The sequence below is a fragment of the Atlantibacter hermannii genome, assembly GCF_009907385.1.
In the GTDB taxonomy this organism is placed as follows: domain Bacteria; phylum Pseudomonadota; class Gammaproteobacteria; order Enterobacterales; family Enterobacteriaceae; genus Atlantibacter; species Atlantibacter hermannii_A.
The window spans coordinates 1-57,671 of the sequence record NZ_JAAATR010000011.1; the positions used below are offsets into that span (position 1 = coordinate 1).

47 protein-coding genes and 2 pseudogenes (1 of these 49 running past the window's edge) are annotated in these 57,671 nt (G+C 54.6%); 14 read left to right on the top strand and 35 right to left on the bottom strand.

The annotated features are described in order from the left end of the window. The 4 genes from GV764_RS03645 to soxR all read right to left on the bottom strand — a co-directional run. A partial coding sequence (locus tag GV764_RS03645) for an inverse autotransporter beta domain-containing protein (protein ID WP_161659025.1) occupies positions 1-3,195 on the bottom strand: 3,195 nt, incomplete at its 3' end. An 810-nt stretch (positions 3,196-4,005) separates the two neighbouring features. Continuing rightward, complete coding sequence (locus GV764_RS03650; protein ID WP_161659026.1) at positions 4,006-5,352, bottom strand: NCS2 family permease; 1,347 nt, start codon at positions 5,350-5,352, stop codon at positions 4,006-4,008. A 330-nt stretch (positions 5,353-5,682) separates the two neighbouring features. Next, on the bottom strand, positions 5,683-6,351 hold the full coding sequence (locus GV764_RS03655) for a glutathione S-transferase family protein (protein WP_161659027.1): 669 nt from the start codon (positions 6,349-6,351) through the stop codon (positions 5,683-5,685). A 266-nt stretch (positions 6,352-6,617) separates the two neighbouring features. After that, complete coding sequence (soxR, locus tag GV764_RS03660) at positions 6,618-7,082, bottom strand: redox-sensitive transcriptional activator SoxR (protein ID WP_161659028.1); 465 nt, start codon at positions 7,080-7,082, stop codon at positions 6,618-6,620. Positions 7,083-7,165: 83 nt separating this feature from the next. Between soxR and soxS the strand changes: the two are divergent. Continuing rightward, a pseudogene (gene soxS, locus GV764_RS03665) lies at positions 7,166-7,483 on the top strand (superoxide response transcriptional regulator SoxS); the annotation flags it as partial. Here soxS and GV764_RS03670 read toward each other — a convergent pair. Next, the gene (locus GV764_RS03670) at positions 7,480-9,084 is read right to left on the bottom strand and encodes an EAL domain-containing protein (protein WP_161659029.1); all 1,605 of its coding nucleotides are present in this window, start codon (positions 9,082-9,084) and stop codon (positions 7,480-7,482) included. The pseudogene soxS and the gene GV764_RS03670 overlap by 4 nt on opposite strands. Before the next feature lie 287 nt (positions 9,085-9,371). After that, positions 9,372-10,769 (bottom strand): GGDEF domain-containing protein, encoded by a 1,398-nt coding sequence (locus GV764_RS03675; protein WP_161659030.1) that lies wholly within the window; start codon positions 10,767-10,769, stop codon positions 9,372-9,374. Between the two features lie 567 nt (positions 10,770-11,336). Between GV764_RS03675 and GV764_RS03680 the strand changes: the two genes are divergently transcribed. Next, positions 11,337-11,615: a YjcB family protein gene (locus GV764_RS03680; RefSeq protein WP_161659031.1), complete on the top strand. Its 279-nt coding sequence runs from the start codon at positions 11,337-11,339 to the stop codon at positions 11,613-11,615. Positions 11,616-11,647: 32 nt separating this feature from the next. Here the strand turns inward: GV764_RS03680 and GV764_RS03685 are convergent, their stop codons facing one another. After that, positions 11,648-11,992 (bottom strand): hypothetical protein, encoded by a 345-nt coding sequence (locus tag GV764_RS03685; RefSeq protein ID WP_161659032.1) that lies wholly within the window; start codon positions 11,990-11,992, stop codon positions 11,648-11,650. Between the two features lie 310 nt (positions 11,993-12,302). Then, a complete protein-coding gene (ssb1, locus tag GV764_RS03690; protein WP_161659033.1) occupies positions 12,303-12,839 on the bottom strand; it encodes a single-stranded DNA-binding protein SSB1 in 537 nt (178 codons plus the stop codon). A 260-nt stretch (positions 12,840-13,099) separates the two neighbouring features. Between ssb1 and uvrA the strand changes: the two genes are divergently transcribed. Further along, positions 13,100-15,934, top strand: coding sequence for an excinuclease ABC subunit UvrA (gene uvrA, locus GV764_RS03695; protein WP_161659034.1), 2,835 nt, complete (start codon positions 13,100-13,102; stop codon positions 15,932-15,934). Here uvrA and GV764_RS03700 read toward each other — a convergent pair whose 3' ends face one another. The 6 genes from GV764_RS03700 to dnaB all read right to left on the bottom strand — a co-directional run bounded on the left by GV764_RS03700 (position 15,935) and on the right by dnaB (position 21,729). Continuing rightward, positions 15,935-16,288 carry an MmcQ/YjbR family DNA-binding protein gene (locus tag GV764_RS03700; RefSeq protein ID WP_161659035.1) on the bottom strand — a complete coding sequence of 118 codons (354 nt, stop codon included), beginning with the start codon at positions 16,286-16,288 and terminating at the stop codon, positions 15,935-15,937. Next, positions 16,285-16,707, bottom strand: coding sequence for a secondary thiamine-phosphate synthase enzyme YjbQ (locus tag GV764_RS03705; RefSeq protein ID WP_161659036.1), 423 nt, complete (start codon positions 16,705-16,707; stop codon positions 16,285-16,287). Before GV764_RS03705 ends, GV764_RS03700 begins: the two co-directional genes overlap by 4 nt. A gap of 150 nt (positions 16,708-16,857) precedes the next feature. After that, a complete protein-coding gene (aphA, locus tag GV764_RS03710) occupies positions 16,858-17,571 on the bottom strand; it encodes an acid phosphatase AphA (protein WP_161659037.1) in 714 nt (237 codons plus the stop codon). Positions 17,572-17,776: 205 nt separating this feature from the next. Further along, positions 17,777-18,970, bottom strand: a complete 1,194-nt coding sequence (tyrB, locus tag GV764_RS03715; protein ID WP_161659038.1) for an aromatic amino acid transaminase — start codon at positions 18,968-18,970, stop codon at positions 17,777-17,779. A 113-nt stretch (positions 18,971-19,083) separates the two neighbouring features. Continuing rightward, on the bottom strand, positions 19,084-20,163 hold the full coding sequence (alr, locus tag GV764_RS03720) for an alanine racemase (protein WP_161659039.1): 1,080 nt from the start codon (positions 20,161-20,163) through the stop codon (positions 19,084-19,086). Positions 20,164-20,322: 159 nt separating this feature from the next. After that, entirely contained in the window at positions 20,323-21,729 is a 1,407-nt protein-coding gene (gene dnaB, locus GV764_RS03725; protein ID WP_161659040.1) for a replicative DNA helicase, read from the bottom strand. A gap of 128 nt (positions 21,730-21,857) precedes the next feature. Between dnaB and GV764_RS03730 the strand changes: the two genes are divergently transcribed. Further along, positions 21,858-22,841, top strand: coding sequence for a quinone oxidoreductase (locus GV764_RS03730; RefSeq protein WP_161659041.1), 984 nt, complete (start codon positions 21,858-21,860; stop codon positions 22,839-22,841). Between the two features lie 177 nt (positions 22,842-23,018). Here GV764_RS03730 and pspG read toward each other — a convergent pair whose 3' ends face one another. The 3 genes from pspG to GV764_RS03745 form a co-directional block, all read right to left on the bottom strand. Then, on the bottom strand, positions 23,019-23,261 hold the full coding sequence (gene pspG / locus GV764_RS03735) for an envelope stress response protein PspG (RefSeq protein ID WP_161659042.1): 243 nt from the start codon (positions 23,259-23,261) through the stop codon (positions 23,019-23,021). A gap of 136 nt (positions 23,262-23,397) precedes the next feature. Then, positions 23,398-24,396, bottom strand: coding sequence for a tRNA dihydrouridine(20/20a) synthase DusA (gene dusA, locus GV764_RS03740; protein WP_161659043.1), 999 nt, complete (start codon positions 24,394-24,396; stop codon positions 23,398-23,400). 92 nt (positions 24,397-24,488) lie between these two features. After that, on the bottom strand, positions 24,489-25,742 hold the full coding sequence (locus tag GV764_RS03745) for a conjugal transfer protein TraF (protein ID WP_161659044.1): 1,254 nt from the start codon (positions 25,740-25,742) through the stop codon (positions 24,489-24,491). A gap of 316 nt (positions 25,743-26,058) precedes the next feature. Here GV764_RS03745 and zur point away from each other — a divergent pair, with 316 nt between their 5' ends. Then, entirely contained in the window at positions 26,059-26,574 is a 516-nt protein-coding gene (gene zur, locus GV764_RS03750; RefSeq protein WP_161659045.1) for a zinc uptake transcriptional repressor Zur, read from the top strand. 70 nt (positions 26,575-26,644) lie between these two features. Here zur and GV764_RS03755 read toward each other — a convergent pair whose 3' ends face one another. The 4 genes from GV764_RS03755 to GV764_RS03770 all read right to left on the bottom strand — a co-directional run bounded on the left by GV764_RS03755 (position 26,645) and on the right by GV764_RS03770 (position 29,584). Beyond that, positions 26,645-26,854, bottom strand: coding sequence for a CsbD family protein (locus tag GV764_RS03755; RefSeq protein WP_002438376.1), 210 nt, complete (start codon positions 26,852-26,854; stop codon positions 26,645-26,647). Positions 26,855-27,077: 223 nt separating this feature from the next. Then, positions 27,078-28,412 (bottom strand): MATE family efflux transporter DinF, encoded by a 1,335-nt coding sequence (gene dinF, locus GV764_RS03760; RefSeq protein WP_161659046.1) that lies wholly within the window; start codon positions 28,410-28,412, stop codon positions 27,078-27,080. Positions 28,413-28,498: 86 nt separating this feature from the next. Further along, positions 28,499-29,107: a transcriptional repressor LexA gene (lexA, locus tag GV764_RS03765; protein WP_125294750.1), complete on the bottom strand. Its 609-nt coding sequence runs from the start codon at positions 29,105-29,107 to the stop codon at positions 28,499-28,501. Positions 29,108-29,215: 108 nt separating this feature from the next. Then, positions 29,216-29,584: a diacylglycerol kinase gene (locus GV764_RS03770; RefSeq protein ID WP_161659047.1), complete on the bottom strand. Its 369-nt coding sequence runs from the start codon at positions 29,582-29,584 to the stop codon at positions 29,216-29,218. Between the two features lie 132 nt (positions 29,585-29,716). Here GV764_RS03770 and plsB point away from each other — a divergent pair, with 132 nt between their 5' ends. Beyond that, a complete protein-coding gene (plsB, locus tag GV764_RS03775) occupies positions 29,717-32,146 on the top strand; it encodes a glycerol-3-phosphate 1-O-acyltransferase PlsB (RefSeq protein WP_161659048.1) in 2,430 nt (809 codons plus the stop codon). 34 nt (positions 32,147-32,180) lie between these two features. Here plsB and ubiA read toward each other — a convergent pair whose 3' ends face one another. The 5 genes from ubiA to malK form a co-directional block, all read right to left on the bottom strand. Next, positions 32,181-33,053, bottom strand: coding sequence for a 4-hydroxybenzoate octaprenyltransferase (gene ubiA, locus GV764_RS03780; RefSeq protein WP_161659049.1), 873 nt, complete (start codon positions 33,051-33,053; stop codon positions 32,181-32,183). Continuing rightward, complete coding sequence (gene ubiC / locus GV764_RS03785) at positions 33,053-33,562, bottom strand: chorismate lyase (RefSeq protein ID WP_161659050.1); 510 nt, start codon at positions 33,560-33,562, stop codon at positions 33,053-33,055. The genes ubiA and ubiC overlap by 1 nt, the downstream gene beginning before the upstream one ends. A gap of 176 nt (positions 33,563-33,738) precedes the next feature. After that, the gene (gene malM, locus GV764_RS03790) at positions 33,739-34,698 is read right to left on the bottom strand and encodes a maltose operon protein MalM (protein ID WP_161659051.1); all 960 of its coding nucleotides are present in this window, start codon (positions 34,696-34,698) and stop codon (positions 33,739-33,741) included. Between the two features lie 119 nt (positions 34,699-34,817). Further along, complete coding sequence (locus tag GV764_RS03795) at positions 34,818-36,128, bottom strand: maltoporin (protein WP_161659052.1); 1,311 nt, start codon at positions 36,126-36,128, stop codon at positions 34,818-34,820. Positions 36,129-36,224: 96 nt separating this feature from the next. After that, positions 36,225-37,334 (bottom strand): maltose/maltodextrin ABC transporter ATP-binding protein MalK, encoded by a 1,110-nt coding sequence (gene malK / locus GV764_RS03800; RefSeq protein ID WP_161659053.1) that lies wholly within the window; start codon positions 37,332-37,334, stop codon positions 36,225-36,227. 369 nt (positions 37,335-37,703) lie between these two features. Between malK and malE the strand changes: the two genes are divergently transcribed. From malE to malG, 3 genes are all read left to right on the top strand, one after another. Continuing rightward, the gene (gene malE / locus GV764_RS03805) at positions 37,704-38,894 is read left to right on the top strand and encodes a maltose/maltodextrin ABC transporter substrate-binding protein MalE (RefSeq protein ID WP_161659054.1); all 1,191 of its coding nucleotides are present in this window, start codon (positions 37,704-37,706) and stop codon (positions 38,892-38,894) included. Positions 38,895-38,965: 71 nt separating this feature from the next. Further along, positions 38,966-40,510, top strand: a complete 1,545-nt coding sequence (malF, locus tag GV764_RS03810) for a maltose ABC transporter permease MalF (RefSeq protein ID WP_161659055.1) — start codon at positions 38,966-38,968, stop codon at positions 40,508-40,510. An 11-nt stretch (positions 40,511-40,521) separates the two neighbouring features. Continuing rightward, a complete protein-coding gene (gene malG / locus GV764_RS03815; protein WP_125294761.1) occupies positions 40,522-41,412 on the top strand; it encodes a maltose ABC transporter permease MalG in 891 nt (296 codons plus the stop codon). Positions 41,413-41,505: 93 nt separating this feature from the next. Here the strand turns inward: malG and psiE are convergent, their stop codons facing one another. The 6 genes from psiE to pgi form a co-directional block, all read right to left on the bottom strand. Then, positions 41,506-41,925, bottom strand: coding sequence for a phosphate-starvation-inducible protein PsiE (gene psiE / locus GV764_RS03820; protein WP_161659056.1), 420 nt, complete (start codon positions 41,923-41,925; stop codon positions 41,506-41,508). Positions 41,926-42,058: 133 nt separating this feature from the next. Continuing rightward, positions 42,059-44,155, bottom strand: coding sequence for a YjbH domain-containing protein (locus tag GV764_RS03825; RefSeq protein WP_161659071.1), 2,097 nt, complete (start codon positions 44,153-44,155; stop codon positions 42,059-42,061). After that, positions 44,155-44,892 (bottom strand): capsule biosynthesis GfcC family protein, encoded by a 738-nt coding sequence (locus GV764_RS03830; RefSeq protein ID WP_161659057.1) that lies wholly within the window; start codon positions 44,890-44,892, stop codon positions 44,155-44,157. The genes GV764_RS03825 and GV764_RS03830 overlap by 1 nt, the downstream gene beginning before the upstream one ends. Next, positions 44,889-45,527, bottom strand: coding sequence for a YjbF family lipoprotein (locus GV764_RS03835; RefSeq protein ID WP_328515150.1), 639 nt, complete (start codon positions 45,525-45,527; stop codon positions 44,889-44,891). The genes GV764_RS03830 and GV764_RS03835 overlap by 4 nt, the downstream gene beginning before the upstream one ends. Before the next feature lie 62 nt (positions 45,528-45,589). Continuing rightward, positions 45,590-45,835, bottom strand: a complete 246-nt coding sequence (yjbE, locus tag GV764_RS03840; RefSeq protein ID WP_161659058.1) for an exopolysaccharide production protein YjbE — start codon at positions 45,833-45,835, stop codon at positions 45,590-45,592. A 361-nt stretch (positions 45,836-46,196) separates the two neighbouring features. Beyond that, a complete protein-coding gene (gene pgi / locus GV764_RS03845; RefSeq protein WP_161659059.1) occupies positions 46,197-47,846 on the bottom strand; it encodes a glucose-6-phosphate isomerase in 1,650 nt (549 codons plus the stop codon). Positions 47,847-48,183: 337 nt separating this feature from the next. Between pgi and lysC the strand changes: the two genes are divergently transcribed. The 3 genes from lysC to GV764_RS03860 all read left to right on the top strand — a co-directional run bounded on the left by lysC (position 48,184) and on the right by GV764_RS03860 (position 51,060). Next, positions 48,184-49,545 carry a lysine-sensitive aspartokinase 3 gene (gene lysC / locus GV764_RS03850; protein ID WP_161659060.1) on the top strand — a complete coding sequence of 454 codons (1,362 nt, stop codon included), beginning with the start codon at positions 48,184-48,186 and terminating at the stop codon, positions 49,543-49,545. A 189-nt stretch (positions 49,546-49,734) separates the two neighbouring features. After that, positions 49,735-50,682 (top strand): ketopantoate/pantoate/pantothenate transporter PanS, encoded by a 948-nt coding sequence (panS, locus tag GV764_RS03855; protein ID WP_161659061.1) that lies wholly within the window; start codon positions 49,735-49,737, stop codon positions 50,680-50,682. A 105-nt stretch (positions 50,683-50,787) separates the two neighbouring features. Further along, a complete protein-coding gene (locus GV764_RS03860) occupies positions 50,788-51,060 on the top strand; it encodes a YjbD family protein (RefSeq protein ID WP_161659062.1) in 273 nt (90 codons plus the stop codon). Between the two features lies 1 nt (position 51,061). Here GV764_RS03860 and rluF read toward each other — a convergent pair whose 3' ends face one another. Further along, positions 51,062-51,937, bottom strand: coding sequence for a 23S rRNA pseudouridine(2604) synthase RluF (rluF, locus tag GV764_RS03865; protein WP_161659063.1), 876 nt, complete (start codon positions 51,935-51,937; stop codon positions 51,062-51,064). 198 nt (positions 51,938-52,135) lie between these two features. Between rluF and GV764_RS03870 the strand changes: the two genes are divergently transcribed. After that, a complete protein-coding gene (locus GV764_RS03870; protein ID WP_161659064.1) occupies positions 52,136-52,453 on the top strand; it encodes a type II toxin-antitoxin system RelE/ParE family toxin in 318 nt (105 codons plus the stop codon). Further along, positions 52,446-52,742: an addiction module antidote protein gene (locus GV764_RS03875; RefSeq protein WP_161659073.1), complete on the top strand. Its 297-nt coding sequence runs from the start codon at positions 52,446-52,448 to the stop codon at positions 52,740-52,742. Before GV764_RS03870 ends, GV764_RS03875 begins: the two co-directional genes overlap by 8 nt. Positions 52,743-52,790: 48 nt before the next feature. On the opposite strand, the gene GV764_RS03880 is transcribed toward GV764_RS03875, so the two are convergent. Then, a complete protein-coding gene (locus GV764_RS03880) occupies positions 52,791-54,419 on the bottom strand; it encodes a Na/Pi cotransporter family protein (protein ID WP_161659065.1) in 1,629 nt (542 codons plus the stop codon). 401 nt (positions 54,420-54,820) lie between these two features. Further along, positions 54,821-57,671: pseudogene (metH, locus tag GV764_RS03885) on the bottom strand (methionine synthase) (it continues 832 nt past the right edge of the window).

Genomic DNA, 57,671 nt, shown 5'->3' on the forward strand with positions numbered 1-57,671 from the left:
CCCTTTCAGGGTTGCCGTGTACACACCGGTATTGCCGGTTTCGGCAATACTGCTCACCGTCACTTTGCCGTCAGTCGGCGTGGCGTTGCTGCTGTTCTTGACAGCAAAGACCAGGCTTGTCGCGATCCCGCTGATGGCATTGCCGTCCGCGTCTTTCGCGGTAAATGTCAGGGTGCTAATGGCGGTATTATCGGCCGCAATGGACTTCGGCGAAGCGCCAAAGGTGGATTGCGCCCCGTCCGGTGTGGTGCCAGCGGTAAATATCACACTGTCGCTCAGGCTTCCAAGCGCATTACCATTAAACTGAGGAACGACTGTTAAAGTGTCTGCAACCCTGGCTTTCAATGTGGCGATATATGTACCTGGTGTTGCAGTCTCAACCACTCCGCTGACTGTTGCATCTCCGGTGGTCAGCGCGGCTCCATGGCTGTCAGTGACCTTAATACTCAGGCTGCTGGCGATTCCTGCAATGATGTTCCCACCAGAATCTTTCGCGATAAGCGTTAACGTACTTGTCGCCGTGTTATCTGCCGTCAGTGTTTTCGGGCTGGCAGAGAACGTTGACTGTCCGGCATCAGGTATCAGCCCCGCTTTTAAGGTCACTGTCGCGTTGAGATTGCCAATCCCGTTTCCACTGTATTGAGGTGTAATGAAATACGCGCCAGCATGCGCACCTTTAAGGGTCGCAACATAAGTGCCCGGCGTAGAGGCTTCCGTTATATTACTGACCAGAACCGAACCCGCGGCAGGGGGAATACCCTGAATATCGGTTACACTAAAGATCAGAGCATTGGCAATGCCGGTAATCATATTGCCGTTCGTATCTTTAGCAACCAGCGTCAGGATACTGGTCTGCGTATTATCCGCTTCAATAGTATCCGGGCTGGCAGTAAATGTGGATTGCGTCGCATCAGGCGTCGTCCCACCCGTCAGGGTCACCGTATCATTCAGGGTGCCAATGGCGCTGCCGCTGAACAATGGCTGGACTTTATACGCATCCGCCAGAATCCCTTTCAGGGTTGCCGTATAGATCCCCGGCGTGGCGGTTTCGGTAAAGTTACTCACAGTGATTTTGCCAGGCGCAGGTATGCTACCGTTGCTTGATGCAACGTACAGACTCAATTTATCTGCATTGCCGGTCAGGGCGTTACCACTGGCATCTTTAATAGCAAGCGTGAGGGTGCTGGTAGCAGTGTTGTCAGCAGCGATCACTTTCGGGTTTGCGCTGAAAGAGGACTGCCCTGCGTCAGGTGTAGCCTTAACAATAAATACCCGGCTGGATGAAAGCGTGATGTTCCTGACGGTGGGTGTCAGGGTCACTATTTCATTTTTTGTGCCAGCGGTTACCGTGACGTCATAAACACCAGGTGATTTGCGTGAGAACGTTGAAACGGTTGCTTCTACAGGTGGGGTGGTTCTGTCCGCTGCTAATAATGTGTTGTTATCTTTATGCGTAACCGCCAGGCTGATATCAGCCACCGGGACATCAACCAACTGCTTCTGACCGTCTTTTAAGGTTAACTCAACAATAGCTATGCTTTTACTATCAGCAGGTAACCAGGCATCGTTCGACTGCGCACTGCCCGCTTGTACAGGTTTAAATGTTGACTCTATGTTGCTGATTTCTGAAGGACTGACAGTAACCTGAGTTTCAGATGGATCAGAATGGTTGCCTTTTTTATCTATTGCCACACCCGTTATAAAATAGGTGTTCATCGCCCCTTCGCCGTACTGATACGGAGGAAGGATAACGCTGTAGTCAGAGCCTGACGTGTTCACTACGCTACCTCCCGCAGCCAAAAGCGCAGGGGCAGACCAGTCAATGCTTTTTAAGCCATGGGAAGAGGTGACAGAAACACCTAATGATTTTTGCTCACCACCAAAGCCCGTAATTAAACCCACAGTGTGGAGACGAATAATTTCTTTCTTACGGTATTCCAGAATGATGTTGTTATTACGTTCAACCAAATCATAACGACTTCCATTCAAACTACGCATAGCAGCAACGTTGTCGGGATCAACCTGATGCTGCCAGGGGACGCCTAATTGATAATTCATCTGGAGACCGACGCGGGTTTCATTTTCGCCCGCACTACCCTGACTTTGTTCGGCGTTCATGGTTAACAGCGGAACAGGCGTATAATTGACACCTATCGTAACGGCGTGAGGATCGCGCTGACGCTCATCTTTGCTGAATAATGCGACCTCATCACCATAATACTGTTCGTAAGTGATTTTACCGCCTAATTGCGGCAGCGCAGGGAGCCATGCTTCAGCGCGAATATCCCAGCCATTGGCCGGGCGTTCTTCATAATCATCAAAATCTTTTGAATCTTTCCACCCTGTAAGCCGCTGATAACCGTTAGCGCCTAATTTCAGGTAGTCGCGGCCATATTCAAGCCCCAATCCCCAGCGAGAATGATTGCGGGAGAGATCGTGATCGAAAAAGGTGTTCCCCCCCACCATATAATCATCTGCGAAATAGCGCAGACCAACGCCAAGGTTTGATTGGGTGCGATCATCAGTCCGGTGAATGCTGCCCTGAGTAAAGAAAAGTTTGTCTTTTTGCTCCCAGAGTGGAATTAACAGATCAAACTGAGAATTTTTAAGAGAGAAATTTTCATCGGCTCCCAACTGAACGCGCGCGGTACCAAAACGGCTAAGCCATTGCTGGGCAGTGCTGCTGGCTTCCCCTGTCGCCATCCCAAGCGCCAGCGCTCTGGCGCTGTCGCCATGAGGATCGTTACCTAAAAATGATCCCGCCTGTGTCGCATAACCTGCAATTTTTTGTTCCTGCGCGTCGGAGGGAGAAGCGTTACCGGAGGAAGGTTTCGCTAAAGCAGGTTGTTTACGGGATGAAGAAAGTAAGGGAACATCTATTTCGTCACCTGCGCCAATACTGGAAAAACCGTGCGCAAATGTCCGAAACTGGTTCAGCTTACGCAAAGCCTCTACCGTCATATTGTACTTTTTAGCAACTGACTGCACAGACTCGCCGTTGCTCAAACGATAGATCGTCGTGCGCTGCGTGTTTTCTTCCACGCTCACTGCTTTTTTCTGCTGCGCATAGGCGATAGCGGGAGAAAACGCAGAGGTTAAAGGGAAAATGAATTGAATAAGGATATTTAACCAAATAATCCATTTTGCTAAAATATTTTTTCCAGGCAAATAGGCGCTCTGATGCCGCTTAATCATTTCATTTACCCTCTTTAGTATAAATAAACCTTAAAATCCATGGCTAAAAAAATAGAAGTCAATGCTAAAAACTTATTAAAATGTAATAATATTATTTTCGCGCGTAGATAGTGATAAACATCACTGTCCAAATCAATAGCCAGCCGAAAAATAAGAATATGACCCGTCCAACCGTGACATTTTAATATTTATATTTCAAGTAAAAGACCTCTTATTAAATAAGAAAAAGACTCCCTCACAGTTTTTTATTAATGAAAACTGTTAGTAGATCTCAAACAACATCATCAATACATTGATATACAAAATAGCTACAATTAACGAGAAAATATTTTACAATTCATTATCAATATGAAAATAAATCTAGGGCGAATGATTTTGTACTTTCACTTCAATACCTGTTAGCCGAGCCATTAAAACGAAAACATAATAATAAAGGGAAAACTTACTGGCTAAACTGCGTTAAGGAATAGTCAGAATTGCGGCATGACGAAGCCTGGCATAGGTAACCCATATCCCATTTTTTCAAGCATCACTAATCAGTAAGCGCTTCTGATATCACAGAAATTTCCCTCTGTTATTTAAGATTGCTGCACATGATGACTTATAAAATGCGTGTTAAAACTGACTCCTGCTCCCTTACACGATCCTGAGCGCAACGCTGAAACAACCGCATCGACAATATTTTCACTAGCGTATTTATTTACTTATAGTCGTTAAATAGGTTATGCAAATGGCGGTCATGGCGATTAAAAAGAAAACGCCCGGCTCACAGGCCGGGCGTTTTCAGTCGTAATTATTGCTTTAAAAAAATTAAATCGCCCAACCGCCCGCGTAGAACGCCACCAGCGCGATAGCAATGATCACGGTGCCGATGTTGAGCTTGCGCCACTCGCCGGAGACCAGACGACCAATCACCAGAGAGGCGAAGCCGATCATGATGCCGGTTACGATGTTGCAGGTCAGCACGATAAACACGGCGGTGATCAGGCCGGACATGGCGTCAACGAAATCGGCAAAATCGATTTTCGCCACGTTGCTCAGCATCAGCAGGCCGACATACATCAGCGCAGGCGCAGTCGCGTAAGCCGGCACCAGGTAGGAGAGCGGAGACAGAAACAGGATCAGCAGGAACAGCACGCCAACGGTGATCGCCGTCAGGCCGGTTTTGCCGCCCGCCGCCGTACCCGCTGCCGATTCGATATACACCGCGGCAGGCGCTGCGCCCACCAGGCCGGAGAACACGCTGCTCAGGGAGTCAGTGGTCAGCGCTTTGCCGCCATCAATAATCTGCCCGTCTTTATCCAGCAGATTTGCCTGTCCGGCTACCGCGCGAATAGTCCCGGTGGCATCAAACACCGCCGTCATTACCAGCGCCAGTACGCTTGGGATCACCACCGGGTTCAGCGCGCCCATGATGTCCAGGCTGCCGATCAGCGAATTGCCGTTTTCATCGCTCAGCGACGGCATCGCGAACAGGCCGGAGAACTTCACGCTCGGATCGAAAATCAGGCCAACGATAGATACGCCGATGATGGTCAGCAGAATGCCGCCCGGCACTTTTAATTTCTCAAGACCAATAATCACCGCCAGGCCAATCAGCGACATGATCACCGGGAAGCTGGCGAAGTGGCCTAACGCCACCGGCAAGCCGTCCAGCGGGTTTTTGATAACCAGGCCCACGCCGTTCGCCGCAATCAGCAGCAGGAACAGGCCGATACCGATGCCGGTGCCGTGGGCGATGCCCTGCGGCAGGTTGCGTAAGATCCAGCTACGGATGCCGGTGGCGGAAATAATGGTAAACAGCACGCCCATCAGGAACACCGCGCCTAAGGCAACCGGCACGCTGATTTGCTGGCCCAGCACCAGGCTGAACGCGGTAAAGGCGGTTAAGGAGATGGCGCAACCGATAGCCAGCGGCAGGTTGGCCCACAGGCCCATCAGCAATGAACCGATACCGGCAACCAGACAGGTGGCAACGAAAACGGCGGCTGGCGGAAAGCCCGCTTTACCCAGCATGCCCGGAACCACGATAACGGAATAAACCATGGCCAAAAAGGTGGTGAGGCCTGCAACGATTTCCTGACGAACGGTACTGCCGCGTGCAGAAACCTTAAACCAGGCATCAAGCGAGCCGGTACGCGCAGATGGCGTAGACATAGAAACATCCCCTGAGAATTTTTGTAGTTCGTTTTTATGCGTGGTGGACAACCCGCTGCCAGCTAAACGTCAGATCCCTGTGCTCAATGAGTGACAAATGGGTGGGGTCACAATAAGCAAACGTTTAACTCCGCGCATAGAAAACGGTGCGTAAAATTAAGGCAAACGATTATCCAGCCTTGTGACGGGGTATTTCAACTTAACTTTGCCGCTTTTCGCGAAAAATTCATCCAGGTGATGATTTCTTCACCGACAAATGCGCAAACGTTATCGTCGATGCGCAAGGCCATCACAAAATCTGCTCATTTTGTGATGGCCGTGAATGCGGAATTAGCCGCCGGGCAGCGAAAAAGGCCCGCCTTTGGTGATGGCGCGCTGCCAGGCCGGTCGCTGTTCGAAACGCTGCTTCCAGCGCTGAAGATTGGGCAAATTATCAATCCCGCCCCGGGTCAGCAAGGCAATGACGGGAAAACTCATCTGGATGTCCGCCATACTAAAGCGATCCCCGGCAAACCATTCACGGCTTTCCAGCGATTGCTCGATAAATTGCGCATGGGTAGCGAGCTGCTTATTCAGATAGCCTTTTTGCACGCCCTGCCCCAACAGTTTACCCACGGTGCGAAAGCCAAACGGAACCGGCGATTTACCAAGGCTGCTGAACACCAGCTTCATCATCAGCAACGGCATCAGCGATCCCTCTGCATAGTGCAGCCAGAAGCGGTAATCAATTTTTCCCTGGGCATCGGCAGGCTTGAGTTGCCCCTGGGTATCGTAGGTTTCCTGCAGGTATTCCAGGATTGCACCGGATTCCGCCAGCACAAATCCTTCATCTTCCAGCACCGGCGATTTGCCCAGCGGGTGCACTTTTTTCAGCGCAGGCGGCGCCATCATCGTGGGTTCACGCTGGTAGCGAACAATCTGGTAGGGCAAATTGAGCTCTTCCAGCGCGCAAAGGATACGCTGCGATCGGGAGTTATTCAGGTGATGCACAGTCAGCATGGCAAGTTCTCATCGCGAGTTAGTTAATTTAACTATAGAAAATTGCGGCAAGTTGTCGCAAAAGTTAGTGCAAAAAACCGCCAGTATGGCTGGAAGAAACAGAGGCCAGGGATATACTCAAATTATCGGTGCAAACCGGAACCTCCTGAGAGACTACGATTGAGGGGCGCCGACGTCGGGGGAGACCCTCCCGTGAGAAAGCGGGATACTGATAAAGACAAAGACCGGAACCAAACTAAAGCGCCGCAGTTGGCGCTTTAGTTTTTTTAGTGCTCGCTCTCTTCCAGCAATCGCGCGCCAGTCCCTTCCTGCCCCAACCGATCCTCCGGGTTACGCAACGGGCAGTCGCTACGCGACAGACAGCCGCAGCCGATACAACCATCCAGTTCATCGCGCAACGAGGTTAGTGTCTGGATCCGTCGATCCAGTTCTTCCCGCCAGCGTGACGAAAGCTGCTGCCACTCCTTCGGACTGATGGAATGCCCTTCGGGCAATACGCTGAGCGCCTGGTTAATGGTGGCGAGCGGGATACCAATCCGCTGAGCGATTTTAATGATCGCCACATAGCGCAGTACGTCACGTTTATAGCGCCGCTGGTTTCCCGCATTGCGGGTACTTTTAATCAGCCCTTTGCTCTCATAAAAATGCAGCGCGGACACCGCGACACCGCTGCGCTTTGCCACTTCGCCGGGCGTCAGAAAGGGTTTAATGCGCGGTTTTTTCTTCTCCATAACGCTTTACCTCAAGTTAACTTGAGGAATTATACTCGCCGCCAATGAGAACGACTATCGATAACTGACGATAAGGGGCGCTTATGTCACATCCGGAAATTATCAGCACACTGATTGAATGGATCGATGAGCATATTGACCAACCGCTGAATATCGACGTGGTGGCGAAAAAATCTGGTTATTCAAAGTGGTACTTACAGCGGATGTTCCGCACCGTGATGCGACAGTCGCTCGGGGAGTATATTCGTCAACGCCGGTTATCGATGGCGGCAGAAGCGCTGCGTAATACGCGGCGGCCTATTTTTGATATCGCGATGGATCACGGGTACGTGTCACAGCAGACCTTTTCGCGCGTGTTCCGCCGGGAATACGACATTACGCCGACCGACTACCGCCTTCAGACCAGAGTGGCGGGATTAGCTTCCCGTAATAACGTCTTAACTTCAGGCTCATATACCCAGCTGATGAGCTCATGAGGCGACATCGCCTTCGCGAAATACCACCCCTGACAAAACTGCACGTTACGCTTTAACAGCCAGCTAATTTGCTCAGGGGTCTCCACCCCTTCGGCAATAATCTTCAGGCGCAGGCTTTGCGCCATTTCAATAATATGCTCAACGATTAAATGACTGGTGCTGTTGGTGGTCAGCGTATCGATAAAGGTTTTATCGATTTTCAGCATATCGACATTCAGCGAGTACAGATTATGAAGGTTGGAATAGCCGGTCCCGAAATCATCGATGGCAATTTCAAAGCCTGAGCGGCGGAAAGCCTGTACCACCGGCGCGGTTTTGGTCACATCAATCACGCCGCGCTCGGTGACTTCGATTTTGATTTGCTGCGCTTTAACGCCAAATTGACGGTTTTTCTGTTCGATCAGCGCGATCAGCCGCGCAGAGTGAAAATCCGATGCAGAGAGGTTAATGGAAATATACAGTTCTGGATGGGCCGCTAAAAACGCGCCCAGATCCTGATACAACTCTTCGATAACGTAATCGGTAACCCGGGCAATCAGCCCCTCTTTTTCCGCCAGCGGAATAAACTCAACCGGGCTCATTACCGGGCCATTAAATCCGGGCCACCGCAATAACGCTTCAGCGCCGACGCAGGTCCCGTTTTTAATGTCGACTATCGGTTGATAATGGAGGCAAAGCTGTCGCTTTTGCAGCGCGCGCTGTAGCAAACGAGCAGGCGAATTAAACTGCTGGCGGGTGCGTGACCACATCAACAGAATAATCACGCTGCAAATGAGCCCCAGCGGCAGTGTCAGGGTAATTTGATGATACCATTCCTGGAATATACGCTGCGAACTGGTCGAGACAATAATGGCGATCGGGCGCACACTGGATTGCGCAATGGCATAATAGCGATCGTCGACCTGGAAATTGCGGTCTTTATTGCGAATTAACTGGTCGAATAATTTCGCGTCGACCTGCTGGCTTAACGAAAAGAATTCATTCGTTACGGTATCAAACAAGCCAAACTGTAAATGGCTGTCCGTAGACATCACTTCACTATAGGAAAGGGGATTCACTACCGCGACATAATTCCCTTTACGCATATAAACCATTTTATGCCCGGAATAAAATGGCGTGTCGCGGTAATAGTAGATCGCTATATTAGTGCTGCGCGTATAATTTGCCGCATCCATGATCCAGTGTTGCTTCATGGTCATTGCCGTCGAACATTGAAATTCATCTTCATTGGCATAAATCAAATCAGCCACATAAAGATGACCGCGCACGATATTCAGCATATTCGCTCGATGGTCCGCAGAACATATTAAACCAGGCCAGCTAAGTGCTTCTTCGCGCGCAGAATCAACGTCTTTGATAACAATTTCAGTTTTGTCGAGTACTAATTGCGCAAACGCGTGGAGGTGATCACGGGTATCACTAATTGCACGCAGATGCGCTAACCACAGGGCAAGCGCGACAGGAAGCAGCACCACGAGTGTAATGCCTGCCAGTCGTAACGCGTTTTTTCGTGCCCTGAAATTCATTGTGATCTCATATCCCTGCTGTTTGTGCCTGCTTGGTTATGAATAGACACTCTCCAAACAGGCGTTACGTTGCATGAATAACGGAACATTAGCAACAGGATTTTATTATCACAGAATATAATTTCTTAACCTGTTAAGGTTATTCACAGGTTTTACCGAAAAAAATGCGTTAATTTATCTTAAGTGCGTTATTTTCGCTGTTTAACGGTCATCTTAATTACATCTAATTAATTTTTAATAATTAAAACACCTGTATTGTCTGTAGATTATCCATACAGGCTGAGTGGTTAACAAATGTCCTCAGGCCGAACGCAGACTGTACGGCTGCGCCCGGTATGTTTAGCCTGATAAAGCGCTTTGTCTGTTTCGGTAAGCACCTGTGACAGAACCCATGCATTCCCTTTGACAGCGAGCGCCCCCGCACTAAAAGACAATGCGACGGGTTCTTCATTAATCAATAAGGGGGTGGTTAGCAGAGTTTCACGAAGTTGCGCAGTAAACGTTACCGCATCATCACAATCTGCCCCCTTAAGTATCACCAGAAACTCTTCACCGCCTAAACGACCCACATTAAATTCCGGGAAACGGCAGGCGCGCATACAATCACAAAAATGGAGTAAGGCTTTATCACCTGCGGCATGCCCCCATGAATCATTAATACGCTTAAAATAATCCAAATCGATCATTAAAACGGCAAACGGATCTCCTGTCGCGGCGTCGAGTTCACTCTCTAACTTCTTTAGTATTTCTGCACGATTGAGGCACTGAGTTAAATCGTCAATGGTGGCTTTTAGCGTTAATATTCTTTCAGCCTGTTTACGCGCGGTAATATCTAACCCAATATTCAGGACGCTATTATCAGGTAATAATATATTAGCCCAGAGCGTGGTTAACATCGTGCCGTCACGTCGCAAAGGGTGCCATTCTTTCATCGCGGTCAGTGGGCTGGTATTAACAGATTCCCGCACGTCACTGCGAATTGCCGGGTCAGGATAAAACAGCGCTAACGGATCCTGAGCCTGATTAATCTCATCTATTGTCCATCCAAACACTCTTTCACACTCACCGTTCCAGAGCGTGCAACGACCATTCCTGTCAAATGAATTCATCAGTACCGGTGCCCGCTCAAACAGTATTTTATATTGTTCGGAAATTTGCTGTAGTTCCTGAAAGGCAAATTCACGAGCAGATTGCTCAAGTAAATAATCTCGCAGTTTGTCTGCCAGAATCGTCACGCCGTGTTTAAGGATAGTAATCGACGGCAGAGTATATTGATAAGCTAAAAAAAGCCAGGCGGTAGAAGCATAATCGCGCAGCGGTAACTTGCATAAAATTCCGGTTTGCAATTGCCTGAAGGGCATCTCCAGACCTGGATAAAACAACTCTCCTACTCCCTGTGACCAGGAGAGAATACGCCACGCATAGGGATGTTCAATGATACGAGGATGTAGCAAGACCTGGCACGCCTGAGCATAGCCGTCTTCCCTTTCACCTGTATGGTGGACCTGAAGTTCCCCGTCACGCTCAATGGCAATCCAGGTGACAGCACTGCCCAACGCGTTTTGAATATCCCCAACGATATCCTGGAGCGAACGATGTGGTAAAAGCTGCGGAATCACCTGGGTCAGAATACGCAATACTTGTGCGCCATCGCCCAGAAGATTGTGTTTTTGTGCAGTATTCATTTTTTATCATTTTCACATGTTGTTGAAAATAAAAATAATAAACACTTATCTGCAATGAATAATTCAATTCAACGCAACGCGAAAGACAGAATTTAATGGGCGAGAAAAACGCACGCTAATGTGTAAAATTAAAATGGCATCCGCTATTAAAACCCATTTAAATCAGGGAGTTGAATTATTTATTACATATAAAGATGATTTGCAGTCAAGCATAATGCAGGACCACAGTTATGTAAATATTAAACAAATGTTATCTGACATAACTTTATTCACTATTTCAGCCCGCGCTCAGGAAAGAAATACGACAAAAGGATGAGTTTTAATTACTGCCTGGAATAACGCCTCGCTTAAGCCAACCCATAGGCCTTAATAACACCAGGGTTATTAAAGACTAAAAAAAATTGCGCTTCGATCTGGCTAATAAAAGAACAAATGTGATAGAGTTCACACATCAGATGCAATTTTGGCATTTGCGTTCATTGTTAAAAACCCCACGCTTTTTAGCCCCCTCCAGGAGCATTGCCTCCTGCGCTGAAAGCGTTGCCTTTATTTAAAGGAATCAGTGATATGGCTACCCTGACTACTGGCATCGTGATGATGCGCTGGCAAATTGTCAGCGCCGTGATGATGTTTCTTGCCAGCACCCTGAATATTCAATTTCGTAAATCTGATTATGCAGTGCTGGCGGTAATCAGCAGCGGAATAGGCATTGCCGCATCCTGCGCATTTGCAACGGGTTTGCTGGGTTTGTCTATTGATTTTGCGGCGACATGGATTCACATCAAGGATGTCATGTGGGATGTCCTCAGTAAAACGCCGCCCGAGTGGCCAATGATCCTGACCTGATTTTTCCGCCTCTGCTTTGCAGAGGCTTTTTTTTACATGCAGCCCGCACAGCTGGTACAACGCCAGTCCTGCCTGTTAACCGCTTTCCAGAAAGCCCGATAATTCTCCTCATCCAGTGGGATAGCGTTATCGAAAAAGCAATCGGTTAGCCATTCAACATTTTCGAGTATCCATTCATCTTCAGGCAACCCATCTGCAAAGGTTTCATCATCGGGATCGATAATGGAATAGATCCCCCGAGTGCCCATATCTTTTTCGCGGCGGGATTCAGGGAGTTCGACTGGCCGCCCTTCAAACGTAATAATCCAGTGACCATGACAAAGCAAATTGCCACGGCGGCTCCATTCTGCCTGAAATAAATTGTTCGCTATAGCCATCCTGTCTCCGTGTCGCTTTTAAATATATTGTGCGGCTTTATTTAACACCTGCGGGAAACTGTTTAACCCCGAAATGATTACCTTCACATAAAGCCTTTTATTTAGTGGGGATAGTTTCGCATCAGATGAATAAGGCGGAAATCCTAACAAAGAGGTAGATATTATCTGCAGGAGGGTAGCATTGCTTATTTGATAGTGGGGCCAATAACAATATTCATCGCTAATATTGGGTCAAATGCCTAAGCGAAAATAAAAATAAAAAAAACCCGCATAACGATTGCGGGTTGTTTGTCTGATACCTGATGTCACATCAGAACGGGATATCGTCGTCGAAATCCATCGGCGGTTCATTGTTAGACTGCGCCGGAGCCTGCTGCTGCGGACGTGATTGCGCGCCGCCGCTGAACTGACCACCCTGAGCCTGCTGTTGCGGTTGCTGAGGCTGACCCCAACCGCCCTGCTGCTGACCGCCACCTGCCGGTGCGCCGCCGCCCTGGCGTCCGCCCAACATTTGCATCACGCCGCCAATTTGCGGAACGTTAATCTCGGTGGTGTAACGCTCCTGGCCGGACTGATCGGTCCATTTGCGGGTACGCAACTGGCCTTCAATATAGACCTGTGAGCCTTTACGCAGATATTCACCGGCAACTTCCGCCAGTTTGCCGAACATCACAACGCGGTGCCATTCGGTCTGCTCTTTCATTTCGCCGGTCTGCTTGTCGCGCCAGGAGTCGGAGGTAGCCAGCGTGAAGTTAGCGACTGCGCCGCCACTCGGCAAATAGCGTACTTCCGGGTCCTGACCCAGATTACCAACGAGAATAACCTTGTTTACGCCTCTGCTGGCCATGAATCACTCTCCTGAAGGGTTTCTAAATAGTGTAAACGCGCGATTGTACCATCACAAAGCCGCAGTTTGATAGCTGCGAGCATTGTTCCAGAAAAAATCGCCAGGGCGTCATTTTTGCACAAATCGCTGGAAGATGCATTCCAATACTGTATATCCATTCAGGTCAAATTGTGTCATAATTAGCCGTTTCTGACAGCCGGTTCTCTTTTCTTGCGCAACATGAAAGACCAGGCAAACAGCGTTTCTACCGGGAAAGGTGAATGGATAAGATAGAAGTACGGGGCGCCCGCACCCACAATCTCAAGAATATCAATCTCGTCATCCCCCGCGACAAGCTTATTGTCGTGACAGGGCTGTCGGGCTCAGGCAAATCCTCACTGGCTTTTGACACTCTGTATGCCGAAGGGCAGCGTCGCTACGTCGAATCGCTGTCGGCGTATGCGCGTCAATTCCTGTCGCTGATGGAAAAGCCGGATGTCGATCATATCGAAGGGCTTTCCCCTGCGATCTCGATCGAACAAAAATCGACGTCGCATAACCCACGCTCCACGGTGGGTACCATTACTGAAATTCACGATTACCTGCGTCTGCTGTTTGCCCGCGTCGGCGAACCGCGCTGCCCGGATCATAACGTCCCGCTGGCGGCGCAAACTGTCAGCCAGATGGTAGATAACGCGCTGTCGCAGCCGGAAGGCAAGCGCCTGATGCTGTTGGCGCCGGTGATCAAAGAGCGTAAAGGCGAACACACCAAAACCCTGGAAAACCTTGCGAGCCAGGGGTATATCCGCGCCCGTATCGACGGCGAAGTCTGCGATCTTTCCGATCCGCCGACCCTCGAACTGCATAAAAAGCACACTATCGAAGTGGTTATCGATCGTTTCAAAGTGCGCGCAGATCTGGCGCAGCGCCTGGCGGAATCATTTGAAACCGCGCTGGAGCTTTCCGGCGGCACGGCGATAGTCGCAGATATGGATAATCCCGACGCGGAAGAGATGCTGTTTTCGGCTAACTTCGCCTGCCCGGTATGCGGCTACAGCATGCGTGAGCTGGAACCCCGCCTGTTTTCGTTCAACAACCCGGCGGGCGCCTGTCCGACCTGCGACGGCCTGGGCGTGCAGCAATATTTCGACCCGGATCGCGTGGTGCAAAACGGCGAGCTGTCGCTGGCTGGCGGCACCATCCGCGGCTGGGACCGCCGTAACTTTTACTACTTCACCATGCTGCGTTCGCTGGCGGATCACTATAAATTCGATGTGGAAACCCCGTGGAATGAACTGAGCGCTACCGTGAAAAACGTGGTGCTCAACGGTTCCGGCCGCGAAACCATCGAATTTAAATATATGAACGATCGCGGCGATACCTCTGTGCGCCGCCATCCGTTTGAAGGCGTGCTGCACAATATGGAGCGCCGCTATAAAGAAACCGAGTCTTCCGCCGTGCGCGAAGATCTGGCGAAATTTATCAGCAACCGCCCCTGCGCGACCTGCGAAGGCACCCGCCTGCGCCGTGAAGCGCGCCACGTGTTTGTTGAAAACACGGCGCTGCCGACCATCTCGGATATGAGCATCGGCCACGCCATGGACTTTTTCACCAATCTGAAATTGTCCGGCCAGCGCGCAAAAATCGCTGAAAAAGTGCTGAAGGAGATTGGCGATCGCCTGAAATTCCTGGTGAACGTCGGCCTCAACTATCTAACGCTTTCCCGCTCGGCGGAAACCTTGTCCGGCGGCGAAGCCCAGCGTATCCGTCTGGCGAGCCAGATCGGCGCGGGCCTGGTGGGCGTCATGTACGTACTGGATGAGCCGTCAATCGGTCTGCACCAGCGCGATAACGAGCGCCTGCTGGAAACGCTGATCCACCTGCGCGATCTCGGTAATACCGTGATTGTGGTGGAACACGATGAAGACGCGATCCGCGCCGCCGACCATATCATTGATATTGGTCCTGGCGCGGGCGTGCATGGCGGCCAGGTCGTGGCTGAAGGCACCATGAAAGACATCATGGCGGTTCAGGAATCGCTGACCGGCCAGTACCTGAGCGGCAAGCGGGAAATTTCAGTACCGAAGCAGCGCGTACCGGCAGATCCGGCGAAAGTGCTTAAGCTCGTGGGCGCGAAAGGTAACAACCTGAAAGACGTTACGCTGACGCTGCCGGTAGGCCTGTTTACCTGTATTACCGGGGTATCCGGCTCGGGTAAATCGACGCTGATTAACGATACGCTGTTCCCTATTGCCCAGCGCCAGCTTAACGGCGCGACGATCGCCGAACCTGCGCCGTATCGCGAAATCCACGGCATGGAGCATTTCGATAAAGTTATCGATATCGACCAGAGCCCGATTGGCCGAACTCCGCGCTCAAACCCGGCGACCTATACCGGCGTGTTTACGCCGGTGCGCGAGCTGTTTGCCGGCGTGCCGGAAGCGCGTTCCCGCGGCTATACGCCGGGGCGATTCAGCTTTAACGTGCGCGGCGGCCGCTGCGAAGCCTGCCAGGGCGACGGCGTGATTAAGGTAGAGATGCACTTCCTGCCGGATATCTACGTACCGTGCGACCAGTGCAAAGGCAAACGCTATAACCGCGAAACCCTGGAAATTAAGTACAAGGGCAAGAGCATTCATGAAGTGCTGGATATGACGATTGAAGACGCGCGTGCGTTCTTCGACGCGGTGCCTGCGCTGGCGCGTAAGCTGCAAACGCTGATGGACGTGGGGCTGTCCTATATCCGGCTGGGTCAGTCTGCCACCACGCTGTCTGGCGGCGAGGCCCAGCGCGTGAAGCTGGCGCGCGAGCTGTCGAAGCGCGGTACCGGCCAGACGCTGTATATCCTCGATGAGCCCACTACCGGCCTGCATTTTGCCGACATTCAGCAGTTGCTTGACGTATTGCACCAGTTACGCGATCAGGGCAATACCATTGTGGTGATTGAGCACAACCTGGACGTCATTAAAACTGCAGACTGGATTGTGGATCTCGGCCCGGAAGGCGGCAGCGGCGGCGGCGAAATTCTGGTGTCAGGCACGCCGGAAACCGTCGCTGAATGCGAAGCCTCTTACACGGCGCGCTTCCTGAAACCGATGCTTCCAAAATCCCGTTAGTTATACTGACAATTGCTGCCTGACCTGTTCAGGCAGCAACGTCACCGCCTGCTGATAGGATGCATCAATAAGGTAGTAAATTTGCGATGCGGGCAAACTGCCATCCAGATAAACCGTGCTCCAGTGAGCCTTATTAAGGTGGGCGCTGGGAAACACGTCTTCATGTTTTTGACGCAGCAGCTCGGCCAGTTCCGGGCTGGTTTTTAACGACACCGCTGGCCGCTCGTTCACGTCGTGAACCATGGCGAACAGCACATCCGCCAGCTTAATCTGCGTGGCTTTCCAGTCGCTATGAACGCTTTGCTCCGCGCCCGCTTTCTTCATGCAATAATCCAGTAGATCCGAGTTCGTCATTGTGGTTCCCCTTGTAATGTGGCGACAAGCCGGCGCGTTCCGCCGTCGATGCGATGTTCCCCTAACCAGATTCCCTGCCATGTACCGAGTTGTACGCGCCCATTTTTCACGGGCAGAAGCAGCGATACCCCCAGCATTGACGATTTAATGTGCGACGGCATATCGTCCGGCCCTTCGTCATCATGCTGGTAATGGCCGCTATCAGGCACGCTGTTGAGAAAATAACGTTCCATGTCGATACGTACGGTGGGATCGCAATTTTCATTAAGCGTTAATGATGCCGAGGTATGTTGCAGCAGCAGGTGCAATAATCCCGTTTTGATGCGAGATATCTCCTGGATTTGCCCTAAAACCTCATCGGTCACCAGATGAAACCCCCGGGGTCTAGCCCGTAACGTGAGCGTTTGTTGCCACCACATCCACCGTCTCCTTAATTAATTCAGGCTCTGTTAAGTGTGCAGCAAGGCGCCAAAAGGTAAACCTGGAATGGCGCTTTTGATGAAAAAAACAGCAAAAAACGTCATGAGATCCATTTCCGCAACCATAGCGGCGCCAATGAGGAAGAAAATTCAATATTCAGAATTCACGATCACTTCTTCACCAAAAGCGCCTGCGGCGGGTGCAGGACGATAGGTGGAATTGGAGGCGCGCAAGATGCGAATGGCGCGGATGCCGCTTTCACGCGCGGCGGAGATGTCGTTATCGGAGTCACCGTAAAACATTTTGATCTGCTTATCGTTTATCCACTGCGTTTTGGTGTTTTGCCCCTTCTTCTCTCCGGCAAAAATGACAGGATGCATATTTGCCCCTGGAATATGAAAAATGTCCTGTAAGGTTTTGCTCAGGGTTTCCGTTTTAGTCTGGCTGCGGCCGGTAATAAAATAGATGCTGTCACCGCGTTTTATATGAAGGGAAATCAATTCACGTGCCACTTCTTTCGGAATGCTGAATTCATCCCAGCCGTTATTCATCTTTTCCCAGAATGCAGGATTTTTTAGATAGGCCTGACTACCGGGAGAATACAGGCGTTGTCCGCGCCAGAACCCGGGGCTGGAGAACAGCACGGTATCATCAATATCAAAACCCACCGCGAACGGCTCGCGGCCTAACAGGCTATTTTCAATTTGCGCGACGGATACCCAATGAATCGGTGCCTGGTACGCGAGTTTAGTGACATTCGTCCCGGGATAGAGCGGCGACGGCACGGATGCTCGCGTCACGACGGACTGGCTTAGCGTCAGCGCGGCGAGCGCGAGGCTAAAGATCAGTGTGAGCTTGCGCATACCTTTCCCTTTGTTATCAGGTTGTTATTATGTCATCGGAGCAGTTGCTCAAAATAGTAGCGACCATAACCGCCAATACGCGCGCCGCCAAGATTTATTTCACGAAGAGGTTCGGGAAAACGGCCAGGATCACAAACTAAAAAGGACAGACGGAAACCGTGCTGTCCTGTTAACGCATACGTAACGTATCGAAAATAGTGAGTACTTACATAACTGCGGCAAACGCCTTAGCGACGCGTTGCACATTACGGGAATTTAATCCGGCAACGCACATGCGGCCGCTGGCAATCAGGTAAATACCGTACTCATCACGCAGACGATCCACCTGGGCCGCGCTTAGCCCGGTATAGCTGAACATACCGCGCTGTTGCAGCAAGTAATCAAAATTACGGGCCGGCATGGCGTCTTTCAGTACGTCCACCAGCGCCTGGCGCATTGCCAGGATGCGGATGCGCATCGATTCTACTTCCGACAGCCAGTTGGCTTTCAGTTCGTCATCGCCCAACACCATCGCCACCACCTGCGCGCCAAAATTCGGTGGGCTGGAATAGTTGCGGCGCACGGTGGCTTTCAGCTGGCCCAACACGCGTCCGGCAGTTTCTGAATCTTCACAGACAATCGACAGGCCGCCCACGCGTTCGCCATACAGCGAGAAGATTTTGGAAAACGAATTGCTGACCAGGGCCGGCAAACCCGCGCTGGCGATGGCGCGAATCGCATAAGCATCCTGCTCCATACCTGCACCAAAGCCCTGATAAGCGATATCAAGGAAGGGGATCAGTTCACGGGCTTTCAGTACCTCAACCACGGCATCCCACTGCTGGTTATTCAGATCGGAACCGGTCGGGTTATGGCAGCACGGGTGCAGCAGCACAATGCTGCGCGCAGGTAGCGTATTCAGTTTTTCCAGAAGCGCGTCGAAACGTACGCCTTTGGACTCGTTATCAAACCAAGGGTAAGTACTTACTTCGAATCCCGCCCCTTCAAAAATGGCGACGTGGTTTTCCCAGGTTGGGTCGCTCACCCATACGCCAGAATCCGGAAAGTAGCGTTTCAGGAAATCCGCGCCGACTTTCAACGCGCCGGAACCGCCCAGAGTCTGAATAGTTGCCACGCGCTGTTGCTGAAGAACCGGATGGTCTGCGCCAAACAGCAGCGGTGCGATGGTGTGACGATAACTGTTCAGTCCTTCCATTGGCAGATACAGCGATGCGCCATGCGGTTGCGCGTTCAGGCGCTCCTCAGCGTTGGCGACAGCCTGCAACTGCGGAATGATGCCGTCTTCGTTGTAATAAAGCCCGATGCTCAGGTTCACTTTATCGGCGCGAGGGTCTTCTTTGAAACGCTCCATCAAAGAGAGAATGGGGTCGCCCGCATAGGCGTCAACTTTTTGAAACACGCTGAGGTACTCCTGGTTTACGGTGTGGTCGCTTTACACAATAAACCGGAGGCTACGGGAGATCGAGAGGAAGTTTGCAAAGCCGCTTCCCTGTAAAGAAACGGCCTGGAGTATTAATCAAGATAGCGTATCGCCATGCGCGGCGTTAAACGGGTAATAAGTTCGTAAGCACTCACTTTAGTCAGCGCAGCGATACGTTCGACGGGCAATCCTTCCCCCCACATCACTACGCCGTCGCCGACCTGGTCCTGCGCATCAGGGCCGAGATCGACGCAAATCATATCCATCGCCACCCGCCCGACGATGGGCACTTCACGACCGTTCACCCGCACAGGCGTACCGGACGGGGCGCTGCGCGGGTAGCCATCGCCGTAACCCAGCGCAATCACGCCCAGCCGGGTATCGCGCTCGCTGACCCAGGTACCGCCGTAGCCCACCGGCTCGCCCGCTTTATGCTCGCGCACGGCTATCAGGCTGGAGGTAAGCGTCATCACCGGTTTAAATCCGAAGTCTTCGCCCCAGGGTTTGTTATCCAGCGGCGAGACGCCGTAAAGAATAATGCCCGGGCGCACCCACTCCAGATGGGATTGCGGCCACAGCAGGATGCCCCCCGACGCGCCAATCGAGCGCTGGCCCGGCTTTCCTTCAGTGAAATGGTTAAAGATGGCAAGCTGCTTTTCGGTCGCGCCGCATTCCGGTTCATCGGCGCGGGCGAAATGGCTGGCGATATTCACCGGCTGACGCACGTTTTTACAGGCGCTAAGCCGGGCATAGAATGCCTCGGCATCTTCCGGCAGCACGCCCAGGCGATGCATTCCGGTATCCAGTTTCATCCAGACGGTGATGGGTTCATCCAGCGTCGCCTGTTCCAGCGCCGCCAGCTGCGCGTCATTATGCACCACAGTGTGGAAGCCTTCGCGGGAGATAGTCGGTAAATCGTCGGCATTGAAGAAGCCTTCCAGCAGCAGAACAGGCTGTTTAATGCCCCCTTCCCGCAAGCCCAGCGCTTCTTCCAGACGGGCAACGCCAAAAGCATCGGCGTCAGTTAGGGTGCGCGCGGTCTCCAGCAGACCGTGGCCATAGGCGTTTGCTTTCACAACCGCCACCATGCGACTGTCCGGAGCCAGTTCGCGCAGGCGTTGCAGGTTGTGTCGCAGAGCGCGGCGGTTAATCACTACGGTTGCCGCTTGCATGTCATTCCTTGCATTTAAGTGGATTTCATGGGGAATCCCCTAAATCATTCGCGTTGCAGGAAGGCGACGAGTGCGTGGATCCCCAGGAGCTTACATCAGTAAGCGACTGGGGTGAGCGCGCGAAGTCAACGCACCTGCGGCGTGAAGGATGACGGGGATTTATTCGTCGTCGTATTGGGGGCCCGCGTAATTATCAAACCGCGACCACTGCCCGTTAAACGTCAGACGCACCGTACCAATTGGTCCGTTACGCTGCTTACCAATAATGATTTCCGCGATCCCTTTCAGATCGCTGTTCTCGTGATACACCTCATCACGGTAGATAAACATAATTAAGTCGGCGTCCTGTTCGATGGAGCCGGATTCACGCAGGTCGGAGTTAACCGGGCGTTTATCGGCGCGCTGTTCCAGCGAGCGGTTAAGCTGGGAGAGCGCCACGACCGGCACCTGCAACTCTTTCGCCAGCGCTTTCAGCGAGCGGGAGATTTCGGCAATTTCCAGGGTACGGTTGTCGGACAGCGACGGCACGCGCATCAGTTGCAGGTAGTCGATCATAATCAGGCTTAACCCGCCGTGCTCGCGGAAAATACGCCGCGCGCGGGAGCGCACTTCGGTCGGCGTCAGGCCGGAGGAGTCGTCAATATACATATTGCGCTTCTCAAGCAGGATGCCCATGGTGCCGGAAATCCGCGCCCAGTCCTCGTCATCCAGCTGGCCGGTACGGATGCGCGTCTGGTCCACGCGCGACAGCGATGCCAGCATACGCATCATAATCTGCTCGCCGGGCATCTCCAGGCTGAAAATCAGCACCGGTTTATCCTGTAACATCGCCGCGTTTTCGCACAGGTTCATGGCGAAGGTGGTTTTACCCATTGAAGGACGTGCCGCCACGATAATCAGGTCGGAACGCTGCAACCCGGCGGTTTTCTTGTTCAGATCCTGATAGCCGGTATCTACCCCGGTCACGCCGTCATGCGGCTGCTGGTAGAGCGTTTCGATACGCGCCACCGTCGCCTCAAGGATCTGATCGATGCTTTTCGGGCCTTCGTCTTTATTGGCGCGGTTTTCGGCAATCTGGAACACCCGCGACTCCGCCAGGTCCAGCAGATCTTCGCTGCTGCGCCCTTGCGGATCGAAACCGGCGTCGGCGATTTCATTGGCGACGGAGATCATGTCGCGCACTACCGCGCGTTCGCGCACGATGTCGGCGTAAGCGCTGATGTTCGCCGCGCTCGGCGTGTTTTTCGATAACTCCGCCAGATAGGCGAAGCCGCCGACGCTATCAAGCTGCCCCTGCTGCTCTAACGATTCGGACAGCGTAATCAGGTCGATGGGTTTGCCCATCTCCTGCAAACGGTGCATTTCGGTAAAGATATGGCGATGCGGGCGGGTATAGAAATCCTCTGCCACGACGCGTTCGGCCACGTCGTCCCAGCGTTCGTTATCCAGCATTAAACCACCCAACACCGACTGTTCCGCTTCAATCGAATGCGGGGGGATTTTCAACCCGGCGACTTGCGGATCGCGAGGCTCAGTAGGTTTGTTGAAGGGTTTATTTCCTGCCATAGTGAATGGAGTTACCGAGTTAGATTAGGGGGACGGGCATTATATACCCTGTGTATCACGCGCAAAACAGATATGCCGCCTGATTTCACGGGATACCCGCGCCCAAACGATATGACAGCGGAGGATACATGGCAATACGCATTGAGTTTCAAAAGCATGGCGGCCCCGACGTGCTCAAAGCGGTTGAGTTCACCCCTGGCGACCCGGCGGAAAATGAAGTCCAGGTCGAGAATAAAGCCATCGGCATTAATTATATCGATACCTATATCCGTAGCGGGTTGTATCCGCCGCCGGCGTTGCCCAGCGGGCTGGGAACCGAAGCCGCTGGCATAGTGAGTAAAGTCGGCAAAGGCGTCACTCATATCAAAGCGGGGGATCGGGTGGTGTACGCCCAGTCGTCCCTTGGGGCCTACAGCGACGTGCACAACGTGCCGGCGGATAAAGTCGCGCTACTGCCCGACGCCATCTCTTATGAGCAGGCTGCCGCATCGTTCCTGAAGGGGCTGACGGTGTTCTATCTGCTGCGCAAAACCTATGAAATCAAACCGGACGAGCCGTTTCTGTTCCACGCGGCGGCGGGCGGCGTAGGGTTGATTGCCTGCCAGTGGGCTAAAGCACTGGGTTCAAAACTGATCGGCACCGTGGGTTCCGCGCAAAAAGCGGAACGCGCCAAACAGGCGGGCGCCTGGCAGGTCATTAACTATAAGGAAGAGAGCATCGTTGAGCGGGTACGCGAAATTACCGGCGGGAAAAAGGTGCGGGTGGTTTACGACTCGGTGGGCAAAGAGACCTGGGAAGCCTCTCTGGATTGCTTACAGCGCCGCGGCCTGATGGTCAGCTTCGGCAACGCCTCCGGGCCGGTCACCGGCGTTAATCTCGGCATTCTCAATCAGAAAGGTTCGCTGTTTGTTACCCGACCTTCATTGAACGGCTACGTTACCAGCCGCGCTGAGCTGGAAGAAGCCAGCAACGAGCTCTTCTCGCTGATCGCCAGCGGCGTGATTAAAGTGGATGTTGCGCCGGAGCAGCGCTTTGCGTTGAAGGATGCGCAAAAAGCCCATGAGACGCTGGAAAGCCGGGCAACCCAGGGTTCCAGCTTATTGATCCCTTAGAAAGAATTAGGGCTTCCCGCAGGAAGCCCTTTCTTTTTATAGTTCGCGCCGTATGTAGGGTACAGCTGCGATGAATTCGTTAACCCGTGCATACTGACAGATTAACCCTTCAATGCCTACGCGGCCCCCCGAATAATTCCTCACGGGATCATCAGGTTGTGACCCATGCCGCAATACTTAGTAACGCCAACGGTTGTTGCGCTGATAAAGCGGAAGCTTCGGCTGTTTTATCGTCCGTACCACCCAGACAATGGCGACCGCCAGCAATAACCAGGGCAGCACCTTAAAAATGATGGCGAATAAACCGCCAACAAACATTAACGCCGTCGCCACTGCCAGCGCCGCCAGGATACCGAGCAGCGACACGCCGGTCACCAGCAGCATCACAAAAAAACCTGACACGAACAAAATTTCCAGCATGGCTTTCTCTCCCAATAAAATACGTTCCTGAGAGAGTGGTTACAAAAAACATGCCAGAATTAACGCTTTGATTTTAAAAAGCAACGCCCCGTCGCGATGGACGAGGCGTAGCGAATTTGACCATTTTTTAGCGAATTTATTGCGGGTTAGCGACTTTCTGCAATGCGCGCTCCAGCACCTCGATGTCTGCCCCGGCCTTATGAGCGTTTTCGCTTAAATAGCGACGCCACTGGCGCGCGCCGGGCACGCCCTGGAACAGCCCGAGCATATGACGGGTGATGTGGCCAAGATACGCGCCCTGACTCAGTTCGCGTTCAATATAGGGATACATGGCGCGCACTACCGCAACCGGATCGGGTAATACGCTATCAACGCCAAAAATGTCCTTATCTACCGCCGCCAGCATTCCCGGATTTTGATACGCCTCCCGCCCAACCATCACGCCATCCATATGTTCCAGATGCGCTTTCGCCTGCTCCAGTGAAGTGATACCGCCGTTGATCGACATCGTCAGATGCGGGAAGTCACGCTTCAGTTGATACACGCGCGGATAATCGAGCGGCGGGATTTCGCGGTTTTCCTTTGGGCTCAGGCCGGAAAGCCAGGCTTTACGGGCATGGATGATAAACATCTCGCACTCGCCTTTGCCTGACACGGTGTTGATAAAATCACACAGGAATTCATAGCTGTCCTGATCATCTATGCCGATGCGAGTTTTTACGGTGACAGGAATAGCGACCACATCGCGCATCGCTTTAATGCAGTCCGCCACCAGTTGCGCATTACCCATCAGGCACGCGCCGAACATGCCGTTCTGTACGCGGTCAGACGGGCAACCGACGTTAAGGTTGATCTCATCGTAACCGCGCGCTTCAGCCAGTTTTGCACACTGCGCAAGGGCTGCCGGATCGCTGCCGCCGAGCTGCAGCGCCACCGGATGCTCTTCCTCGCTGTATGCCAGGTAGTCGCCTTTGCCGTGGATAATCGCCCCGGTGGTCACCATTTCGGTATACAGCAGCGTATGGCGCGACAGCAGGCGTAAGAAATAACGGCAGTGCCTGTCGGTCCAGTCGAGCATCGGCGCGATGGAAAAGCGGTGAGCGGCAAAAGCGGTGGATTGAGATTCTGGCAGCATAGTCAAACGATGGCGTATCAGGTTAAAAAAGGGGCGACACTATACCACACTCTGGAAAAATGGGCGGAACGACGCCACTCCGCCCTGTGATTTTAGAATGTCACCTTAAGTTGCGCCCCTGCGCCCCAGGTCTCTTTCTCGCCGACAATGCCGGTTAAATCGATATGTACCCGATTGAATGGCGAGAAGCCCAGACCCGCGGTAAAGACGTCATTGTCGTTGCCTTTGATATCCGCGCGATAACCGGCGCGCACCGCCAGCCAGGAGAGCGGCCGCACTTCCGCGCCCACGCCAGCGTACTGACTGTTTTCCTCGCTTTTGAATCCTTTGGTTTCAGTGAGATCGCCGTCAGCGGTTAAGGTGACTCTCTCTGTGTTCCAGGCGACGCCTGCCGTGACCAACGGTGCTATCTGGTAAGTATCGCGATAACCGTTAACCACTTTCGTATCGATATTACGGGAAACGAGATTTTGGCCGCTTAAACCCACGGTAAAGTTTTCGCCGAAGTCGGCGGCTAAACCGGCGTCGATGTTAAAACCTGTGTCATCAGTACGGTAACGGCTGTTATTCCAGTCGCTGCTTTCATAAGCGTAGATCGGCACGCTGTAGTTATACAGCCAGGTTTTTTGCAGTTTTGGCGTAACGCCAAACGATACCGGCACGTCGCCGATTTCAAACTGTTTGGCAAAGGCGACGCCGTAATCCGAGACAATCGCCGCACGCCCAAATCCGGTGGAATTGAGATTGTCGGTAATGCGATCGGTACCGTTAATAATGGCGTCTGTCGCCACCGCTGCGGCCCGTAAATCGCTGCCCTCAATACCACGCAGGTAGGAGATATCGTCAGGATCTATCCAGGAGCTCACCCTTGCATGGGCATACCCCTTAGCCATAAAGGCCACTGACAACACATCGTTGGGAATACTGACGGCAAAGCCCACGCCAGCACGCGCGGTGGCGACTTTTCCCTTCAGATCTTCCAGTTGGTTCGCCAGTTCGCCAGCAGCATTCTGGAATTCCTGAAGTGACTGGTTAATGTTCAGCAGGTCTTCCGGGCCAAAATCATCAATAACATCCTGGTAGTAATTAATGCGATCGCTGATGTCATCTATCTGATCCTGAAGATTATCTTTATCGCTGATTTGCGCCCCCACCGAGGGGAAAATAACGGTGACGTCATCTTCAGGTTTTGCCTTTGCCAGTAACGCCGGGTTGATTAACACGCCACTGCCATAATGCGCTGAGGCGACCCCCGTTCCCCCCATCGCGTCACCACGCGCTTCCGTCCAGGTATTGGCCGCACTGGCCTCATTTGCCACCAGCAGCGAAACCGCTGCAGTCACCATCGATACTTATATTTTTTTCACAGTAGTCCGTCTCGTCATAGGTTGCATAACAGATGCTGTGTCCCTGCACAGCGGAGAACGATTGCTGCGTATAACTCGATGAGAAACAGGCCTTTTGGCCCATGAAGCGTGATGCCGCCTTCTGGCGGCTCCTGTTTATTATTTGTGAGACCTAATACTTATAGATGATATTTATGCTTAGCGAGCTAATATCATTCAAATGGATTAAAACCGCATTCAACAGGTGCCAGCAAGCAGTCGGCGTTTTGAGCGGTTCGTGATAAAATAGCCGTTTTACGAGCCTCTGGGGATGCTGATGGAAACGACGACGTCACAACATATGCTTGCCCTGGCGGAAAACCTCTGCCAGCAACGAAACGTACGCCTGACGCCGCAGCGCCTCGAAGTGTTGCGTTTAATGACTCTACAAAAAGGCGCCATCAGCGCTTATGACTTGTTGGATTTGCTGCGCGAAACCGAGCCACAGGCTAAACCGCCAACGGTATACCGGGCGCTGGATTTCCTGCTGGAGCAAGGATTTGTCCATAAGGTTGAATCCACCAACAGCTATGTGCTGTGTCATTTATTTGATCAGCCGACGCATACCTCAGCGATGTTCATTTGCGACCGCTGCGGCGTGGTGAAAGAGCAGAGCGCGCAGGGCGTAGAAACGATTATGGATGCGCTCGCCGCAGAAATGGGCTTTACGCTACGCCATAACGTGATTGAAGCGCACGGATTGTGCTCAGGCTGCAAAGAGATAGAAGCGTGCCGTCATCCGGAACATTGCGGGCACGATCATTCTGTTCAGGTTAAAAAGCGTGGGAAGTAAGCGGTAAACGGTACGTCCTTGTACCTGGGCAGGGTAGCCATGAGGGTGACTGACCTGAGAAACGTCAGGATTACCAGCGGTAATCGTTACGGGTTTCCCAGTCTTTCACTTCGTTCTCTGCCTGATCTTTCTCGTATCCATAGCGTTCCTGGATTTTCCCTACGAGCTGATCGCGTTTACCTTCGATAACGGTCATATCGTCGTCAGTGAGTTTACCCCACTGCTCTTTCATTTTACCTTTGAACTGTTTCCAGTTACCGCCGACTTCGTCTTTATTCATGATGTAGTCCTCATCGTTCGGTTATAAACGCTAAATGTTTATCGTCCGTGTTTAACAGTTATTATCTGCTGGACGTGATAATGAGTTTAGTCGACCATTCCGACTCGTTTGGTATATTCAGAATCTTTAACCAGGCGCGAGAGTGAAAAACGGTCAGCGGTGATATAAATATTTTATATATCAGAGTGATAAACATTAATTAAATCAGGGTCAGTAGATGTAACTAACCATGACCCGGCTCGTTGAACCAGCTATTACGCTGCCAGTGACGGCGCCAGATCAGCCATAGCGACAGGCCGCGCAGCGCCAGGAATACCGCTACCGCCAGCCACAGCCCGTGATTCCCCAGCCAGGGTAAAGAAATTAACGTTACGCCAAAACCCAGCGCTGCCACGGCCATGCTGTTACGCATTTCTGCGCCCCGGGTGGCACCGATAAACATACCGTCCAGCAGATAGCACCACACGCCGACCAGCGGCAGCACTACCTGCCAGGCCAGATAGCGATCGGCCTGCTGCTGCAGAACCGGCAACGAGGTGAGCAGCGCAACAATGTGCTCGCCCCACAGCGCATAAAGCGCGGCGAACATCAACGCGACCAGCCCCGCCTGGCGGCAGGCAGCATGCCAGACCTTAATAAGCTGGTTGCTGTTGCCTGCGCCATAGGCCTGCCCGGAATGGGCCTCCACCGCATAGGCAAAACCGTCCAGCGCATAGGCCGTAAAGGTCAGTAGGGTCATCAATACGGCATTCACCGCCACAATATCGCTGCCCATCCGCGCCCCTAAAATCGTGACGCTGGCGAAGCAGATTTGCAGCAGCAGCGAGCGCAGCATGATGTCGCGATTTAACGCCAGTAATCGCCAGATATCGCCACGCCAGGCGGAGAGCAGCATCGTCGGGTCAACGCCCCGCAGTTTCATCACGTGCCAGACCATCATCAGCCCGACGAATAACGTGATGTATTCCGCCACCAGGGTCGCGAGCGCCGCGCCCTGCACGTTCATATCCAGCCCTACCACCAGCCACAAATCGAGCGCGATATTCAGCACATTGCCGACGATCAGCAGGATCACCGGGGCTCGCGCGTACTGCACGCCCAGCAGCCAGCCTAACAGCACCAGATTTGCCAGCGTCGCTGGCGCGCTTAGCCAGCGGATTTCAAGAAAACGCCGCGCCTGACGTAAAACCTCTTCGCTACCGCCGACAATATGCAGCGCCAGATCGATAAGCGGCGTGCGCAGCAGCATAATGGCAGCCCCCGCCAGCAACGCCAGCAGCAGCGGCTGCACCAGCGCACGCGCCATTGCCTGGGGGTTTTTTGCGCCAAATGCCTGGGCAGTTAACCCGGTGGTGCTCATGCGTAAAAACAGCAGCAGCATAAACAGGAAGCTGGTCGCGGTCGCGCCAATGGCGACGCCAGCTAAATAAACGGGGCTATCGAGATGGCCGATAACGGCGGTATCCACCAGGCCCAGCAGCGGCACGGTGATATTGGAGAAGATCATTGGCAGCGCCAGGCGCCACAATGCTTTATCAGCAGACGTGAAAAATGGCATGACGCAATCCGTAGCGGTAACGTGTATCTGTAAAAAGCAAAAAGCCGTAACGCGGCGCGCTACGGCTTCAAATCAGGCAAAAGGACTTACAGCCACTCGCCGTTGCGGATGACGCCCACGGCAAGGCCTTCGATTGAAAAAGCCTGCTGGCGCAGGTCAACAACGATCGGGGAGAATTCGCTGTTTTCTGGCAGCAGTTGCACCGTATTGCCCTGTTTGTTCAGGCGTTTAACAGTGACTTCATCGTCAATGCGCGCCACCACCACCTGGCCGTTGCGCACATCCTGGGTTTTATGCACCGCGAGTAAATCACCGTCCATAATTCCGATATCTTTCATGGACATCCCGCTAACGCGCAGCAGGAAATCCGCGCTGGGCTTAAACAGACCCGGATCGACCTGATAATGCCCTTCAATATGCTGTTGAGCCAACAGCGGCTCGCCCGCAGCGACACGGCCTACCAGCGGTAAGCCTTCTTCCTCTTCCACCAGCAAACGCAGACCACGCGATGCGCCGGAGACGATTTCAATCACCCCTTTACGCGCCAGGGCTTTTAAGTGTTCTTCTGCAGCGTTAGGAGAACGAAAGCCCAGACGCTGTGCAATCTCCGCACGAGTGGGAGGCATGCCGGTTTGGCTGATGTGATCGCGAATAAGATCAAACACCTCTTGCTGTCTGGCCGTTAAACTTTTCATTCCGCCCCCTGGGTGCATATACAGTAATGCTGTGAGTATATACAGCTAACGGTGTTTTTGAAACCACAAAATGAGCAAATATCCGCATGTTAGCCGCATCTGGAAGAGTTATCGCAAATTTGACCAGAGCAATGTGCCCCAGGTGATCAGCGCCAGTAAAATAGCGAACAGCACTGCTGCTGACCCCATGTCTTTGGCACGCCCGGAGAGCTCATGAAATTCCGGGCCAATACGATCGACCACCGCTTCGATGGCACTGTTGAGGATCTCCACGATCATCACCAGGATAACGGAGCCAATCAGCAGCACACGGGTAATGGGATCAACGTCCAGCCAACAGGCGATGGCGATGGCGGCAATCGCCGCGACGCCTTCCTGACGAAATGCGGCTTCGTTCTTCCAGGCGGCGCGGATGCCTTTCCAGGAGTAACCTGCTGCTTTTATTATTCGTATCAACCCAGTGGTGTTATTCGCCATGAAAAGAAACCTTTTTAAAAAACGCGCATCAATAGCATTGAGCAACGAAACGTAAGCACCACAGATATTCCCGGTAGTTTCTGATATTCTTGCGGTGCAATTGCATTATTAACCAGAGGCTTTACATCGTTTATGTCCGGCTGGCCACGAATTTACTACAAATTACTTAATTTACCATTACGCGTACTGGTAAAAAGCAAATCCATTCCGGCGGATCCGTGCGCCGAACTGGGGCTCGATACCTCGCGCCCGATTATGTACGTTCTTCCGTACAACTCGAAAGCGGACTTACTGACGCTGCGTCAACAGTGTCTGGCGCATGATTTGCCCGACCCGCTGGAGCCGATTGAAATCGACGGCACGCTGTTGCCGCGCCATGTGTTTATTCACGGCGGGCCGCGGGTATTCACCTATTACACGCCGAAAGAAGAGTCGATTAAGCTGTTCCACGACTATCTCGATCTGCATCGCAGCAATCCGCTGCTTGACGTCCAGATGGTGCCGGTATCGGTGATGTTCGGGCGCGCGCCGGGCCGCGAAAAAGGCGAAGTAAACCCACCGCTGCGCATGCTCAACGGCGTGCAGAAATTTTTTGCCGTTTCCTGGTTAGGGCGCGACAGTTTTGTGCGCTTTTCGCCGTCGGTGTCGCTACGCCGTATGGCGGATGAGCACGGCACGGATAAAACCATCGCCCAGAAGCTGGCGCGTGTCGCGCGCATGCACTTCGCCCGTCAGCGTCTGGCTGCCGTCGGGCCGCGTTTGCCGGCGCGTCAGGATCTGTTTAATAAGCTGTTGGCTTCCAAAGCCATCGCCCGCGCGGTGGAAGACGAAGCGCGCAGCAAAAAAATCTCCCATGAAAAGGCCCAGCAGAATGCCGTGGCGTTGATGGAAGAGATTGCGGCAAACTTCTCCTACGAAACTATTCGTCTGATGGACCGCATTCTGGGCTTTACCTGGAACCGCCTGTATCAGGGCATTAACGTGCACAACGCCGAGCGGGTGCGCCAGCTGGCGCATGACGGTCACGAGCTGGTGTACGTTCCCTGCCACCGCAGCCATATGGACTATATGCTGCTCTCCTACGTGCTGTATCACCAGGGGTTGGTGCCGCCGCATATCGCTGCGGGCATTAACCTGAACTTCTGGCCAGCAGGCCCGATGTTCCGTCGCCTGGGCGCGTTCTTTATCCGCCGCACGTTTAAGGGCAACAAACTCTACTCCACGGTATTCCGCGAGTATCTGGGCGAACTGTTCAGCCGCGGCTATTCGGTGGAGTATTTCGTTGAAGGAGGCCGTTCCCGTACTGGCCGCCTGTTGGACCCGAAAACCGGCACCCTGTCGATGACCATCCAGGCCATGCTGCGCGGCGGTACGCGCCCGATTACGCTGATTCCGATCTACATCGGATATGAACACGTCATGGAAGTGGGCACCTATGCTAAAGAGCTGCGCGGCGCGACCAAAGAGAAAGAGAACTTCGCGAAAATGGTCAGCGGACTGAGCAAACTGCGCAACCTGGGCCAGGGCTACGTGAACTTCGGCGAGCCGATGCCGCTGACGACCTACCTCAACCAGCATGTGCCGGAATGGCGCGAATCCATCGATCCCATCGAAGCGATCCGCCCTGCCTGGCTCACGCCGACGGTGAACGCTATCGCCGCCGACCTGATGGTGCGCATCAACAACGCGGGCGCGGCAAACGCCATGAACCTGTGCTGTACCGCGCTGCTGGCGTCGCGTCAGCGTTCGCTCACCCGCGAGCAACTGACTGAACAGCTCGGCTGCTACCTGAGCCTGCTGCGCAACGTGCCCTACTCGCCGGATGCGACCACGCCTGCCCAGTCCGCTAACGAGCTGATTGAGCACGCGCTGCAAATGAATAAGTTTGAAGTCGAGAAAGACACCATCGGCGACATCATTATTCTGCCGCGCGAGCAGGCGGTATTGATGACCTACTACCGCAACAACATTCACCATATGCTGGTGCTGCCGTCGCTGCTGGCGGCCATGATTGCCCAGCATCGCCATATCACCCGTGAAGAGTTGCTGCGCCAGGTCGATGTGCTGTATCCGATGCTCAAGGCGGAACTGTTCCTGCGCTGGGAAAAAAGCGAGCTCGGCGCAGTGATTGATGCGCTGGTGAATGAGCTGTTGCAGCAGCAGTTGATCGTAGAAAACGGCGATAAATTGCAGCTTAACCCGGCCCGTTCACGCACGCTGCAACTGCTGGCGGCAGGGGTTCGCGAAACGCTGCAACGCTACGCAATCACCTTCTGGCTGCTGAGCGCCAATCCTTCCATCAACCGCGGTACGCTGGAGAAAGAGAGCCGCACCGTAGCACAGCGTCTGTCGGTGCTGCACGGGATTAACGCGCCGGAATTCTTCGACAAAGCGGTGTTCAGTACTCTGGTGTCCACCTTACGTGATGAAGGTTTTATCAGTGATACCGGCGATGCCGAACCGGCCCGCACCATGAAGGTCTACGAACTTCTGGCGGACCTGATTACCTCGGATATTCGGTTGACCATTGAAAGCGCAGCGGCTCAGGCGAACGACGCGTAAAGACAAAACAGGCGGGATTTCCCGCCTGTTTTTTTTAGACATGCTGATAACTGAACACCAGCCCGATAAACAACACTAAACCGACGTAGTTATTGTTCATAAACGCCTGGAAACAGGCCGCGCGCTCGCGATGGGCAATCAGCTTTTGTTGATAAGCAAACAGCCCGCCGGCAATCAGGATCGCCGCATAGAACACCGCACCCAGCCCGTTCAGCCAGCCTACCAGCGCCATCAGGCCCATCACCACCACCTGCAAAATACCGATAATCAGCTTGTCGTGGCGGCCAAACAGGATCGCCGTGGATTTAATGCCGATTTTCACATCGTCGTCGCGGTCGACCATGGCGTACTGCGTATCGTAAGCCACGGCCCAGCAGATATTGGCGATGAACAGCAGCCAGCAGCTAAGCGGCACGCTTTCACTCACGGCGGCGAACGCCATGGGGATCGACCAGCCGAACGCCGCGCCGAGCACCACCTGCGGCAGATGGGTATAGCGCTTCATAAACGGATAGACCCACGCCAGCGCCAGCGCCGCTACCGACAGCAAAATGGTCATGGTGTTGAGCGTCAGCACCAGCAGGAACGACAGCAACACCAGCCCGACAAACAGATTGCGCGCCTCTTTTTCCGTGACGGCGCCGCTCGGTAATGGGCGGTTGGCGGTACGCTTCACATGGCCGTCGAATTTACGATCGGCATAATCATTCACCACGCAGCCCGCTGCGCGCATCAGCCAGACACCCGCGACAAACACTGCCAGGATCCACAGCGGCGGCAGACCGGGGGTGGCAACCCACAGCGCCCACAGGGTCGGCCATAACAGTAACAGTGCGCCGATGGGTTTATCTGTACGCATCAGCCGGTGATAAGCCAGCAGCTTATTTTGCCTAAGGCTCCACTCCATTATTTTTCCTCCTGGTACAACGGCGACGCAGCCAGAAACAGTTCAGTCAGTAACAGCGGTTTACCGGATAACCGCAGGCGAGAACGGCGTCCCCATAAATTTTCGCTGCGCCCCACCTCAATATAGTCGCGCGTGAGCGTCGACTGGGTAAAAAGATAGCGGCCCAGCGGGGTTTCGCCCAGATGCTGCAACGCCAGTTCCGGCCCGCTCAATGTCGACTCCGGCACGACGGTGCGGCCAATCAGCCAGGGCTCGCCGTCGCCGCACAGCACGATTTCACGCAGCCAGTAGCGCGACGCCTGCGGCAGGCAGGCGCGTTCGTCCTCAGGCAATTCCGGCCCGATAAAGCCTTCATTGATAACATCGACATGCACTTTACGGCAAAATTGCTCGAAGCGTTTGGTCATCGAGTCTTCAAGCAGCAGCCAGTCGAGCAATTCGCTATCCAGCTCGGGAAGGGTGTCGAAAAAGGTCAGCGCACGCAGTGACGTGAGCGCAGGATGGGACATGTCTTGCTCTCCGGAACCAGGTCTTCCGGCATTGTAGCGCAGAAAGGCGCGAAGTTGGCGGAGGAAACGTCACCAATGACGATTTAGCGCAACAAATGTGCAACAAACGCGGCGGCAAATAAAAAAAGGTGCGCCGAAGCGCACCAACCTTACAAGCATCAACAATGCGGAGTGAATCACCCCTTGCCTTTTACACTGCTGATAAACGTTGAACGGGCGGAGGTAGAACCCAGACGCTCGGCTTCATTCAGCAGTTTCAGGGCCTTGTCGATATCCCCGCTGTTAACGGCCTGCTTAATGGCCTGATTAAAATAGTTTTCGGTGTCGTTTAATACCGGTTCGCTTTTCGCGGCAGGCGCGGGTGCCGGCGCGGCATGGGCCGGGGCGGATGCCGGGGCGGGTGCGGCATAGGCGGTTGTCGGTGCGGCGGTATTACCAACGGTAACCGGACCAGGGCCAGAGGAGCCGAACAGCGGCCCCACCAGGATGCTGGAGCCGGAAGAGGTTTTCACCTTCAGTTTTAGCGTGCCGTCAGTGGTATGACGGGCAATCGGGTCAGGAATATCCGGAATCGCATTGCCGGTGCCTTTGGCATAAGACTTGGCCGGGTCGAGTAATTTTGTGGTTTGTTGCAGGTCTTTATCCGTGGTGAACACCAGTAAATAGAGTTTTTGCTGCCCCAGCGCGGGGGTCAGTTTAATCACGCCCTCAAGACGATCGGCGGACATCACGCCCGGCTCCTGATAGGTAAAGTAACTGCTGGGGAAAAAGGCCGCAGGCGTTAAATTTTGATCTAAAACCAGCACGTTCGGCGCAAAGACGGACGTTTGCTTATCTACTTCGCTGGTCAGAGTGATCGTCAGTTCGCCGATATTCGCCGGTACGCTGTACGCAGCAACCGGCCCGGCAATGCCCGGCGCGTTCAGCGATTGACCGCTGGTCGCTAGGGTGGTGGTTTGGGTTTTGGACTGGTCGACAGGCGTCCATTGCAGTTGCTGCAATGACTGCGCCGGAAGCGCTGGCGCGGCAGAAACGTCCTGTGGAACCAGATTCACCGCTGCGAGGGTGGTGGCCGGTAGGCTTGCCAGTAAACCCGCAGAGAGACACAACGCGATTAAACTTTTATTCATTTTCATTGTTATAACCTCAAACGTGCGGGTAAGCGGGAGCCAGGCAATAGCGCGCTCACCCAGGACAGGCATGGTCAGACAGAGGGGCGTACGCCCCTCTTTGCTTTATGTATTAACGTTCTGTATTACCACCAGATTTCCATCTGAGCGCCGAAGGTCCACTCATCGTTATCGCCACGGCTGAAGGTGCGCGCGGAAGTATCCTGATAAGCGTAACCTGCGGTGTAGCCAGCGCCGGAATCGTTGTTAGCGTAGCCGAAGGACTCATCCCATTTGGCATAGGTCGCGAACACGCGGATTGCCGGGCGGGACCAGATGCTGTCGCCAGCCTGCCACTGTTGCGCCAGGGTCACTTTGACCTGGTCGTTAGTGGAGTCGGTGCGCTGGGATTTCACGTTGTCATAGCCCACTTCAAGCAGGGTGCTCATGATCGGCGTCCATTTGAACATCGGGCGCACGCCCACGGTCCACCAGCGGGTACCGTTGTTGTTGTCCAGATCGATATCCTGATACATACCGACGTACATCAGGTCCCAACGATCGCCCAGAGAAATGGCACCGTGGTCGATAAAGCGCAGCAGATGGCCGTCATTATTGAGGCTGGCGCCCTGCGGGATGCCTTTACCGTTAGAGGTCATGGAATCCAGACCGTACTGAACCACGAACTTGTTAAAGCCTTTCAGCATGCTCTGGGTATGCTCGGCGGTGAACAACCAACCGTCTTTTGATGCGCCAGGCTGCAGGTAATAGTCATCAGGGATGTTGGTGTGACCGTAGTCGACACCCAGTTCCAGTGTGCCGCCCGGGTTGATTTCCATGCCGGCTAAACGCACGTCGAACACATCGTTCGGCACGACGTTGTCATAAATACGGTTGCCGTCGGCATCAAAATCAGAGAATGCGGAAGAGCCGCCGGATTCAGAAGAACGGGTGGCAGCCAGAGAAAGTTTACCAAAGCCGAGATCGATGTTTTCCAGACCTGCGCCCGGGCCGGAGATATCCCAGTAGTAGAAGTCGATCATGTGAACGTCATGACGCTGGTAGAAGCGTTTACCGGCCCAAATAGTCGCACCCGGCAGCGCGTCAATCAGGTTTTTACCCTGGACGTTAGCCTCACGGAAAGCGGGGCTGGTGGATTCCCAGTCATTACGTTGTGATACGGAGTACGCCACGTTCGTGTCGAAGTAGAAGCTCTTATCGCCCTCTTTCCACACTTCCTGACCCAGTTTGAGTTCTGCGTAGGTTTCGCATTCGTTGCCCAGACGATATTTACTTTGAGCACCGGTGGCCTGGAAACATTCCTGCTCGCCGCCGCTGCCTGTCCAGCCAATACCGGAACGGGCGTAGCCTTTAAAATCAACGGCGCCTGCCTGGGCAGACAGGATGCCTGCCATAACGGCTACCGCCAGTGGGACTTTGCGCAGAGTAATCATCATTCTATCTCCTGAGATCATTGCTTTTCTTTGTACACATCGCCTTTCAGGTTGCTGCAACGCAGCGCGAAGGGTTTTGTGTCGTTTTTTATGGAATGCTTAAACGCCAGGCTCCTGGTGCAGACGACGACAGGCCGTACCATCCTCTCGGAACAAATGGCAACGCTCTGGCGGCAAGCCGATGGCGAATGTGGCACCCTCTTCTACCAACACCACGTCAGTCTGGCGGTAGACCAGGTTCTGACGAATGGCCGGAATTTGGATATGAATTTGCGTTTCGTGACCAAGCTGTTCGACTACCTGGACGTCGCCTTCCAGGGTGACGTCGGCGATTTCACTGGGCAGCAGATGTTCCGGGCGAATGCCCAGCGACATATTGGTCCCTGGCTGAACCCCCGCACTGTCGACCGGCAGCCAGATTTGCTGACGGTTCGGCAGTTCTACCTGCACCTGGTCGATAGCGGTGGCGGTAACTTTCACTGGTAAGAAATTCATCTTCGGCGAACCGATAAACCCGGCCACGAAGCGGTCCGCAGGGTAGTGATACAGCTCAAGCGGTTTACCCACCTGGGCGACGCGCCCGGCGTCCAGCACCACGATTTTGTCGGCGAGGGTCATGGCCTCAACCTGGTCGTGGGTGACGTAAATCATGGTGCGCTTCAGGCGCTTATGCAGACGGGAGATTTCGATGCGCATCTGCACGCGCAGCGCGGCATCCAGGTTAGAGAGCGGCTCATCCAGCAGAAACACGCGCGGTTCCGCCACCAGGGTACGGCCAATCGCCACGCGCTGACGCTGCCCGCCGGACAACGCTTTCGGACGGCGATCCAGCAAATGCGCCAGTTGCAGCGTTTCGGCGACCTGATTCACCCGCTGGTGGATGATTTCTTTCTTCGCCCCGGCCAGCTTCAGGCCGAAAGACATGTTCTCAGCCACCGACAGGTGCGGATACAGCGCATAGGACTGAAACACCATACCCACGCCGCGTTCGGCGGGCGGCACATCATTCACGCGTTTATCGCCAATCAATAAATCGCCGCTGGTAACCGTTTCCAGCCCGGCAATCATTCGCAGCAATGTCGATTTACCGCAGCCCGAGGGTCCGACGAACACCACAAACTCACCTTCATTGATATCAAGGTTGATATCCTTTGAGACCACCACATCGCCCCAGGCTTTCGTTACATTACGCAGCTGAACGCTTGCCATCCCCTTCTCCCTCAACAACTTGTCGCAACACTGCAAAACATCTTTATTGACTGACTATCCGTCATTAGGGGTGTGGGTGAATCCTCCACCCCCGCGCTTTTTAATGGGGGAGGAGACGGGAGGATGAGAGGAGCAGGACTGCCACCGCAGGCGCGACCCGCCTGGGAAAATCGTGATCGTGGCGTCAAAAAAGCGGGGTTTTTTATGTGCGCCAGTCCACATAACCTGGGGTTATGCAACAGAGATCACACAAGTGAGCCCAGGGGCGTAGCGTAAAGGAGGATGAGAAGCGCTTGTCAGATGCGCAGACTAAGCAGGGTAAAGCCACTACGTGTATCCACGTGCACATCACCAAAAAGGATGGGACATATGAAACTCAACACTGGCGCACGCATCCTCGCGTTGTCTGCACTGACAACGATGATGTTCTCCGCCTCTGCTCTCGCCAAGATAGAAGAAGGCAAACTGGTAATCTGGATCAACGGTGATAAAGGCTATAACGGCCTTGCCGAAGTGGGTAAGAAGTTCGAAAAAGACACCGGCATTAAAGTGACCGTAGAGCATCCGGATAAGCTGGAAGAGAAATATCCGCAGGTTGCGGCTACCGGTGATGGCCCGGATATCATTTTCTGGGCGCATGACCGTTTCGGGGGTTACGCGCAGTCTGGCTTACTGGCTGAAATCACGCCGGACAAAGCCTTCCAGGACAAACTGGTGCCTTTCGCCTGGGACGCGGTACGTTACAACGGCAAGCTGATTGCTTACCCGGTGGCGGTTGAATCCCTGTCGCTTATCTACAACAAAGATTTAGTCCCTAACCCGCCGAAAACCTGGGAAGAGATCCCGGCGCTGGATAAAGAACTCAAGGCCAAAGGTAAGAGCGCCCTGATGTTCAACCTGCAAGAGCCGTACTTCACCTGGCCGTTGATTGCGGCAGACGGCGGATACGCGTTTAAATTCGCCAACGGCAAATACGATGTGAAAGATGTCGGCGTGGACACTGCGGGCGCGAAAGCGGGCCTGACTTTCCTGGTCGACATGATCAAAAACAAACACATGAACGCCGATACCGATTACTCCATCGCTGAAGCCGCTTTTAACAAAGGCGAAACCGCCATGACCATCAACGGTCCGTGGGCGTGGACCAACATCGATAAGAGCAAAATCAACTACGGCGTTGCACAGCTTCCGACCTTCAAAGGCAAGCCGTCGAAACCGTTCGTCGGGGTTCTGAGCGCCGGTATCAATGCCGCCAGCCCGAACAAAGAGCTGGCGAAAGAGTTCCTGGAAAACTACCTGCTGACCGACGAAGGTCTGGCGGAAGTGAACAAGGATAAACCGCTGGGCGCTGTGGCGCTGAAATCCTATCAGGAACAGCTGGCGAAAGATCCGCGCATCGCCGCCACCATGGCGAATGCCGAGAAAGGCGAAATCATGCCGAACATTCCGCAGATGTCCGCCTTCTGGTATGCCGTTCGCACCGCAGTGATCAACGCCGTGAGCGGTCGTCAGACCGTGGACGAAGCGATGAAAGATGCGCAGGGCCGTATCACCAAGTAATAAGCAATCGCGGGCAGCTTCGGGCTGCCCGCGTTGAGTTGCCGTTCTAATCTGTTGTAAAAGGAAACCCCATGGATGTTGTTAAAAAGAAACCCTGGTGGCAAAGCGACAGGCTGAAGTGGTCAGCCATTGCCCTGCTCGGCCTGCTGGTGGGTTATCTTGTGGTATTGATGTATGCCCAGGGGGAGTATTTGTTCGCCATCGTGACGCTGATCTTAAGCTCCGTTGGCCTGTACATTTTCGCTAACCGTCGCGCTTACGCATGGCGCTACGTTTACCCTGGCCTCGCCGGCATGGGGCTGTTCGTTCTGTTCCCGCTGATCTGCACCATCGCCATCGCGTTTACCAACTACAGCAGCACCAACCAGCTGACCTTTGAACGTGCGCAGCAGGTGCTGATGGACCGCCAGTATCAGGCGGGGAAAACGTTCAGCTTCAGCCTCTATCCGGATAACGAAAAATGGCGGCTCGCGCTTACCGATGGCGAAAGCGGCAAAAACTACGTCTCCGACGCCTTTACCTTTGGCGGCGAGCAAACCCTGAAGCTGAAGGAAGCCGACGCGCTGCCGACCGGTGAACGCGCCACGCTGCGCATCATTACCCAGAATCGCCAGGCGCTGACGCGGATCACCGCCGAGCTGCCGGATGAAAGCCAACTGGTGATGAGCTCATTACGCCAGTTCTCGGGCACGCGCCCGCTGTACACCCTGGCGCAAGACGGCAAGCTGACCAACAACCAGAGCGGCGCGGTCTATGCGCCGAATCCCGATGTCGGTTTCTATCAGGCGGTTAACGCCGACGGCAGTTGGGGCAACGAAAAACTCAGCCCTGGCTACACGGTGACCACCGGCTGGGACAACTTTATGCGCGTCTTTACCGACGAGGGCATACAGAAACCGTTCTTCGCCATCTTCGTCTGGACGGTGGTGTTCTCGGTGCTGACCGTGGTGCTGACCGTGGCGGTCGGCATGGTGTTGGCCTGCGTGGTGCAGTGGGAAGCGTTAAAAGGCAAAGCGATTTACCGGGTGCTGCTTATTCTACCGTATGCGGTGCCGTCGTTTATCTCAATCCTGATTTTCAAAGGATTGTTTAACCAGAGCTTCGGTGAAATCAACATGATGCTCAGCGCGGTGTTCGGCATCCGCCCTGCATGGTTCACCGACCCTACCACCGCCCGCGCCATGATTATCATCGTCAACACCTGGCTGGGTTACCCGTACATGATGATCCTGTGCATGGGGCTGCTGAAAGCGATTCCGGACGATCTCTACGAAGCCTCGGCGATGGACGGCGCTACGCCATTCCAGAACTTCTTTAAAATCACTTTCCCGCTGCTGATCAAGCCGCTCACGCCGCTGATGATTGCCAGCTTCGCCTTCAACTTCAATAACTTCGTGCTGATCCTGCTGTTGACCAACGGCGGCCCGGACCGTCTCGGCACCACGACCCCGGCAGGCTATACCGACCTGCTGGTGAGCTATACCTACCGCATCGCCTTTGAAGGCGGCGGCGGTCAGGATTTCGGCCTCGCCGCCGCTATCGCCACGCTGATCTTCCTGCTGGTGGGCGCGCTCGCGATTGTTAACCTCAAAGCCACGCGCATCAAGTTTGATTAAGGAGACGACACATGGCTATGGTGCAACCGAAATCTCAAAAGCTGCGTTTGTTTATCACGCACTTGTTACTGCTGATGTTTATCGCGGCGATTATGTTCCCGCTGCTGATGGTCGTGGCGATCTCGCTGCGCTCCGGCAACTTCGCCACCGGTAGCCTGATCCCGGAACAAATCTCCTGGGAGCACTGGAAGCTGGCGCTGGGCTTTAACGTGGTGCATGCCAACGGCAGCGTCACCCCGCCGCCGTTCCCGGTACTGCTATGGCTGTGGAACTCAGTGAAAATCGCAGGCATTACCGCGGTGGGCATAGTGGCGCTTTCCACGACTTGCGCCTACGCTTTTGCCCGTATGCGTTTCCCCGGTAAAGCTACCCTGCTGAAAGGCATGCTGATTTTCCAGATGTTCCCGGCGGTGCTGTCGCTGGTAGCGTTGTATGCGTTATTCGATCGCCTCGGGCAGTACATTCCGTTTATCGGTCTGAACACCCACGGCGGGGTGATCTTCGCCTACCTCGGCGGCATTGCGCTGCACGTCTGGACCATTAAAGGCTATTTCGAAACCATCGACGGCTCGCTGGAAGAAGCCGCCGCGCTGGATGGCGCAACGCCGTGGCAGGCGTTCCGCTTAGTGCTGTTGCCGCTGTCGGTGCCGATTCTGGCGGTGGTGTTTATTCTGTCGTTTATCGCCGCCATCACTGAAGTGCCGGTCGCGTCGTTGCTGTTGCGTGATGTGAACAGCTACACCCTGGCCGTGGGCATGCAGCAATACCTCAACCCGCAAAACTACCTGTGGGGCGACTTTGCTGCGGCTGCGGTACTTTCCGCTATCCCGATCACCCTGGTGTTCCTGCTGGCCCAGCGCTGGCTGGTCAGCGGGCTGACGGCGGGGGGCGTGAAAGGCTAAGTTTCATCGTTATATGCCACTGTTATTATCCTCAATTGCCGTTGTGATTTTCCTTATCTGTGACTCCCTTCGGCGGCCTTCAGGCCGCCATTTTTATTCGCGCTTCAGCCGTTTCGAGTTACACAACCATAGCGTGATCACCAGCAGCAGGATCGCCCCGGAATAGATCAGCACATCCATCGGCGCTTTATGATCCACGATGATCAACCGCACGATTGCGGTGATGCCGATGTAAATGAAATAGCGTAGCGGGAAGTGGTAGCCGGACTGGAAGTACTTGACGATCAGGGCGATGAATTCGAAGTAGAGGAAATAAACCACCAGCCCTTCCACCAGCTCGTATTTGCTGGCCTGAAGGGGTGAGAAGAGCACATCAGCCAGATGCAGGGTTTCTTTGCCGAGAAAGATAACCAGGATCAGGCCAAGGCTGAGCAAGCCAAGGTTCAACACCGTTTGCAGGATGGAAGAAACCCATTCCCCGCGCGCACGTGACGAAGCGGATAGCGTGGACATCGCAGCGTCCTCATCTCAGGAGTGAGAAATCGTTATACGTCAGAAGTGTGATCCAGATCTAGTTTTATTTGCTTATGTTTTGACCATTCGTCAGCGCGCCTGCGTATGAAAGCCAGGCGCGCTGCGGTAGCGATCAGCGGAAATTCACGCTGCGATCGCTGGTCATGCTGTAGAGATCGAACTTGCGTCCCAGCATCTGTCCGCCGTCGCGGGTGAGCGGCGTCCAGCCGATGGCCGCGCGGCTGCGGGTCGGGCCAGACGAGAACAGATCGAGCGGCACGGAAACGTACACGCCTTTGGTAAAGTCCCCTTCCCCGTATTCATCCGGCGACACGTTGGTAAGGGTGGCATAGCCGCCCACCACCACGCCGCTGTCGAAGCGTCTGGAGACTTCCAGCGTGCCGCCCTTATCCCCGGCCAGATACTGCCCGACGCTGGCTTTGATCAGCACATCCTGGGCAAAGGGCGGCGTCCAGTACGCCGAAAGATGGCCAGTTTTAACGCTGTAGTCGGTGAATTTCATCATGTCCTGTGCGCTGCGCCAGTCGCGCTGCTTCACGTAGTTGACATCAACGCCGAAGGCCCAGTTGCTGTCTACCGGGCGATACAGCACTTCCGCCCCCGCGCCGCCGTACATGGTTTCCAGATAACCGCCGTAAACCTGGCCGTAAAAACCGTTGCCGAAATACTGGAAGTAGTTGGCTTGCAGGTTATTCACATAGACATCGTTTTCCACGTAGTCACGGACGTGGGTGCGCACCCGCGGCAGGGAAGAATCCTTCGGCGGATTGGTGTAGTTAAATTTGTCGTAGTTATTGGCGATGTTGGCGAACAGGCTGCCGGTGGTCAGCAGATGGTCGGTGACCCACCAGTCGGCGGTGCCCATCACCCCCACCTGATACATATAAAAACTTTCCGGCCCGCCGATGGACTGATTCAACACCGGGTCGAGATGGAAGCTGAAGCGCGAAGGCTCGATATACCAGCCCTGCTCCGGTTTCTCCAGAGTGACCGGTTCAATACGCTTCTGCGCCAGCGCGGTTTCCTTGCCTAACGGCTCGCCTTCCAGATGGCGTTGCAGACTGGCGACGTCGGTTTCGGTGGTGACCTGCGGCATATTGGCGCGCGTCTCAGTAACGCGGATGGTGCGGATGCCTTCAGGCAGATCGTTCATGACAATCCGGTTGGCGCGCTCAATGCCTTCACGGGAATCGCGGTATTTTACCTGCTCGCCGGTGACGTACAGCGTGTCGCCCTGGGTCTGAAGTTGCGGATCGTTCAGCCCGGCGTTGTATTTCAGCAGCGTCAGCTGATTCGCCGCCACGCTGTGCTGGATGATCGCTTCCTGCGGCTCCGGCTGGTATTCCGGGCGGCGGTTATCGTTATAGCGCGGACGCAGGTCATTGAAATTGGTGCGCAGGGTCACGCCGAACATAAAAGTGTTGCCGCGCTCATAGCTCAGGTTAACGTCGGCCCAATCGGTCGCACGATAAATAGCGCCGACGTTAAACTTGCTCTTCTGCTCAAGCTTCCCGGCGAAGTCCTGAGTGTAGTTATTGCCCTCATACTCCAGCTTCAGGCGCAGCGGCTGCCACGGCGTCTGATATTCCACCCCGCCGAACAGAGACGCCGGGCCGTGGAACATCTGGCCCGCATCCACGGAGCCGGCTTTGTTATAGCTGTTGTCGCGTGCGCAGTATTTGTCGCTGTACGAACAGAACGGGTTTTTCACGTTGCCGCTGGTGCCCAGATAACCCCAGCCTAAACCCAGCGAGAAATCGAACGGTCCCCAGGCTTTATTCGCCACAATGTATTCGGCATCGAACAACCCGGTGCCGCCGATATCCCGCGCACCGACGGCGATCTGCGGCATCCAGTAACTCTCTTCCCACAACCGCAGTTTGAGGTCGAAGGCTTTGTCCTTATAGGTTTGATCGCCGGAAAACGCCTCGACGCTACTGTAGCGCCGGGTGCGGGCGTCGGTGTAGCGCAGCGTGGTTTCCAGCCACGGGAACAGTTGTACCGAGGCAGAGTAATAGCGGTACTGATCGTTATCGCGGTAGTTGAGGCTAAGCTCGCCTTCACGCGCCATCCGCGCCGTGGGCGTTTGCATCAGGCCCACGCCGCCGAAATCCGATTGCGAAGGGCCGACCGGCGCGGGCCAGGTCTCCGCCTGGCATGCCGACGCCACGGCCAGCGCCACGAGGCTATACAGGTAGCGTTTTTTTATCATTGTGGTATCCGATGCGTCAGGGAATCGACAAGCTGCGCGTTGAGGTCGTCATATGCCGAAGTAAAAAGCCGCGCCGAAAAGCCGACCAGGATGGCACTGCCCGGCATCGGCTCAACGTGGCGTTTGTTCCAGTACGCCACTGGCGCTTTTTGCACCCGTCCATCCGGATAAATCACCCAGGCGTAACTGCGCTCCGCCCCGCTGAGCAACGCGGTTTCGTCGAGATACTCCGCCACGCTTTTACCCGGCGTGAACGGCCTGTCCCCCGCGCCGCTCACCAGGCCATACAGGGTGATATGGTCAGGCAGCTTACCGGTCCACAGGGTGTAATCACCGGCCAGCGCCTTATTGGCGGCAGTCCTGACTCTCAGCGCATCAGGATCGAGTTCGACAAACTGACGGTCCGTGACCTTAAGCGCCGCCATTTGCTGCTGAAGCTGGCGAATGGCGGCGGCGTCCTCACCTGATTCCTGCGCGGCGAGAGCGGCCAGCCGGGACAGCAGTTGCTGATGGTGCGCCTGTTGCTCGCGGGTTTTCCCCGTTACGCCAATCACGGCCCCCGGCCACCAGCTGTGCGCCAGCGCGGGTTGGCTCACCACATCGGATAAACGTCGGGCATCCCGAATTTTCAGCGTTTCGCCGCTGTCGGTGCGATGTACCGTTACCGTGCCCGCCGCGTAAAGGCTCTGGCTTAACAGGCTCAGCATGAAGGCGGTGAAAGGAAGCATTCTCATGATTTCGCCGCCTTGATGAGTTGCGTGGTGACCGGGTAATAGTCGGCACCGAGCGTCTGTTCAGAACGGCGGATTTGTCCGTCGCTGTCGATCCAGTAGCGGTTGGTCCAGCTTGCCCGCTCGGTGGTTATCGTTTCTTCCAGCACCCGAACGGCGGTGATGTCGCTGCCGGTTTTCAGGCTGTCGCTGCCCTGCCAGCGAAACTGCGAGCGTGCGGTGGCGTAACGCACCTGCTGATGCTCAGTCCAGCCCATCACCCGTGTCCAGCCTGCGCCGTCGCGGATTTGCCCCGGCGCCTTCAGCGGATCGGCATCCAGGTTGCCCACCTGGAGCAGGTTATCGCCCAGCCCGGCAGTTTTAATCAGCCGCCCGTGTTGAGTGATTAACACCGCCTGATCCTGCGTCACCCATTTCTGCTGCCCGTCTTCCGAGAAGGCGAGCACCACAAACAGCTGCGGACCGTGGTTGAGCGTCATGTACTGGCTGGCATAGGGCATATTATGAATGTCGTCATCGGTGAGAGTGACGCCGTCCCGTCCCGTCACATTGTTCCAGAGCGACTTACCCATGCCGGTGAGATTGGCTGAACACGCCTGCAACAGCAGGCACACTGTCATGATCGCGACTCGCTTCACGTGTTTCCCCAGGGTCAAAATAACCACACCGCAGTGTGGTTATGGTTAAAACACCCGTTACGTTACTGGGTGGTACTGGTTGTGGTGGTTGTGGTGGTTCCGGTGTTTGAACCGTCGCCTCCGCCCGTTGCGGCAAGCGCCACACCGACTACCGATCCAACCGTACTGGCGCTGGTCGCAGTAGACGTGCCTGCTGAGACCGATGTCGCGGCGCTACCCGCCGCTTCACCCATTTCCACCGGTGCGGCGAAAGCAGACGATGCGGCAAGCAGAGACACGGCAAATACGCCATAGGTTATTTTCTTCATAGCGGTTCCTTTCATTAAATGAATGGATATATACCTGAACTCTCCAGGCGCTACCGAGTATACATAACCAGGCTGGGGGATTTGCCGTGACAGGGAATTGTCAGGATGGCTTTCGGACAATTAAACGCGCAGAAAGTAAATCACGAGGAAAAATATAAAATAAACATTAAAAACAATCAGATATTAAATTACATATAAAATTCAATCTCCGGTTATTCCTAATTTTTTTGTCCCTTTCCGGCTGACTGAATTTATTTTCAGATAAACCTCAGCGGCCACTTTTTTAATAACACTGTGACAACGGGATAAATCTGATAAAAAAATGCCGGCATAACGCCGGCATTGTTTATGGTATTGCTCATTATCCACGCCAGGATTTATAACGGTTAATTAAACCGTTGGTAGAGCTGTCGTGGCTGCTAATTTCACTCTTATCGTTCAGCTCCGGCAGAATACGGTTCGCCAGCTGTTTGCCTAATTCCACTCCCCACTGATCGAAGGTGAAGATGTTCAGGATTGCGCCCTGAGTAAAGATTTTGTGCTCATACAGCGCAATCAGCGCCCCCAGGCTGAACGGCGTGATTTCACGCAGCAGGATGGAGTTGGTTGGGCGGTTGCCTTCAAACACTTTGAACGGCACGACGTGATCGAGGGTTTTCGGATCTTTACCCTGATCGGCAAATTCCTGCTCAACCACGTCGCGGGATTTACCGAAAGCCAGCGCTTCGGTCTGGGCGAAGAAGTTGGACAGCAGCTTCGGATGGTGATCGGACAGCGGGTTGTGGGTGATCGCCGGGGCGATAAAGTCGCACGGCACCAGTTTAGTGCCCTGGTGGATCAGCTGATAAAATGCATGCTGGCCGTTGGTGCCCGGCTCGCCCCAGATGATAGGACCGGTCTGGTAATCCACCGCATTGCCGTTGCGGTCAACGAATTTACCGTTGGATTCCATGTTGCCCTGCTGGAAATAGGCCGCAAAACGGTGCATGTACTGATCGTATGGCAGGATCGCTTCGGTTTCCGCGCCAAAGAAGTTGTTGTACCAGATGCCGATCAGCGCCAGCAGCACCGGCAGGTTTTTGTCCAGTTCGGTGGTGGAGAAGTGCTGGTCCATGGCGTGCGCGCCGGACAGCAGTTCAACGAAGTTGTCGTACCCCACTGACAGAATGATTGACAGGCCTATCGCCGACCACAGGGAGTAACGTCCGCCGACCCAGTCCCAGAATTCAAACATGTTGGCGGTATCGATACCGAACTCGCCCACCGCTTTGCCGTTCGTCGATAAGGCAGCGAAGTGCTTCGCCACGTGTTTTTCATCGCCCGCCGCTTTCAGGAACCAGTCACGCGCGCTGTGGGCATTGGTCATGGTTTCCTGGGTGGTGAAGGTTTTGGACGCGACCAGGAACAGCGTGGTCTCCGGGTTCACTTTCTTCAGCACTTCGGCGATGTGCGTTCCGTCAACGTTAGAAACGAAATGCATATTGAGATGATTTTTGTACGGACGCAGCGCTTCGGTCACCATAAACGGACCGAGGTCGGAGCCGCCGATACCGATGTTGACCACATCGGTAATCGCTTTGCCGGTGTAGCCTTTCCAGTTGCCGGAGATAATCGCTTCCGAGAAGGATTTCATCTTCTCCAGCACCGCGTTTACTTCCGGCATGACATCTTTGCCATCCACCAGAATCGGGGTGTTGCTGCGGTTGCGCAGCGCCACATGCAGCACTGCACGATCTTCGGTACGGTTGATTTTCTCGCCGGAGAACATCGACTTAATCGCGCCCTGCAAATCGGTCTCTTTCGCCAGCGCTAACAGTTTATCCAGCGTCTCCCGGGTGATGCGGTTTTTGGAGTAATCCACCAGCATCTGATCGTTGAAGGTCGCGGAAAACTTAGCGAAACGGTCAGCATCGTCGGCGAAAAGCGACGCGATGGTGACATCTTTCATTTCAGCGTAATGGTTTTGTAGTGCCTGCCAGGCAGAGGTCTGCGTTGGATTGATGTTTTTCATAGCAATACTCATGTGGATTTGAAAAATGTGACTGCCGTCGATTGTAGCGCTACTCCAGGCAATTGCGATGACTTTTGTGCCCTGCTCGTATCACTCGCCGAATACACCGCCGCCAGATTGCTGAATCGAGCTTTCCGGCAAAGTATAGCGGTTATAAGTTATTTTCCTGGACCCTCCCGGAACATGAAAAATCCCCATAATCCCGGCGTTGACAAGGGCCCGGTGGAAACTTTATTTATAAAAGCGATCGTTAAAAAAATTATTACTTAACATTCCCAAAGCAAACGACCCAACGCAACTACAACGTGAAAGGCGAAGGGAATCACACGAGGTAGTTATGTCGCACACAACATCCCCTCTCATCGTCGCGAAATTCGGCGGCACCAGCGTCGCCAGCTTCGACGCCATGAACCGCAGCGCCGATGTGGTGCTATCCGATCCCAACGTGCGCCTGGTCGTGCTTTCCGCCTCTGCGGGCGTAACCAATCTGCTGGTTGCGCTGGCCGAAGGCCTGGAAGCGACGGAACGCTTCGTGAAGCTGGACGCCATCCGCAAAATCCAGCACGACATTTTAGGCCATCTGGCAAATCCGCAGGTGATCCGCGAAGAGATTGACCGTCTGCTGGAAAATATCACCACCCTGGCGGAAGCCGCCTCGCTGGCGACCTCAACGGCCCTGACTGACGAACTGGTCAGCCACGGCGAGCTGATGTCCACCCTGCTGTTTGTCGAGATCCTGCGTGAACGTGGTGTCGTGGCCCAGTGGTTTGACGTGCGCAAAGTGATGCGCACCAGCGACCGCTTTGGTCGCGCCGAACCGGACGTGAACGCCCTTGCCGAACTGAGTAACCTGCAACTGGCCCCGCGTCTGGCGGAGGGGCTGGTCATTACCCAGGGCTTTATCGGCAGCGAATCCAAAGGCCGCACCACCACCCTGGGCCGTGGCGGCAGCGACTATACCGCCGCACTGCTGGGCGAAGCGTTAAAAGCCAGCCGCGTGGATATCTGGACCGACGTGCCAGGCATTTACACTACCGACCCGCGCGTGGTGCCTGCCGCGAAACGCATTGATGAAATCGCCTTTGAAGAAGCCGCTGAAATGGCGACTTTTGGCGCGAAAGTGCTGCATCCGGCGACGCTGCTGCCTGCGGTACGCAGCGATATCCCGGTGTTTGTCGGCTCCAGTAAAGATCCGCAAGCGGGCGGGACGCTGGTATGCAATCAAACCCATAATCCCCCGCTGTTCCGGGCGCTGGCCCTGCGCCGCAAACAAACCCTGCTGACGCTGCACAGTCTGAATATGCTGCACTCACGCGGCTTCCTGGCCGAAGTATTCAGCATCCTGGCGCGCCATAATATCTCGGTGGATTTGATTACCACCTCTGAAGTGAGCGTGGCGCTGACGCTGGATACCACCGGCTCTACCTCGACCGGCGATACCCTGCTGACCCAGGCGCTGTTGACCGAGCTTTCTTCCCTGTGCCGCGTGGAAGTCGAGCAGGACCTGGCGCTGGTGGCGTTGATCGGCAACAACCTGTCGAAGGCCTGTGGCGTGGGTAAAGAGGTGTTCGGCGTGCTGGAGCCGTTCAATATCCGCATGATTTGCTATGGCGCATCCAGCTATAACCTGTGCTTCCTGGTGCCGGGCAGCGACGCGGAACAAGTCGTCCAGAAACTGCATCACAATTTATTTGAGTGAGTCGGCGTTTCCCTTCTGAGGCTCTGCGGCCTCAGAAGGGGTAGATGACCATAATTCAATTGAATAAAACTTCCCCACACGATACACAATGCTTATGGCTCTCGTTCGGGCCTTTTCCCCTACAGCGATAACGCACCGCCGCGATCACAGCGGCAGGGGAACACACCAACACACTTAAAGGAAAACAACATGCTGGCATTACTGACGCGGCTGTTCCCGCTCTGGGCGCTGCTGCTCTCGGTTATCGCGTATTACACGCCCTCCACTTTCACGCCGATGGGTCCCTGGGTCGCCACCCTGCTGATGCTGATTATGTTTGGCATGGGCGTGCACCTGAAACTCGACGATTTCAAACGGGTGCTGTCGCGCCCCGCGCCGGTGGCCGCCGGGATTTTTCTGCACTATCTGGTGATGCCGCTCGCGGCGTGGCTGCTGGCGATGTTGTTCAGGATGCCGCCCGACCTTTCTGCCGGGATGGTGCTGGTGGGCAGCGTGGCCAGCGGCACCGCGTCAAACGTAATGATTTATCTGGCGAAAGGCGATGTGGCGCTGTCCGTCACCATCTCTTCGGTCTCTACGCTGGTAGGCGTGGTCGCTACGCCGCTGCTGACTCGCCTGTATGTGGATGCGCATATCCAGGTCGACGTCATGGGGATGTTGCTGAGCATTCTTCAGATTGTGGTGATCCCGATTGGACTGGGGCTGGTTGTCCATCACTTATTCCCCCGGCTGGTGAAAGCCGTAGAGCCTTACCTGCCGGCGTTTTCGATGGTGTGCATTCTGGCCATTATCAGCGCCGTGGTGGCCGGTTCCGCCGCGCATATCGCCTCGGTCGGTCTGGTGGTGATTGCGGCGGTGATCCTGCATAACACCATTGGTTTGCTGGGCGGCTACTGGGGCGGACGGCTGTTTGGCTTCGACGAATCCACCTGCCGCACTCTGGCGATTGAAGTGGGGATGCAGAACTCTGGCCTCGCCGCCGCGCTGGGGAAAATCTACTTCTCTCCGCTCGCGGCGCTGCCGGGCGCGCTGTTTTCGGTATGGCACAACCTGTCGGGCTCGCTGCTGGCGGGTTACTGGTCAGGCAAACCGGTTGACGGCACGCCTGCTAAACGCCTGAAAAAGCGTAAAGCCTGAACAAAACAGCCCGCTCGCCGGGCTGTTTTTTTATCGGCTGGCGGATTGTGGCGAACGCCTGCGGGCAGTAGTCTACAGACAGACTCCCGGATCGAGAGGTTTACCATGGCAACGCCCCGACTGACCCAAAAAGAGATGACCGAAAGTGAGCAGCGCGAACTGAAAACGCTGCTCGACCGCGCCAGAATCGCCCACGGCAGACCGCTGACCAACTCAGAAGCCAACCATGTCAAAAAAGAGTACATCGACAAGCTGATGGCCGAACGCGAAAAAGCGGCCAAACAGGCGCGCGCCGTTAAGAAAAAGCAGGCGTCAAAACCTGATACCACCAGCACCTTTTCCTGGAGCGCCAGCACCCATACCCGCGGTAGACGCTAAACTAGCGGCCCTTCTTCTTACGACCGGGCTGCGTAAAGCGCTTACGCTGCCCAAGCTCTGCCGGGGTTTTCGCGCCGCCCTTATTAGCAGGTTTGGCCGCCGGGCTTCTGGCAGGGGCAGCTTTCGGTTTCGCTTTCTTCGCCGGTTTGGCTTCCGAGGAAGAGTTCTCTATCAGCTTAAACAGCTCGATTAGCTCGTCGTCGGTTAAGTCGCGCCACTCTCCCGGTGGTAGCCCTTTCAGGCTCACGTTCATGATGCGCACGCGCTCAAGTTTTGTGACTTCAAAACCGAAGTGCTCGCACATACGGCGGATCTGGCGGTTGAGACCCTGAATCAGGGTGATGCGGAACACAAACGGCGCTTCGCGCTTCACTTTGCACTTTTTAGTGACCGTGCCCAGCATCGGCACGCCCGCGCCCATACCGCGAATAAACTCGTCGGTCACCGGTTTATTCACCGTCACCAGGTACTCTTTTTCGTGATCGTTACCGGCGCGCAGGATTTTATTCACCAGGTCGCCGTGGTTAGTCAGGAAAATCAGCCCCTGGGAATCTTTATCCAGGCGGCCAATCGGGAAGATACGGGTGCTGTGGTTAACGAAATCAACGATGTTGTCTTTCTCGCCGACCTCGGTGGTGCTCACCACGCCGACCGGTTTGTTGAGCGCGATAAACACCAGATCTTCTTCATTACGTGGCTCAATCAGCTGCCCATTCACTTTTACCACGTCTCCGGCGACAACCTGATCGCCAATCCCGGCGCGCTTACCGTTGATAAAAACGTTTCCCTGTTCGATATAGCGATCGGCTTCGCGACGGGAGCAGATGCCGCTCTCGCTGATGTATTTATTAAGACGGGTTGATAAGTTTGGCAGCATGGTTCCTCCGAAAAAAACGGACTATACCTTACCTGACGTCAGTTTCGTACAGCGAGAATCACATCTCCATGTCCATGTGGATATCTTGCGAGATGTCTTCTAATTCCTGCCGATGCGTTTTTATCTCCCCTTTTTACAGGATTATCTTTACTGCATCTTGTTTTCGCAAAAAGTAGTTTATAAACTACAGGGAGCGTTATGTTTATTATTTTGCAGACGAAGACATTTCGTCACTGGGAGTCAAAACTTAAAGACAAAAGAGCCAGGACGCTAATCGCTACACGCGTGTTTCGATTAGCAAATGGGTTGGCGGGAGATGTTGAACCCGTTGGTGAAGGGATTAGCGAACTGCGAATCCATTACGGCCCAGGCTATCGCATTTACTTTCAGCAAACAGGTGAGGCAACCTTGCTGTTGCTTAATGGCGGAAATAAACAAACGCAAGCCAATGATATTGCCCTGGCTAAACTGCTCGCCAAAAACTGGACTGGAACCGTGGAAATTGATGATGAATAAATTAACGTCTTACGATCCTGCAGTTGCATTGATTGATGATGATGAAATTGCCGTATTTATCGCAGATGCACTGGAAACTGGCGACGCTGCCTACATCGCTAAAGCATTAGGCGTGGTGGCTCGCGCAAAAGGGATGACCCAAATTGCATCTGAAACAGGGTTATCTCGCGAGCAGCTTTACCGCTCATTTAGCGATAACGGAAATCCCACGCTTAAAACCACCTTATCCGTTATGAAAGCATTGGGTATTGAATTAACAACCAAACGATCGCTTTCTTATCGTTCTTAAACAACAACCCCGCATTACGCGGGGTTGTTGAATCTGTCTCGCAAAACGTTACTCGTCTCGTTCATCATCATCATCCGGCTGCTCCAGCACGCTGTAAGCCACCGAACAAAACAGCGAATTCAAGCGCTTCATATCGCCCAGCAGACCGAGATGCAACGAGCTGGTTTCGATGCTTTGCACGTTCTGCTGGTGCAGACGATTAACGTGCGCATGGGCGTAGCGCCGGTTCATGATCCGGAAGCGGTGCTTGTTGCGCCGCAGGCGACGGGCGCTGGCGATATCGGCAGAGAAAAATACCGACAGCGCCAGCTTCAGGTTGCTGGTCAGTTGCCCCAACAGGTTGTCCAGTTCCTCCAGCCCGGCAGGGGAAAACGCGCGCCGCGCCGCCAGGGATTTATCCGCCACTTCGCTGCCCATACGCTCAAGAATTTCAGCTGCCTGCTGAAGGTTAAGCGACATTTCGATGATTTCTGCCCAGCGCTTCGACTCCTCCTCGGCCAGATCTTCCTTCGGCATTTGCGCCAGATAGAGTTTGATGGCGATATGCAGCACCTCCACGTCGTCAGCCAGCTTACGCAGCTCTTTCTCCTGACGCGGCTCGCCGTGCATCACTTTGCTCCACAGTTCCAGCATCTGCTCCAGGGCATCGCCCATGCGCAGGGTTTCACGCGCGGCGTTTGCCAGGCCCAGCGCCGGCGTGTCCAGCGCGGTGCGATCGAGGTGTTTCGGCTTCAGGCGCATATCCAGTTCCGGCGCATCGGCAATCACCCGGCGGCAAAAGCGCGCCATCGGCCCGGTAAAGGGCACCATCACAATACAGCGGATCAGGTTATAAAAGACGTGGAAATAGATCACCAGCTCCGAATCCGGCAGCGGCAGTTTCTGCATCGCGTCCGCCAGCACGTGGACGAAGGGCAGTACCAGCAGACTGCCCACCAGCTTAAACAGCAGGCTTCCCAGCGCCACGCGGCGGGCGTTTGGCGTCGCGGTACCGTTGTTGAGCATCGCCAGAATGCCTGAACCGAGGTTCGCGCCAATCACCAGGCACAGCGCCACGTCGAAGGAGATCACGCCGGTTGCGGCGAAGGTGGCGGTAAGCAGAACCGCTGCGAGGCTGGAGTAACTGATCACTGCGAACATCGCGCCAATCAGCGCATCCAGCAAAATATCGCCGGTCAGCGATGCGAAGATGACCTTAACGCCGGACGCCTCGGTAATCGGCGTCATGGCCTGGACGATCAGTTCCAGCGCCAGCAAAATCAGGCCAAGCCCGATGGAGACCCGCCCCAGTTGTCCGACGCGGCTCTGTTTGCGGCTTAAGAAGAACACCACCCCGAGGAAGATCAAGAGCGGCGAAACCCAGGACAGGTCGAAAGTCAGGACACGCGCCATCAGGGCGGTCCCCACATCGGCCCCCAGCACAATCACCAGCGCGGGCGCAAGCGCCACCAGATCCTGGGCGACAAACGAGGTCACCAGCATGGTGGTGGCATTACTGCTCTGAACCAGCGCGGTGACGCCAATGCCCGCGCAGAAGGCGAGCGGTTTTTTCTCGACACTCCGGCTGAGTACGCTACGAAGCCGCGCACCGTACACGCGCATAACGCCGGTGCGCACGATATGCGTGCCCCACACCAGCAGCGCCACTGCCGAAAGCAGGTGCAAAAGTGTTAACACAGTTTCTCCTTCTCGTTATGGTTCCCTGGGGCCGCCCCGCCTGCCTGCCGTACTGCCTGCGAATGGGCATGACAAAAGGGCCAACCCCTGTCTCAGTATAAGGGGATAAACGTAAGAAAGAGACAAGGCGCCGTGATGGCGCCCTGTATGTTGTAAATAAAAATGACATTTTGATGACAGCGACGGGTTTTACTTCAAACCAGCGGAGTGGCTGGCCGCCGGCGGCACAGCCTGTTTACGCGCGACCGCACGCAGCAAGGTGTTTTATTTCAACCAGCGGAGTGACTGACCGTCGGCGGCGCAGCCAGTTTGAACACGGACAGCGCGCAGTGACAGGAGCGTACACACAGTACGTGACTGTCACGAGCACTGCCCAGGTTCAAAATGGCAAGCAAGCCAGGTCAGTCGGCGTCGTAGCCGAGATTCGGCGCCAACCACCGTTCTACCTCACTCACGCTCATCCCCTTACGCTGCGCATAGTCCTCAATTTGATCCTTTTGCAGCTGCGCCACGGCAAAATACTTGCTGTCGGGATGACTAAAGTACCAGCCGGAAACCGACGCCCCGGGCCACATGGCGTAGGATTCGGTAAGTTTCATGCCGATGCGGGTTTCCACGTCCAGCAGCTGCCAGATGGTGGCCTTCTCGGTATGCTCCGGGCAGGCCGGGTAGCCTGGCGCTGGACGGATGCCCTGGTAATTCTCGCGGATCAGCTCTTCGTTGCTGAGATTTTCATTGGCGGCGTAGCCCCAGTAGACTTTACGCACCCGCTCGTGCAGATATTCGGCAAAGGCTTCAGCCAGACGGTCGGCCACCGCTTTAACCATGATTTTGTTGTAATCATCGTGCTGGGCGTCAAACGCCCCGGCGAGGGCGTCTTCTTCCAGCCCGCCGGTTACGGCAAACGCGCCCAGGTAATCTGCTTTGCCGCTCAGTTTCGGCGCGACGAAATCCGCCAGGCAGTAGTTGGCAAAGCCGACTTTTTCGGTTTGCTGACGCAGATGACGGCTGACCGCCAGCACATGGGTGCGGGTTTCATCGCGATAGATCTCAACGTCGTCACCCACACGGTTGGCCGGGAACAGCCCCACCACGCCACGCGGATTCAGCGACTTATCGGCGCTGAGCTGGTCGAGCATATCATTGGCGTCTTTGAACAGGCGCTTCGCCTCTTCGCCAACGATTTCATCTTCCATAATGCGCGGATATTTTCCGGCCAGCGACCAGGTCATAAAGAACGGCGTCCAGTCGATATAATTACGCAGCGTTTCGATGCTGGCCGTCACTTCCTGCACGCCCAGGCGATGGGCCACCGGCGGCGTATAACTTTCCCAGTCGAACGCCAGGTCATTCTCACGCGCGGCCTGCAACGTGACCGGCGGGGTGCGCGGTTTTTCCGTCCATGCTGAACACGCACGGTGTCATACTCTTTACGCGTTCGCGCCACAAAATCGTCGCGCAGCGTATCGGACAATAACGACGACACCACGCCCACGGTACGCGAGGCATTCTGCACGTAAACCGTCGGGCCGCTGTAGTTCTGCTCAATTTTTACCGCAGTATGCGCCTTGGAGGTGGTCGCGCCGCCGATCAGCAGCGGCAGCGTAAAGCCCTGGCGCTCCATCTCTTTGGCAACGTTGACCATTTCATCCAGCGACGGGGTGATCAGCCCGGAAAGCCCGATGATATCGGCATTCACTTCGCGTGCGGTTTTGAGGATTTTATCGGTCGGCACCATCACGCCAAGGTCGATGATTTCATAGTTATTGCACTGCAACACCACGCCGACGATGTTTTTACCGATATCGTGAACGTCGCCTTTCACCGTCGCCAGCACGATTTTGCCGTTGCTTTTGCCCTGCTCTTTGCTGGCGTTAATAAAGGGTTCAAGGTAAGCCACCGCCTGCTTCATCACGCGCGCGGATTTCACCACCTGCGGCAGGAACATTTTCCCTTCACCAAACAGGTCGCCCACCACGTTCATGCCCGCCATCAGCGGCCCTTCGATGACCTCAATCGGGCGCGCCGCCTGTTGGCGCGCCTGCTCGGTGTCCTCTTCAATAAATTCGGTGATGCCTTTTACCAGCGAATATTCGAGACGCTTCGCCACGTCCCAACTGCGCCACTCGGCCTGCTGGGCGTTGGCGGCATCGTCGCCTTTGCTGCCGCGGTATTTTTCCGCCAGTTCCAGCAAACGCTCGGTGCCGTCTTCGCGACGGTTAAGGATCACGTCTTCCACCGCGTCACGCAGTTCTGCAGGCAGGTCGTCATAAATCGCCAGTTGCCCGGCGTTGACGATCCCCATGTCCATACCGTTGCGAATGGCGTAGTAAAGAAACACGGCGTGAATGGCTTCACGCACCGGGTCGTTGCCGCGGAACGAGAACGACACGTTCGACACGCCGCCGGAGATCATCGCATGCGGCAGTTCGCGCTTGATGTCTTCACACGCGCCGATAAAATCCTGGGCGTAGTTGTTATGCTCTTCAATCCCCGTCGCCACGGCGAAGATATTCGGGTCGAAAATGATGTCTTCCGGCGGGAAGCCCACGTCTTCAGTGAGAATTTTGTAGGCCCGGCGGCAGATTTCGATTTTGCGCTCGCGGGTATCGGCCTGGCCGACTTCATCGAACGCCATTACCACCATGGCCGCGCCGTAGCGGCGCACCAGCTTCGCGTGATGGATAAAAGTCTCAACCCCTTCTTTCATGGAGATCGAGTTCACGATGCCTTTACCCTGGATGCACTGTAAGCCTTTCTCAATCACGTCCCATTTCGAGGAGTCGATCATGATCGGCACGCGAGCGATATCCGGCTCACCGGCAATCAGATTCAGGAAACGCACCATCGCCGCTTCGGCGTCAAGCATCCCTTCATCCATGTTGATGTCGATGATTTGCGCGCCGCTTTCAACCTGCTGCAACGCCACTTCCAGCGCTTCGCTGTATTTTTCTTCTTTAATCAGGCGCTTGAATTTGGCGGAGCCGGTGACGTTGGTGCGCTCACCCACGTTGACGAACAGGCTGTCGGCACCGATGTTGAGCGGCTCAAGGCCAGAAAGACGGCAGGCCACCGGGAGCTCCGGCAGTTTTCGCGGCGCAACGCCTTCCACGGCTTTGCTCATGGCGGCAATGTGCGCTGGCGTGGTGCCGCAACAGCCGCCGACGATGTTTAAGAAGCCCGCCTGCGCCCACTCGCCGATTTGCGCCGCCATCACATCGGCATCCAAATCGTATTCACCGAAGGCGTTTG

What these genes read in the sequence shown, in the direction of transcription:
- GV764_RS03650 (WP_161659026.1), bottom strand. Translation starts at nt 5,352, where the DNA reads ATGTCTACGCCATCTGCGCGTACCGGCTCGCTTGATGCCTGGTTTAAG.
- GV764_RS03655 (WP_161659027.1), bottom strand. Translation starts at nt 6,351, where the DNA reads ATGCTGACTGTGCATCACCTGAATAACTCCCGATCGCAGCGTATCCTT.
- soxR (WP_161659028.1), bottom strand. Translation starts at nt 7,082, where the DNA reads ATGGAGAAGAAAAAACCGCGCATTAAACCCTTTCTGACGCCCGGCGAA.
- GV764_RS03670 (WP_161659029.1), bottom strand. Translation starts at nt 9,084, where the DNA reads ATGAATTTCAGGGCACGAAAAAACGCGTTACGACTGGCAGGCATTACA.
- GV764_RS03675 (WP_161659030.1), bottom strand. Translation starts at nt 10,769, where the DNA reads ATGAATACTGCACAAAAACACAATCTTCTGGGCGATGGCGCACAAGTA.
- GV764_RS03680 (WP_161659031.1), top strand. Translation starts at nt 11,337, where the DNA reads ATGGCTACCCTGACTACTGGCATCGTGATGATGCGCTGGCAAATTGTC.
- GV764_RS03685 (WP_161659032.1), bottom strand. Translation starts at nt 11,992, where the DNA reads ATGGCTATAGCGAACAATTTATTTCAGGCAGAATGGAGCCGCCGTGGC.
- ssb1 (WP_161659033.1), bottom strand. Translation starts at nt 12,839, where the DNA reads ATGGCCAGCAGAGGCGTAAACAAGGTTATTCTCGTTGGTAATCTGGGT.
- uvrA (WP_161659034.1), top strand. Translation starts at nt 13,100, where the DNA reads ATGGATAAGATAGAAGTACGGGGCGCCCGCACCCACAATCTCAAGAAT.
- GV764_RS03700 (WP_161659035.1), bottom strand. Translation starts at nt 16,288, where the DNA reads ATGACGAACTCGGATCTACTGGATTATTGCATGAAGAAAGCGGGCGCG.
- GV764_RS03705 (WP_161659036.1), bottom strand. Translation starts at nt 16,707, where the DNA reads ATGTGGTGGCAACAAACGCTCACGTTACGGGCTAGACCCCGGGGGTTT.
- aphA (WP_161659037.1), bottom strand. Translation starts at nt 17,571, where the DNA reads ATGCGCAAGCTCACACTGATCTTTAGCCTCGCGCTCGCCGCGCTGACG.
- alr (WP_161659039.1), bottom strand. Translation starts at nt 20,163, where the DNA reads ATGCAAGCGGCAACCGTAGTGATTAACCGCCGCGCTCTGCGACACAAC.
- dnaB (WP_161659040.1), bottom strand. Translation starts at nt 21,729, where the DNA reads ATGGCAGGAAATAAACCCTTCAACAAACCTACTGAGCCTCGCGATCCG.
- GV764_RS03730 (WP_161659041.1), top strand. Translation starts at nt 21,858, where the DNA reads ATGGCAATACGCATTGAGTTTCAAAAGCATGGCGGCCCCGACGTGCTC.
- pspG (WP_161659042.1), bottom strand. Translation starts at nt 23,261, where the DNA reads ATGCTGGAAATTTTGTTCGTGTCAGGTTTTTTTGTGATGCTGCTGGTG.
- dusA (WP_161659043.1), bottom strand. Translation starts at nt 24,396, where the DNA reads ATGCTGCCAGAATCTCAATCCACCGCTTTTGCCGCTCACCGCTTTTCC.
- GV764_RS03745 (WP_161659044.1), bottom strand. Translation starts at nt 25,742, where the DNA reads ATGGTGACTGCAGCGGTTTCGCTGCTGGTGGCAAATGAGGCCAGTGCG.
- zur (WP_161659045.1), top strand. Translation starts at nt 26,059, where the DNA reads ATGGAAACGACGACGTCACAACATATGCTTGCCCTGGCGGAAAACCTC.
- GV764_RS03755 (WP_002438376.1), bottom strand. Translation starts at nt 26,854, where the DNA reads ATGAATAAAGACGAAGTCGGCGGTAACTGGAAACAGTTCAAAGGTAAA.
- dinF (WP_161659046.1), bottom strand. Translation starts at nt 28,412, where the DNA reads ATGCCATTTTTCACGTCTGCTGATAAAGCATTGTGGCGCCTGGCGCTG.
- lexA (WP_125294750.1), bottom strand. Translation starts at nt 29,107, where the DNA reads ATGAAAAGTTTAACGGCCAGACAGCAAGAGGTGTTTGATCTTATTCGC.
- GV764_RS03770 (WP_161659047.1), bottom strand. Translation starts at nt 29,584, where the DNA reads ATGGCGAATAACACCACTGGGTTGATACGAATAATAAAAGCAGCAGGT.
- plsB (WP_161659048.1), top strand. Translation starts at nt 29,717, where the DNA reads ATGTCCGGCTGGCCACGAATTTACTACAAATTACTTAATTTACCATTA.
- ubiA (WP_161659049.1), bottom strand. Translation starts at nt 33,053, where the DNA reads ATGGAGTGGAGCCTTAGGCAAAATAAGCTGCTGGCTTATCACCGGCTG.
- ubiC (WP_161659050.1), bottom strand. Translation starts at nt 33,562, where the DNA reads ATGTCCCATCCTGCGCTCACGTCACTGCGTGCGCTGACCTTTTTCGAC.
- malM (WP_161659051.1), bottom strand. Translation starts at nt 34,698, where the DNA reads ATGAAAATGAATAAAAGTTTAATCGCGTTGTGTCTCTCTGCGGGTTTA.
- GV764_RS03795 (WP_161659052.1), bottom strand. Translation starts at nt 36,128, where the DNA reads ATGATGATTACTCTGCGCAAAGTCCCACTGGCGGTAGCCGTTATGGCA.
- malK (WP_161659053.1), bottom strand. Translation starts at nt 37,334, where the DNA reads ATGGCAAGCGTTCAGCTGCGTAATGTAACGAAAGCCTGGGGCGATGTG.
- malE (WP_161659054.1), top strand. Translation starts at nt 37,704, where the DNA reads ATGAAACTCAACACTGGCGCACGCATCCTCGCGTTGTCTGCACTGACA.
- malF (WP_161659055.1), top strand. Translation starts at nt 38,966, where the DNA reads ATGGATGTTGTTAAAAAGAAACCCTGGTGGCAAAGCGACAGGCTGAAG.
- malG (WP_125294761.1), top strand. Translation starts at nt 40,522, where the DNA reads ATGGCTATGGTGCAACCGAAATCTCAAAAGCTGCGTTTGTTTATCACG.
- psiE (WP_161659056.1), bottom strand. Translation starts at nt 41,925, where the DNA reads ATGTCCACGCTATCCGCTTCGTCACGTGCGCGCGGGGAATGGGTTTCT.
- GV764_RS03830 (WP_161659057.1), bottom strand. Translation starts at nt 44,892, where the DNA reads ATGAGAATGCTTCCTTTCACCGCCTTCATGCTGAGCCTGTTAAGCCAG.
- yjbE (WP_161659058.1), bottom strand. Translation starts at nt 45,835, where the DNA reads ATGAAGAAAATAACCTATGGCGTATTTGCCGTGTCTCTGCTTGCCGCA.
- pgi (WP_161659059.1), bottom strand. Translation starts at nt 47,846, where the DNA reads ATGAAAAACATCAATCCAACGCAGACCTCTGCCTGGCAGGCACTACAA.
- lysC (WP_161659060.1), top strand. Translation starts at nt 48,184, where the DNA reads ATGTCGCACACAACATCCCCTCTCATCGTCGCGAAATTCGGCGGCACC.
- panS (WP_161659061.1), top strand. Translation starts at nt 49,735, where the DNA reads ATGCTGGCATTACTGACGCGGCTGTTCCCGCTCTGGGCGCTGCTGCTC.
- GV764_RS03860 (WP_161659062.1), top strand. Translation starts at nt 50,788, where the DNA reads ATGGCAACGCCCCGACTGACCCAAAAAGAGATGACCGAAAGTGAGCAG.
- rluF (WP_161659063.1), bottom strand. Translation starts at nt 51,937, where the DNA reads ATGCTGCCAAACTTATCAACCCGTCTTAATAAATACATCAGCGAGAGC.
- GV764_RS03870 (WP_161659064.1), top strand. Translation starts at nt 52,136, where the DNA reads ATGTTTATTATTTTGCAGACGAAGACATTTCGTCACTGGGAGTCAAAA.
- GV764_RS03875 (WP_161659073.1), top strand. Translation starts at nt 52,446, where the DNA reads ATGAATAAATTAACGTCTTACGATCCTGCAGTTGCATTGATTGATGAT.